Here is a 57,485-nt window from a genome sequence, read left to right as displayed (position 1 = left end):
AGCCCCAATAGGGGCGTGCCGGTATTCGCGCCTTATAGGCGCTGCACAAACTACCAGCTAAGCTGGTAGTTTTGATTGGCTAATTATCATCTCTTTTATTTCAAGCTTCGCTTGACCACTCCGTGGAGGGTCTTCCACGAGCCAGACGGGCTTGCCTCGTCTAGCCATTTGTACAAGAAGTCACCACTCCTCACCGAGCCGGAGGGGCTTGCTTTGTACTGCGACAGCGAGAATGAAGTTGAACAAGTTATTCATAGAACCACCTCCCTTCACCCTGAGGGCAGATGATAACATGACTATTATACCTTATTTTCTAAGGATTTTTATTGGCTTTCATAGAATGACTCTAAGATTATCCTAATTTTATTTTAAATTTGCTCCAAAAAGTATTATAATTATAAATAGACTAGAAAAGAATATGAAAGAAGGAAAGAATGACTAAATACGATCCTGCTAGTACTCATGCAGAAGAATTTATAAATCACGAAGAAATACTAGAGACACTTGATTATGGTAGGGAAAATGCCCACAATAGAAAATTAATTACAGAGATTTTAGAAAAGGCTAAAAAGGCCCAAGGTCTTAATCATAGGGATGCCTTTGTTCTTTTATCTTGCAAGGAAGATGATCTAAATGAGGAAATCTATAAGCTTGCCAAAGATCTTAAACACAAATTTTATGCAAATAGGATTGTGCTTTTTGCCCCACTTTATTTGTCAAATTACTGTGTAAATGGTTGTGTATATTGCCCATACCATGGTCAAAATAGGACTATTCCAAGGAAAAAACTAAGCCAGGAAGAAATCAAAGAACAGGTAATCGCCCTCCAAGATTTGGGACACAAGAGACTTGCCCTCGAAGCTGGTGAAGACCCAATAAATAACCCAATCGAATACATACTAGAGTCTATCCACACAATTTATAATATCAAACACAAAAATGGGGCTATTAGACGTGTAAATGTCAACATCGCAGCGACAACCGTAGAAAATTATAGGAAATTAAAGGAAGCTGAAATCGGTACTTACATACTCTTCCAAGAAACCTACAACAAGGAAAACTACGAAGCCCTTCACAAGTTCGGTCCAAAATCAAACTATGCCTACCACACAGAGGCTATGGACAGGGCTATGGAAGGTGGAATTGACGACGTCGGTATGGGTGTTCTTTATGGACTTGATTCCTATGAATATGAATTTATCGGCCAATTAATGCATGCTGAGCACATGGAAGCTCGTTTTAATGTTGGTCCTCACACAATTTCTGTACCAAGAATCCAGCCAGCTGACGACATAGATCCAGATGATTTTGACAACTCCTTATCAGACGATATGTTTGCAAAACTTGTTGCCTGCATTAGGATATCCGCACCATATACAGGTATGATTGTCTCAACTCGTGAGTCAGAAGCTATGAGAAATAGACTCCTAGAGCTTGGAATTAGCCAACTTTCTGGTGGTTCAAAGACATCTGTTGGTGGCTATACAGACCACGAAACAAAGGGGAGTGACCAATTTGAGCTTGCTGATAATAGGACTCTTGATGAGGTTGTAAATTGGCTAATTGAAAAGGACCACGTTCCATCATTCTGCACTGCCTGCTACAGAAAAGGCAGGACTGGGGAAGTCTTCATGGGCATGGTTAAAAAACACGGAATCGGAAATATTTGCCATCCAAACGCCCTTGTGACCCTCAAGGAATATGCAGTTGACTATGCGAGCGAAAAAACCGTAGCTCACGCAGATGAGTTAATAAAAAGAGAATTGGAAAATATCCCAAATCCTGATGTGAGGGAAAGTACTAGGGAAAATATCAAACGTGTAGAAGAAGGTCAACGTGACATCTATATCTAAGACTGGTCACAGCGAAAGGGTCCACATCGGGATTTTCGGCAAGACCAATTCCGGCAAGTCTACACTTTTAAACTACCTAACAGGCCAGGATGTGGCAATTGTTTCACCTATAGAAGGAACAACAACAGATCCAATCAGAAAACCTATGGAAATCACCGATTTTGGGCCAGTTGTATTTATCGACACAGCAGGAACAGCTGATGATACCCAGCTTGGCAAGGAAAGATACGAAAAGACATTGGCGGAAATTGACAAAGTTGATATTTTTCTCTATGTCCTAAGCCCTGGAGATGATTTGGAAATTATCCCTAAATTTAAAGACAAACCAGTAATCTACTTGGTAATGAAGATGGATGCTGGCGAGGGAGATGAAATTCTAAAAGATTTTGGGGAGAAGAACCCAATTGGCATTGACCTTTCATCTACAAAATCAAGAGATGAAATTTTTACCAAAATAAAAGCCTTTTACAAAAAAGAAGACCTCACCATTACAAAAAATCTGGTCAAAAAAGGCGACATGGTAGTCCTTGTTATGCCCCAAGATGCTGCAGCTCCAAAGGATAGGATAATAAAGCCTCAGGTCATGACCATCAGGGAAATAATCGACAAGGGGGCCAGTGCCATTTGTACTGACCTTAGAAATTTTGAAAATACAATTAAAAGCCTAAATAAAATCGACCTTATTATTACCGATAGCCAGGCTTTTAAGGAAGTTTATGAGAAAAAGCCAAGCCAGGTGAAACTTACTAGCTTTTCGGTTTTATTTTCTGCTTTTAAGGGGGACTTGGAATATTTTGTAGAATCTGCCCAGGTTTTGGACGGGGATATAAAAAACATTTTGATTGCAGAAGCTTGCAGTCATCCTCCAATTGATGAAGATATAGGAAGTGTTAAGATTCCAAGACTTATAAAGAAAACTCATCCTGACATAAATATAGAATTTGCCAGGGGAAATGACCCTATTGTTTATGAAAAATATGACCTAATCATAGCTTGCGGGTCATGTATGTTTAATAGGACCCATGTCTTAAATAGGGTGGCCAAGGCAAAAGAAGCTGGGATTCCTATGACAAATTATGGGATTGCCATTGCAAAGATGAATAAAATCCTTGAAAAAATCAGCCTTCCCGAATAATTTTAAATTATTTTGGAAATATATTTGACAGAAAAATTTTTAAGTGGTACTATACCATTATCAACGAGATAAAAGTTTTACAAAACCATTTGACAAGAAGAGTAGTTTAGAAGAATCTTTTTTAGAGAGCTCCAGTTGGTGAAAAGGAGCAAAGAGGCGACTAGATGAAGATGGCCTTGGATGGGATGGGTCGATATGAGATCCATACGGGAATTCCCGTTATAGAATTAGAGTATGTTTGTACTTGATGAGTGTATGTTTGGGTGACCAGGCATAAAATAAGGTGGTAACGCGATTTAAACGTCCTTATATTCCTATATGGAATATGGGACGTTATTTTTTTGGAAAATCGAGGTTAAAATGACTTTAGTAGATAGGATAAAAACTGAAATAAAATTAAATAAGGACGATATAGTAAAGACTCGTAGGTATTTGCATGAAAATCCAGAAGTGTCAAGCAAAGAGTTTGAAACTAGTAAGTATCTTAAGAAAAGATGCGAAGAAGTAGGTCTTATTGTTGAAGACGTGCCTGGTTCAACTGGTTTTACAGCCTTACTTGACACAGGAAGGCCTGGCAAGACTCTTGGGATAAGGACCGACCTTGACGGTCTTGCGATCGAGGAAGACCCTTACAATCTCAAAGAAAAAAAGCAGGTTGTATCCAAAAATCCAGGCGTATCCCATGCTTGTGGCCACGATAGCCACATGACCATAGCCCTTATGGCTGGGAAAATCATAAAAGATTTGGCAGATGAAATTAACGGTAAAATCTACTTTATCTTTGAAGAAGCCGAAGAAACCGGTGCAGGTATTGACCCAATTCTAGATTATTTGAAAGATAAGGGTCTTGATGCAGTTTACGGCAACCACCAAAGCCCAAGCCTAGATGTTGGGAAATTTTCCATAATAGAAGGATCTGCCTATGCAGGTTGCGCTGGCCTTGACTTTGATGTAATAGGAAAAGGCGGCCACGGTTCAAGGCCTGATAAGGCAGTCAACCCTATAATAGCCACAGCCCATATCATAACAGCCCTAAATTCTGCTTGGAATAATCAATTAGATTTGGAAAAGCCGGTTAGCCTTGGTATTGGGGCAATAAACGGCGGTTCAGCTGCAAATGTCATTTGTGATAGGGCAAATGTGAAGGGAACCTTGAGGTTTTTCGACCTAGATGAAGGCAAAAAAGCCCTTGAACTTGTGAAAAACGTGGCGGACCTTACCGCCAAAGCCCATGGATGTTCAGTAGCCTTTAATGATTATAGTAAAATTGTGGCAGAGCCGGTTATAAATGATGAAAACCTAGCTAAAGAAGTTAAGAAAAGTCTTAATAGCATATTTGAAGATGCTCTTGTTGATAGTCCAAAACTTTGGATTTCAGAATCCTTTTATGGATATTCCAAACTTTGCCCAAGTATTTTTATAAATTTTGGAACTAGAAATGAAGCGGAAGGGAAGGCTTCTGACCTTCACACAGCAAAGTTTGACCTAGATGAGAGGGGAATTGATTACGGCCTAGGCCTTGCAATTAAGTTTGCTATAGATTTTTTGAAAGAGAGCGATGAATGATAGAATTAAAAAATATAACAATAGACTTTGATGGATTCAAAGCTGTAGATGATGTTAGTTTAACAATTAAAGAACAAGACACCTTTGGAATTGTAGGTTTTTCGGGAGCTGGCAAGTCAACACTTGTTAGGACCATAAACCTCCTCCAAAGACCAACAAGTGGCAAGGTTCTAATTGACGGAGAAAACCTCCTAGACTTATCAAATAAAGACCTAAGAGATAGGAGAAAAAAGATTGGAATGATCTTCCAACACTTTAACCTCCTAAACAACCTTACAGTCATTGATAATGTAATCTTTCCTATAAAAAAAGATAAGTCTTTGACCAAGGAAGAAAAAAGGCAAAAGGCCCTAGAGCTTTTAGATACTGTAGGGATTAAGGATAAGGCGGATTCCTATCCAAGTGAATTATCAGGCGGCCAGCAACAAAGATGTGCTATTGCAAGGGCTCTTGCTTCAGAACCAGAGATCTTACTTTGCGATGAGGCAACAAGTGCACTAGATCCAAAGACAACCAAGCAAATCTTGAAGTTGCTTAAGGACTTAAATGATAAATTAAAGCTAACCGTAGTAATAATTACCCACCAAATGGACGTGGTAAAAGACCTTTGCAACAAATGTGCGGTCATGCAAGATGGCAAGGTTATAGAATCTGGGTCGACTCTGGATATATTCTCAAATCCAAAGAACAAACTAACCAGAGAATTTGTTGAAACTTCGACAAATATTTCTGAAACAATTGAGGAAGTTAAGTCCAATATTGGAATCCTAAAGGATGATGAAGTCCTAGCCAAACTATCATACCTAGGCCAATCAACCACAGAGCCTATTATCAATGAATTATTTGAAAAATTTGGCGTTAGGACAAATATCCTAGCAGGCAATATAGAGTTTATCAATGGAACACCAGTCGGCAACTTAATCGTAAGCTTTAAAGGCGATGACGATAAGTTAGTTGAAGTAAGTAATTATCTAAAAGATAAGGGTACTAACTTAGAAATATTAGGAGGTAAGGATGGGATTTTTTGATTATTCCCTATCCATAAAAGATAGGATTATAAGCGATTTTAAAATAACACTTTATATGCTAATAGTATCTGCAATTTTTGCAGGCATACTTGGCCTAATCTTGGGTGTAATAATGGTAATTACAGACAAGGATAGGATATTAGAAAATAAGGTGGTTTATAGTATTTTAGATAAATTAACCAACCTTTTTAGGGCCATACCTTTTGTAATCTTATTAGCCCTCATAGCTCCCTTTACTAAAGTTATAGTAGGAACAAGGATTGGAGCGACTGCAGCAATAGTGCCACTAACATTATCGACAGTTCCATTTTTTGCAAGACAGGTTGAACAAGCCCTTGCAGATGTGGATGGAGGAAAGGTTGAAGCGGCAGAAGCTATGGGACTAAGCCCTATCGAAATTATCATCAGGGTCTACCTAAGAGAAGGACTTCCAAGTTTGATCAGGGCCTCATCGATTACCCTAATTTCCCTATTGGGACTTACAGCTATGGCAGGCACTGTTGGTGCTGGTGGTATAGGCGATTTAGCCATAGCCATGGGCTACCAAAGATATAAAGACGATGTAGTAATAGTATCAGTTATACTAATTTTAATTATTGTCTACCTAATTCAAGGTATAGCTAACTACCTAATTAGAAAGACAAGTCATTAAGGAAATCATCTCAAAAGAGATTTCAAATAAATTTGTTGGAATGTTGCTTAATAAAAAAAGGAGAAAAAATGAAATTAACTAGCAAAATAGCCCTAGCACTAGGCTTAATAGTGACTTTAACAGCATGTGGAAGCGGAGCGGACAAAAAGGAAGAAGCTCCAAAGGAAGAAGCAAAAACAGAAACAAAAGATACAGGTGATGCAGCAAAATCAACTGATCCAGTTCACATCAAAATAGGTGTAGTTGGTGAATACAACGAAGTATTAGAAGAAGTAATCAAAAGATATGAAAAGGGTACAGGCAATACTGTAGAACTTGTAAAATTTGCAGACTATAACCAACCAAACGAAGCCCTTTTAGCAGGCGATATTGATTTAAATGCTTACCAACACTATAAATTCCTACAAGAATTTAACGACGATAAGGGAAGTGACCTTGTATCTATAGGAGATACAATGCTTGCACCAATAACCCTATATTCTCACAAGGTTAAAAATCTTGATGAAATTGGCGAAGGAGCAAAAATAGCTATTCCAAATGACCCATCAAACGGATCAAGAGCCCTATTCCTTCTTCAAGACGCTGGTCTAATCAAAGTTGACGGCGAAGCTGGAGATATAATTGGTACAGATAAAATCACAGAAAATCCTAAAAAACTTGAAATTGTAGAAATGGATGCATCACAAACTGCAAGAAGCCTTGACGACGTAGACTGCGCAGTTGTAAACGACACCTTCGCTCTAGATGCTGGCCTAGATAAGAAAAATGGAATCTATGTAGAAGATCCAAAGAGCGAATCAGTAAAACAATACATCAACCTAATAGCAGCAAGAAAAGAAGACGAAAAAAACCCAGCCTACCTAGAATTTGTAAAATACTACCAAACAGATGAAACAAAGGCAGATTTTGAAAGAATAACAAAAGGAGCTTGGTTACCAGCTTGGGAGAAGTAACCCGGCATATCGGGTCGCAAAGTAGCGAAGTGCTTTGCGATTTATACCCAGCCTTGTTTAGAAAAAACAAGGCTGGCTTTGTATGAACGAGAAATCCCCTTGTATGGGGATTTCGGAGTGATGTACGAAAAAAAGGAAAGACTCGACCTTTGAAAAATAATTTGGAAGAAAAGAGGGTCGAAAATAGTGAAACATTGACCAATATTTTATATTCTAAAAATTGACCTTTGCACTTGCAAGGGTCTTTTTTAACGAGAACTTAGGCAAGAGACCTGCTTTTAAGGAAAAAAACCGTACAATAATAGAAGAAAGACTGAGGAGAAATTATGACAACAATTTATGATTTTACAGTAAAAAATGATAAGGGAGAGGACGTAAGCCTAGACAAATATGCGGGCAAAGTCCTTTTGATAGTAAATACTGCGACCAAGTGTGGTTTTACCAAACAATATGATGGCCTGGAAGAACTTTATAAAAAATATAAGGACCAAGGTTTTGAAATCCTAGATTTTCCTTGCAACCAATTTGCAGGCCAGGCCCCAGGTACAATCGAAGAGATCAACAATTTCTGCGCCTTAAATTTCGGTACAAGTTTTGATCGTTTTGATAAAATTGATGTAAATGGTGAAAATGAATCACCATTATATACTTATCTAAAAGATCAAATTTCTGGTAAAATTTCCAAAAAAATCAGGTGGAATTTTACAAAATTCTTGATTGATAAAAACGGAGTACCAGTTAAGAGATATGATTCTATGAAAAAACCTGCAAATATTGCAAAAGACATAGAGGAGCTTTTAAATGCTTAGGGATAAGTTTGTAGACTTAGCCTATGAATCCTTGAGGCACTACCTAGAGACTGGAAAATACCTTGATAAGTATGACGAAGAGTTCAAAAATAACCACAACGGTGTTTTGATCCAAATAAGTAAGGGCGACAGACACGAAAGATCAGGTTCAATTTATCCTACAAGGGCCAATATTGCCTTAGATATTATCCACGAAGTGGTAAATCTCGGAGTTTTTGACAATGCTTTTGCCCTAAAACTTTCAGATTTAGATGATGTTTATATCCAAGTTTTAGAAATAAATAAGGTGGAACAAATCGAAAATATCGAAGATTTTGGTGTATATTCAGGTCTCCTACTTTCTTATGCCAACAACCCTGTTATGGTTTTTAGGGAAGACTACGAGACAGACTACCAGATGTGTGAAGATGCAAAAGATTTGGCAAATGTGGACGATTTTGATATTTTCACTTTAGAAAAATTTAAGATTATAAGACATATTTGACAAAAATCGGGTAAAATAGTACATTAGAGAAAGAATATTGACTATATAAAGAAGAGTAATTTATAAAAAACTTTCAGAGAGGCATGGTTGGTGAGAATGCTAGGGGCTCTATAAATGAAAATCACTTTATTGTTTGATAGGTGAAAATACTAGCCTATCAGGAATGCCAAGCCTTAAGAGCAAACTAGGAAATAAGTGGACCGTCTGTATGGATGGTCCTTTTTTATTAGGAAGGAAAAATTATGTGCGATTTGAAATTTGAAGAAGTAAATTCCAAAGATGTTAAGGCCAGAGAAGCCAAATTAAAAGACTATTGGAATGAAATTGACCTTTTAGAGGAAACCTTTAAGACACGTGAAAATGCAGATGAATACGTAATCTACGACGGACCTCCAACTGCCAACGGTAAGCCAGGTATCCACCACGTTATAGCAAGGACCCTAAAGGATATGACCAGCCGTTATAAAAATATGAAGGGCTACAAGGTTCTTAAGAAAGCTGGTTGGGACACCCACGGTTTGCCAGTAGAAATCGAGGTTGAAAAGCAATTAGGTTTCCATGACAAAAACGATATAGAAGAATATGGTATAGAAAAATTCAACCATTTATGTAAGGAGTCAGTTTGGAAATATTCTGATATGTGGAGAGACATGTCAGATAGGATGGCTTTCCTTTATGATATGGACCACCCATATGTAACTATGGATAATAATTACATAGAAACTGAGTGGTGGCTATTAGACCAAGCCTTCAAAAAGGGCTATATCTACGAAGGTGCCAAGGTTATGCCATATTGTCCAAGATGTGGTACAGGTCTTGCCAGCCACGAAGTTGCCCAAGGTTATGAATTTGAAAAGACCATCACCCTTACAGTTAGGTTTAAAAAGAAAAATTCTGACAATGAATATTTCCTAGCATGGACCACTACACCATGGACTCTTCCATCAAACCTAGCCCTTGCAGTAAATCCCGAATTAACTTATGTAAAAGTTTTTGACAAAGAAGATGATTGTTATTATTACATGGCCAAATCTTTGATGGGAAAACTCATGGATAAGAGAGACTATGAAGTAGTTGAGGAAATGAAGGGTGCTGACCTTGAGCTTTTAGAATATGAGCAATTAATGCCATATGTTAAAACCCAACCAGGCAAGGCCTTTAAGGTTATCCTTGCTGATTATGTTTCTGCAGAAGATGGTACAGGTATTGTCCATATCGCACCAGCCTTTGGTGAGGACGACTATCAAGCTTGCAGGAAATACGACCTAGACTTTGTTCAACCAGTTGACCTTGAAGGTAGGTTTACAGAAACTCCTTGGAAAGGCGAATTTGTTTTCGATACCAACGAAGCAATCTGGAGACATCTTCAAGAAGAAGGCAAGGTTTTTGCCAAAGAAACCATGGAACACAACTATCCACACTGCTGGAGATGCCATACACCACTAATTTATTATGCAAGACCATCTTGGTATATAGAAATGTCTAAATTCTCAGGAAAGATGGTAGAAAATAACCAAACAGTAAACTGGTTCCCACAAACTATAGGTGATAAGAGGTTTGGAAACTGGCTAGAAAATGTCAAAGATTGGGCAATTTCAAGATCTAGATATTGGGGAACACCTCTAAATATCTGGAGATGTGAATGTGGCCACACTGATACAGTTGCAAGTCGTGCTGAACTTAAAGAACGAGCTATAGAAGATATTTCAGAAGATATAGAACTCCACAGACCATATGTAGATAATGTTCACATCAAGTGTGACAAGTGCGGTGGCACGATGACAAGGGTTCCTGATGTATTAGACGTTTGGTTTGACTCTGGAGCCATGCCTTTTGCCCAACTTCACTACCCATTTGAAAATAAAGAATTATTTGAAAAAGGCTATTATCCAGCAGACTTTATCTGCGAAGGTATAGACCAAACAAGAGGTTGGTTCTACTCACTAATGGCAATTTCAACCATTACCATGGGCAGGGCTCCATATAAAAATGTTCTTGTAAACGACCTAGTTGTAGATAAGAACGGTCAAAAAATGTCAAAATCTAGAGGAAATACCCTAGATCCATTCGAACTTTTCGACAAGTACGGGGCAGATGCAGTGAGATTTTATTCCCTATATGTATCTCCAGCTTGGATGCAGACAAAGTTTGACGAAAAAGGCCTTGTGGAAGTTAAAAACAACTTCTTTAGGACTTTTGAAAATGTTTATAACTTCTTTAGCCTATATGCAGGCACAGATGGGCTCACCTTATCAGATATTAAGTCTTTTGAAGGAGTGAAAGTAGACGGAATCGATCGTTGGTTATACTCAAGACTAAATACCCTAATCAAGTCCTACTACGAAGAAATGGAACAATTTGAATACAACAAGGTAGTTCACGAAATATCTGACTTTGTTGTAGAAGATTTATCAAATTGGTATATCAGACGTAATAGAAAGAGATTTTGGTCACAAGAATTAACTGATTCTAAGAAATCTGTTTACAAAACAACCTATGATGTTCTTGTAGCTTTAACTAAGCTAATTGCACCAATCACACCATTTATAGCTGAGGAAATTTTCCAAAAACTAACTGATGAAAAAACTGTTCACACAGAACTTTTACCTCAAGTAAATGAAAGTCTAATTGATACAAAATTAGAAGCTGATATGGACCTTGTGAGAAAGATTGTTAACCTTGGCCGTGCTTCAAGAGAAAAAGAAGCAATCAAGGTACGTCAACCACTTTCAAAGATAATTGTAGATGGATCTTACAAAGATAGGCTTGAAAAGCTCCTTCCACTTATAAAAGAAGAATTAAATGTCAAGGAAGTCGACTTTGAAGACGACCTATCAGCCTTCATGGATTATTTCCTAAAACCAGACTTTAGAGTTGTGGGTAGGATTTTCCAATCAAAGGTAAATGACTTTGCAAAATATCTTTCACAAACAGATGCCAAGACCTTTATCGACCAGGTAAATGAGGGACCAGTTAAGTTAGAAATTGGTGGGGAAGAATTTGAAGTTAGCAAAGACTATCTAGATATAAGAATTTCTGCCAAGGAAGGCTTTGACGTTGAAATCGACGGTAATGTCTTTGTAATCCTTGATACAGAAATTACTGAGGACCTAAAAGACGAAGGTTATGCTAGAGAATTTATCTCAAAAATCCAAAACCTAAGAAAGGATTCTGGTTTTGAGGTAACTGATAGGATCAATATTTCCTATGAAGCCGACGCTGACCTAGCCAAATCCCTAGATAAGTTTGCAGAAGAAATCAAAAAAGAAACCCTTGCCGATAAGCTTGAAAAGATAAACTTGGATGTAAACCCAATCGAACTTAACGATAAGGAAATCAAAATTAGTCTTGAAAGGCTATAGATAAAAGAAAGTAAGGCTCGCAAAACTTGCGGGCTTTTTTCTTTGCCATATAATTTTCTTAGGAGATAATATGAAAACTGTTTTAATGAATATGTTAAAAATTTATAATGAAGAAACTGGTCAAGTCTTAGTTTTAGATAAGGTAAAAAAATACGGCTGGGAAGGGCTAACTTTTCCTGGTGGCAAGGTAGAAATTGGCGAATCTTTTGAAGACTCCGTCATTAGGGAAGCTAAGGAAGAAACCAACCTTGATATAAAAAATCCAAAACTTGTAGGTCTTATTACCTGGATTTCAGATGAAGGAAAAGACGTTGGTCTAATCTATGAAACTAGCGATTTTGAGGGAGAATTGGTAGAAGAAAATAGGGAAGGCAGGCTTTTTTGGATGGACTATGAAGAATTTAAAAATACCAATCCAAAGTCCATGTCAATGGATCATATCCTAAAAATCTACGAGGGAGAATACAAAGAAGTCTTTTGGGATTTTAGGGATGGTAAGGAGAAAATATCTTACTTTTAAATTTGACTTGGCTACCCAGGTCTTTTTTATTTTGGAAAATAAAAAACTTACAAAAAATTTAAGCTAAATTTAACAAGTGTCAGGATATAATTAGATGAGAACTATTGTCAATAAGAAGATCCTATGATAAAATAGTATTAGGTGTTAGACTATATACCAAACATTGAAGCGAGAATGAGATATAAATGATATTAGATAAAGAAAATAAAATTTTAGTAGAAAAATATAATAACTTTGTGAAAAATTCCCCCTATGGCCACTTCCAACAGGATATGAGGTGGGCTGACCTTAAAAGCAATTGGGAGAGTGTCTATTTTTATATAGAGGAAGCGGGAGAAATAAGAGCAGCTTTGTCGCTTATTTATATAAAAGACCAAAAGGTTGGCAAAAACTTTTTCTATGGCCCAAGGGGCCCTGTTTGCGACCCTAAAAATCTCGAAGACTTCACCAAATTAATAGAAGAAGCAGGTGATTTTGCCAGAGAAAATGACGGATTTCTTTTAAGGATAGACCCATACTTGCCTTATGATGCTGATATGGAAAAATCATTTAAGAAGGCTGGCATCATTTTTAGACGAGATAAGAGAAGGTCTAGCCAACCTTTGCTAAATATGGTTCTTGATATAAATGGCAGGAGCGAGGAAGAAATTTTATCAAGCTTTAGTAAAAATACTAGAAAACACCTTAGAAAATCTTATAGGGACGGAATTTACACAAAAACTCTGGAAGAGGAAGGCCTTGATATTCTTTATAAAGAAATAGAAGAGACAGCCCTTAGGGCAAATATTGGCCATAGACCTTATAGTTATTTCAAAAGTTTATATGAATTATTTAAAGACCAAATAAGACTTTCTATAGGATATTACCAAGATATGCCAGTTTGCTCTTCGCTTCTTCTTTGTTATGGAAACAGGGCAACATCGCTTTATGGCGGGTCAAATGATGAGTATAAGACAATGGGCCAAAATTACCAGCTTAATTTTGAAGAGATTAAATATTGTATAGAAAATAATATTAGATACTACGATATGGGCGGGATTTTTGAAACTGACGGCACAGATGGTCTCTATAATTTCAAGAAAAAATTCACTGAAGACAATGTTTTTGAAACTGTGGGAGAACTAGATGTAGTTATTGACCAAGACCAATATGACCTTTATATGAAAAATCTAAACCCACATTACGAGAGAGAAGAAAATGAGTCTAATAGAAGTTAGAAATTTGAAAAAATACTACAAGCTAGGTGGGACTATAATTAAGGCCTTGGATGGTATAAATATAGACATTAATAAGGGCGAATTTATAGCCCTTCTTGGGACATCAGGTTCTGGTAAATCAACTCTTTTGAATATGCTTGCAGGACTTGAAAGACCTACTAAGGGGACAATTTCTTATGGAAATATTGACCTAACAGAACTTAGCGAAGCTCAGATTACCAAGTTTAGAAACTTAAATATTGGCTTTGTTTTTCAGTCTTATAACCTTCTTCCATATCTTTCTGCTTGGGAAAATGTGGCCTTGCCACTTACTTTTAAGGGGATACCTGCAAGCCAGAGAAAAAAGGAAGCCGAGAAAATCCTAGAAGCAGTTGGACTTTCTCATAGGATGAATAATAAGCCAAACGAATTATCAGGTGGCCAGCAACAGAGAGTTTCAATAGCCAGAGCCTTTGTCGGAAGGCCATCCATAATTTTTGCAGACGAGCCAACAGGAAACCTTGATACAAAGACATCTTTTGAAATCATGCAATTAATCAAGGATATAATTACAGAAAATGACCAGACCTTCATAATGGTAACCCACGATGAAGAAATGACAGAATTTGCCGATAGGACCCTCTTTATGAGAGATGGTAAGCTTGATAAGGTCCACGAAAAACTAAGTATAGACGAGGTACTATAGATGAATGAAAACGAAAACAACCAAGCTGAAATGTCAACTAATGTTAAAAACCAACCAAAGATAATGATTTCATACTACCAGCTAAATCCTCAAATTCCTCAAGCTGGCAAGAGTTTTGACCTATCATTTGGCCTTTATAATACAAACTCAAAAAACACCATCTATAACCTAAAGGCAACTATTGAGCAAAATCTTGGAGCCCAACCACAAAATTCAGGCGGTAATAATGCTATGGTTTCAGATGGATCAGTATTTTCTCCTGTAAACCAATCGAATTCATTTTATGTGGCAGCTCTTTATCCTTGGAATACAGCCAACAAACATATAACCATGAATGTTTTGCCAAATGCAGTTGCAGGTAATTATGTAATTAATCTTGCAATCGAATACGAAGACGCAGATGGCAACCAATATAAAACTACAGAGGCTATTGGCATTCCTGTTGTCCAAAGGGCGGGAGTTACCATGAGTGAATTAAAATCTGACGAACTTATGGTCGGAAATCCTACTGAAATGTCGATTAATATCTATAATACCGGCAAGGATAACCTAAACACTTTTATGTGCGATGTAATAGGCAAGGGAATTAAAATCGAAAATGATAGGAAATTTATAGGTAATTTTAACACCGGCACCCAAGAGACCTTCTCTTTTACAGCTACTCCAACAAGGGCTGGCGAGATAGAAGGCCAAATCATGTTATCTTACGAAGACTCTACAGGCAAGGTCCACACCCAAACAAAGGACTTTAAAAAAGAAGTCATGGAAGGCATGCCAGAAGATATGGGTGCTGACATGAATGGGGAGATGACCCATGAAATGGGAATGGAAGATCCTAACATGGGTGGGGGTTCAGTTTTAACATCACCTTTCCTATGGATTGGCTTAATTGTAATTCTAATCCTTGCTGGCATTTTATACAAAAAGAAAAAAGGCAAGAAAGAAGACGAGGAGTTGTTGATAGACGATGAAGATTAGTGACAGGATTTTGATGGCGCTAAGAAACCTATCTCGTAGAAAATCAAGGACTATTTTGACAGTACTTTCAGTAGTAATCGGCGCCACATCAATCATACTCATGCTTGCCTTCGCCACAGGAATTTCAAACTCCCAAAAAGAAATGATAGAATCTTTTGGGGGTCTTACATCAATTACAATTGATGGTGACAAACCTTCGGCAAATATGGATGTAAAGGATACAGACATAAACAAACTTAAAAAAGTCAGGGGAGTAAGGGCTGTTGTACCTTCAAAAGAATTCTGGGGAGACGTCAGAGTTGACAGTGGCGATGACTATGTTCTAAATACTTCCTTTGAAGTAATTCCAGATGATGTTTTCAAACTCTTAACAAGCGATATGTTTGAATGGGGGAAAAATCTTTCCACTTCTGATAAGGATGCAGTAATTTTAGGCCAAAATGCAAATGTGCAAAAGATTCAAAAGATGCCCGACGGTGGTTGGACTTCTATGCCAATGGAAGAAGACTTTGATTATAATAGTCATGAATACTATTTACGTTTGGGATATAAGGATGAATCAGATGATGGAGTTCACTTTGGAAACCAAGACGAAAATACAGAAGAAAGCACAAAGCCAACATTTGTTGATATAAAAATAAAACCTAGTGGCAAGCTTAATTCTAAGGCTATCCTTAAGGGCTGGTCTTCATATGTTAATGAAAGTTTTTATAAAAAGCTCAAGGAAGAAGACAAGAAACTTCAAAGTCCTCAGCTAGACATGTCCTATGATGAAAAAGGCCAACCAATAGTAGCGAAATCAGATAAAATCAAGTATGACAATCTTAAGGTAATAGTCGATGATGTAAATAATCTTGAAAGAATCGAAAATGACATCAAAAAACTCGGCTATAATACCCAATCAGAGGCAAGTTCTGCCGAAGAAATTAAAAAGCAAACTATGCAAGTGACCCTAATCCTTGGTGGAATCGGATCTGTAGCCTTTATCGTATCTGCTATTGGTATAATAAATACCATGCTCATGTCAATTTATGAAAGACAAAAGGAAATTGGCGTGATGAAGGTAATCGGTGCTTCAATTAATGATATTAGGGGAATGTTCTTAATAGAATCTGGTTTTATCGGATTTTTTGGAGGCGTAATAGGCCTAATTATTTCTCTTGTTGTAGGAAAAGTACTAAATGGATTTTTGGACGGAGGAATGATATTTGGTGGCGGCGGACAAGGCGGAAATATAATTGCCATAAGCCCAATTTTAGCTATAGTGGGAGTTGGATTTTCATCCCTAGTTGGAGTTTTGGCAGGCTATATCCCAGCTAGACGTGCAACCAAACTATCAGCCATTGAAGCTTTAAGGAGTAACTAATGAAAAAAACTATTATTTTAACCCTCTTGGCCCTAAGTCTTGTTGCTTGTGATGAGAAAGATTTAGATGATCCTAGAATTAAAGATGCCTTAAATCAAAAAGAAGTTTCAGAGAATATAGAATCGGAAGATAATCAAAATGATTATAAAAATGATGGCGACAGCGAAGAAGACCAAGATATAAACAGGACCTATCCGGATGAAGATGTTAAAAAAGATGTGATTTCTGTAGAATCTTCAAATAAAAAAGAAGACTCAAAAGAAGAAAAATCAGACGAAAAACAACCTAAAAAAGATAAAAAAGACAAAAAATCCAAGAAAAAAGACAAGAAATCTAGCAATAAAGAAAAGAAAGCCCTAACAGAAGATGATTATTTCTTCTCCTACTATTCCTTGGTAAGTGTAAGGGATGGCGAAGTTATAAACGTATTAGAAGACTTAAAGGACTATGGCAAAAACTACTTTATGGACTATGTTCCATTTTCAAACAATATCTTTGTGGTAGGATCAGCTATGGACCAGAAATTTTCTATAAAGAAAATCAACGGCCAAGACCTAACACTCATGTATGATTTTGACAAAGGCCAAACCTTCTATCCTCTAGCCATGATAGATGATAAAATCTATGGCAGGTACCAGTATTACGAAAACTACGATATGAAGGATAAAAGTGATTTTGTATCAGAAAAATCTGGAATTGGAGTAGTTGACCTTAATACTGGTAAGCTAAATGTTTATAAGGCTACCCATACAAAAGGAAATGAAAGTCTGCTAGGCCAAGGGATAAGCGATAAGGAAATTTTATTTACAAAAATGGAAGATGATCAAAAGATTAATCTCTATAAACTTGACCTAGAAAAAGGCTACGATCAAAAAGCAGAACTCGTAGAAGAAAACACTGAGGCAAGCTTCTTCCTATCATCCAAACACTTTGAAGATGGCAAAGCTATATATGAAATATTTAAATCAAATGGCAATGAAATTGAAATAAAAGACAAAAAATACACCATTAGTGATGATAGAAGGATGACTCTAATTGGACAAAATCTAATAGTCCAAGAGCCAGTCAAATTCGACGACGCTGAGTACCTCTTCAAAATGGATATAATAAATTATCTGACAGGAGAGGTTGTGGAAAAAGACCTAGAATCCTACGGATTTAGGGTTTATAAGGGTAAACTATATTATATAGACTACGATAAAAAAGTTCAGAGCCTCGATATTGGCCTATAAATTTTTACCTCCAAGTATGAGTCTTGGAGGTTTTTTCTATAGAAATTTAGCGAGTTTTAAAAAAATTGATATAATAGATAGTGACTAATTATAAGATTTTTTATAATTTAAGGAGGAATTATGAAAGCAATTAAAAAAATATTTTATGCCCTAACCATAAATGCTATTTTATTAGGCGGTCTTAGTGGATGTAATAAGGATAATAAAGAGACTAGTCAAGTAGAAGAAAAGGTAGAAACAAAAGAGGAAGCCTCAAAAGTTGAAGAAAAGACTGAGAATAAAGAAGAAGCCTCAAAGTCTGAGGAAAGCGCAGAAAAAAATGGTGAAACTAGGACTATAACAGACCACGCTGGCAATGAAGTCACCTTACCAAAGGAAATTAAAAGGGTTGTAATAGACCAAGTGCCAATCCTATCTACTTATATGGCCTATCACGGGGGCGAGGCTCCATATATAGTTGGTTATGCAGGAAGTCTAAAGCAAGTGGCAGAAAAAACTGTCCTTAAAGACATTGCTCCAGAGCTAATGGATGCAGAAGAAACTGTTCACGGCCAATCAGACCTAAACATAGAAGAGATTGTAAAATTAAAACCAGATGTTATTTTTTATAATGCTACAAACAAAGACCGCTACGAAGCCCTTAAAAAATCTGGCATTCCATGCGTAGGTTTTGCCACAATCGGGACTCTAGGCCAAGCAGACCCAATCGACAGATATGGCCAATGGCTAAAATTATTAGAAGATGTCTTTGGAGAAGAAGGAAAAACTGATGATTTCCTAAAGGCAGGAGAAAAAATTGTAAAAGACGTTGAAGAAAGAATCGCAAAAGTTGACGAAAAAGACAGACCAAACGGCATGATCTTATGGAAATACAATGAAGGCGTGCCAATGGTAGCAGGCAAGGGTACTTTTGGTGATTTTTGGCTAAAGAGAATTGGCGTTTCAAATGTCTTTGAAGATGCCAAGGGCTATGCCAAGGTCAATGTAGAAGAAATTTATAAGAAAAATCCTGGAATTCTTTACCTAGATGGACCAGGCCTATTAAATATGACTACAAGTGATGTTTTTGATAACAAGGTCGAAGGCTTTGATTTCTCAACAATGGATGCAGTTAAAAATAAAAGAGTATATAATTCAAAACTTGGTATGTGGAACTGGCTTACACCAAACCCAGACGCACCTTTAGTCTATGCTTGGCTTGCAAGTGAGACCTATCCAGAAGCCTTCAAAGACTATGACCTAAAGAGCGAAATTAAAGACTATTATAAGACTTGGTACAAGTACGATTTAACTGACGAACAAATCGACGATATGTTTGACATATGATAAAAAAATTATTGATCAAAGAAAGAAAATTTAGGCCAATGGGCCTATTTATACTAATAATCCTGCCAATAATAGCAAGCCTCTTTGGCCTTAGCCTTGGCAGGATGCCTTTAAGTCCTAGAGAAATTCTAGGATTTTTGCTATCATTTTTAAAGAATGAACCCTATGATCCTATGCTTGAATCGGTGATTATTAATATTAGGCTACCGAGGATACTTACAGGCCTAGTAGTAGGAGGAGGGCTCGCTGTGGCAGGACTCGCCTTCCAGTTAATTTTTTCAAACCCACTAGCCACACCAGATATTCTGGGAGTTGCCTCATCGGCAAGCCTTGGGGCAATCCTTGGCATTGTCTTATCCCTAGGTACTTTTCAAATTCAAATCCTTGCTTTGGCGACAGGACTTTTGGGAGTGTTTTTTGTCTTGAAAATAAGCAAAAAAGACGGGAGAATGTCAACAATAATGTTGATTTTATCAGGCCTAGTTATATCATCCCTTGCCAACGCTTTTGGGTCACTTTTAAAATACATGGCAGATCCCACAGACAAACTTCCTGCTATAAGCTATTGGTTAATGGGGTCTTTTGCCAGAAGCTCCTTTAAAAATATTGGCCTTGCGGGGCCCATTATTATTTTAGGAATCCTTATGATCTGGATGCACGGCTATTCCCTTAATATCCTTAGTCTTTCAGAAGATGAAGCAGAAAGTTTGGGTATAGATGTTAAGAAAACCAGACTAAGACTAATCCTTGCATCTACAATGATAACAGCATCCTCGATCTCCCTATGCGGGCAAATCGGTTTTATCGGTCTTATAATTCCTCACATGGCAAGGATGATGGTTGGTGCTAATACTAAGTATCTCCTACCAGTAACCCTGTCTTTAGGAATGAGCCTCATGGTAATAATTGAAGCTTTGTCAAGGACTATGTCGGTAGTGGAACTACCTATATCAATACTTACAGCTATAATTGGAGCTCCAATATTTATAAGGCTTATCAGGACTAGCGGAGGAGTTTTTAGATGAAATTAGAAGTAAAAAATGCTAAATTTTTTTATAAAAATGACGAAATTTTATTTAAAGACCTATCCTTTAACCTTGAATCTGGAGAAATCCTTGCAATCATGGGTCCAAATGGAGTAGGAAAGACTAGCCTAATAAGGGCTATATGCGGCTTTGAAAAATTTAAGGAAGGCGGGGCGTTTTTAGATGGTAAAAATATAGAAAGCTTTGATAAGAAAGGATTTTGGAATAAGATTTCCTATATACCTCAAAAAAGAGAGGCGACTTTTGCTTATACAGGTCTTGATATGGTTGTTTTTGGACTTGCAAGTAAGATTGGCCCCTTTGGAAATCCAAGCGAAAAAGACTATGACCTTGCAAAAAACCTTATGGATGACCTGGGCATAGGCAATCTTCATAATAAATTGTGTTCAAAGATAAGCGGTGGGGAACTTCAAATGCTTATAATAGCAAGGGCTCTAATAAAAAATCCCAGCCTTCTTATCCTAGATGAAGCTGAAAGTGGGCTTGATTTTAAAAATCAGTTAAAGATAATAAATTTACTAAAAGATTTGGCGAAAAAAAGGGGTATAACTATTGTTTTTAATACCCATTATCCAAATTATGCCTTAAAAATTGCCGATAAGGTTTTGATTTTAAGAGAAAAGGGCGATTACTTTTACGGATCAAGGGATATAATAAATGAAGAAAATATTAAAAAAGCATTTGGAGTTGATGCTTTGATTAGAAATATCGATACAGACCAAGGCAAAGAAAAAATTTTAATCCCTTATAGATTATCCGAAAATATTAATTAAATTTGTGGGTTTGTATTTCGGGATAAAAAATAGGGAAATTGCGATTAGGCGAAAATTATATGAGGAAAATTATGGAAGAAAAAATTATAAAAGATAAATTGGTAGAAAATTTTCTTAAATATGTGGCTATTCCTAGCCAATCTGATGAGAAGAACAAGGATGTGCCTTCATCTTTTGGCCAGCTAGAATTAGGTAAGGTTCTTGCAACTGATCTAAAAGACTTAGGGCTTAGCGATATAAGTATTAATCAATTTGGAGTTGTCCAGGCAAGGCTTCCTAGGAGGGGCGAGGGCAAAAAATCTCTTGGTTGGGTTGCCCATCTTGATACTGTGGATGTGGGTTTATCCGATAAAATTCACCCACAGATTATTAAAAACTATGATGGCAAGGATATAAATTTGAATGAGAATGTGGTTTTTTCTAGCAAAGAAAATCCAGAAGTTCTTGCCTATATTGGCGATGACATAATTTTTACAGATGGTTCATCAGTACTTGGGGCTGATAATAAGGCAGCTATTGCAAATATTATGACTGCCCTTTGGTATCTGAAGGAAAACCCTCAAATAAATCACGGAGAAATTTATATAGCCTTTGTTCCTGATGAGGAAATTGGGCTTAGGGGATCTAGGAAGATTGACTTTGACAAGTTTAAGGTCGATTATGCTTACACTATAGATTGTTGCGAGCTTGGGGAATTAATTTACGAAACCTTTAATGCTGCAAGCGGGACTTTAAAAATAAAGGGAATCCCTGCACACCCAATGTCTTCAAAGGGAAATTTAGTAAACCCAATAATGATTGCCCATGATTTTATTTCCATGCTTGACAGGGCAAAGATGCCTGAAAATACAGAAAATAGGGAAGGATATATCTGGGTGACAGACATTAATTCCGATGTTTTGAATCTAAGGCTAGATTTTAATATAAGAAACCATGACAGGGAGAAATTTGAGAAAGCTAAGGCTTATCTCTATGAAATAACAGAAATATTAAAGAAAAGATATAAAAAAGCAGAAATCGAAATCCAAATCGAAGATGTTTACGATAATATAGCTGATTCCATGAATGATGAAAATAAAATTGCGGTAGAAAGACTTAAGGAAATATTTGATAAGCTTGAAATCGAGCCAAAAATAATCCCAATGCGAGGCGGGACCGACGGTTCTTTCTTATCAACAGTAGGAATTTTCACTCCAAATTATTTCACCGGCGCCCACAACTTCCACTCCAACAAAGAATTTTTGCCAATAGATAGCTTGTACAAATCATTTTTGGTGACCTTGGAGTTGATGAAGGATAAGAAATTATAAGAAAAGCCCCACTTAGGGGCTTTTTCCTATCTAAACTTTTTGATTTTCTTTGTAAATTTCTCCTTTATTTCATCAAGGCCGTCCACTTTAAGGGCGAAGATGATGGCTAGATATACGACTGAGGCAAGGAGGATTGTTACTAAGAGCCAGAAGTTTGATGGTCTAAGTTTGTAGGTGTAGTTAGCTGTGAATCCTAGGGCCGCTGCTCCAATTGCAATTTTGCCTATATTTTTAATTATATAGGCATTATCGAGTTTACCAAAGTGTTTTACATACATAAGGCTTGCTAGGCCTACAAGTACAAATTGGCTTAGGGTTGTCGCTAGGGCAAGTCCCACTAGGCCATATTTTCTACTTAGGGCGAAGTCTAAAAAGACGTTTACAGACAGCTGGATAAAGGAGATGATGGTTGGGATTTTGGTATTTTGTACAGAGAAAAATGACAAGTACAAAAGGTCCGCAACCGCAGGTCCTATCAAATAAATTGTGTAATAGAAAAGCACGTCGGCTGTCCTAATCATATCTTCATAGCCAAAGGCTCCACGCATGTAGACAAAGGAAATGATTGGTCTTGATAAAACCATTAATCCCACAAGGGATGGGATAAATAAAATCATGATTTTGACCATTGTTTTTGAGGTTATATTTTTAACCTCATTGAAGTTTCCTTCTGCAGCGAGCTTTCCAATTATAGGATAGGCTGTGATTTGAAAAGGCACTATGAAGGTCGATGAGACAATTCTTAAAATCTTTAGCGAATAGTTTATAACTGACACACCACCGTCATTGGCAACTATTGAGGCAAATGACTGGTCGACTATGGTTGAGATATAAACTGCTGCCATAGAAAATATGGTAGGAATTGATAATTTGATCAAGGTCCTGATGTCCTCATCAATTTTTGCCTTGGCCCTTTTTCTCCTAAAACCACTTTCCTTAATTTTTTTAGGAAAAACTGCAAATTGAACAAAGTAGGCTAGGAAAATTCCTGCCGCCATGATGTAAATATTGCCCTTTGAAATCGCCACTGTGATTCCCAATATTATATTTAGGATAAGAAGGGGTAGGGCCGGGGTTATGAAATCACCCTTGATTTGTAGGTAGGATGAAAAGATAGCCGCATAAATATTTGGGTACATGGTTAAAATAACTGCCCTCATAAAAAGCGAAGCGATTTTGAGTTTTTCCCCGTCATAGCCAATAGCAAACATCTTTACTATATAAGGCGCAAAGACAAGTCCCAATATCATAATGGTGGTGCACAAAAATAGGGAAAAGTTTAAAAGCTTATTGGTAAATTCATCTCCTGCCGCCTCCCCTCTTTCTTTGCTTATCTTTGAAAAGCTTGGGATATAGGTCTTTGATAGGGCATAGGTGATGACTGAAAAAATCAAGGTCGCAGCTGTTGTAGATGTGTTAAAGGCATCTGTGATAGCACTTGTCCCATAAAAGTAGGAAAAAACCATCTCCCTAAAAAAGGAAAATAGCTTGCCAATAAGGTTTAGGACCATGAGTATGAGGGTGTTATTCATAAGATCCTCCCATCTCTATTGGGTCTTTTTTTCTCCCACTAAAAAGTAGATAAGCAGAGAAAATCCCTGGCTTATCTACCATATTTTTTGAAATTAAATTTTTTTGTCTAGGGTCATTTGAGAACCAAATATTTTTAAAATTTATTATCATTAGTTGTTTAAGAATCTCTTTAAGAATTCTTGTGTCCTTTCATGTTTAGGGTTTTCAAACATTTCTTTGGCAGAACTGCTTTCTAGGATTATACCCTTATCCATGAAAAGTACCCTATCTGAGACATCTCTTGCAAAGTCCATCTCGTGGGTTACGACAACCATGGTCATACCAGACTTGGCAAGTTTGGTCATAACTTCAAGAACCTCTCCAACTGTCTCTGGGTCAAGAGCGCTTGTTGGCTCGTCAAAGAGTAGGACATCTGGATTCATACAAAGGGCACGAGCTATAGCCACCCTTTGCTGTTGACCGCCTGAAATTTGGCTTGGTTTGGCATTTACGTATTGGGCCATGCCTACAGATTCCAGATATTTTATGGCTGTGGCCTTGGCTTCTTCTTTGGATTTTCCTAAAACTTTTTCTTGGCCAACCATACAATTTTCTAGGATATTCTTGTTGGCAAAGAGGTTAAAGTTTTGGAAAACCATGCCCACCTTGGACCTGTATTTTCTCCTGTCAAAGGAATGGTCTAGGATATTTTCGCCCTCATAGATAATTTCGCCACTTGTTGGTTCTTCTAAAAGGTTTAGGCAGCGAAGAAGTGTAGACTTACCAGAACCTGATGAGCCTATGATTGTAACTACTTCGCCCTTTTCAACTTCCATATTAATGTCTTTTAAGACTAGGTTATCGCCGAATTTTTTTTCTAAATTATTTACCTTGAGTATTGACATTTATCGCTCCTGTTGATGATTCTAATATAAAGTCCCTATCGTTAAACCTTCTTTCAAGTAGGAGTAGGATCCTAGTGATGGTGAAGGTTAAGACTAGGTAAATCACTGCTGTGATTAGGTAGGTTGGGAAATATTGGTAGGTTGATCCTGCAACAGATTTAGACATGAAGAATAATTCTGTAACAGAGATTACGTTAAGAACTGATGTATCCTTGATGTTAATTACAAACTCATTTCCAAGAGATGGAAGGATGGTTCTAATGGTTTGAGGAAGGATAATACCAGTCATTGCCTGCCAGTTTGTAAGACCAATGGCCTTGCAAGCCTCAAATTGTCCGCTGTCTACCGCATTGATACCACCACGGACTACTTCTGATAGGTAGGCACCGGTGTTGATTGATACGATTAAAATCGCTGCAAATATTGTTGATAGGTCGATGTCGAAATATTGTTTTAGGCCGTAGAAGATGATTACGGATTGAACCATCATTGGTGTACCCCTAAAGACTTCAACATAGACTGAAAGCAATACATTTACAAGTCTATGGAAGTAATATCCAATAGGATTTGTTCTTTTGTTTACATCTATTCTTCTTATTATTGCAACAAGTAGACCGATTATAAAACCTAGGATGGTTGATAAAATCGCAATGAAAAGTGTATTTACAACACCCTTTAGGAAGAGGGAAGAATACTTGCCCCAGATTTCCTTAACTTCTGTAAGGAAGGTCTTTGGAGCTTCGTCCTTTGTAGTAATTTCTACCATCTCGGTCATAATTTCATCTTGGACCTTGTCAATATCAAGGTCTTTGAGGTAATTGTTGATTTCTTCTGTCATCGGTGAGCCTTTTACAAGACCTACTGCTATTGTTGTATCAGAATCTGAAGTCTTAAAATTATGCTCGTCATCAAATTTAATATATGTTAGGTTTGGGTTTGAAGAAATGGCTGATTCAGCGCCGGCTTCTTCTGAAACGTAACCATCGATTGTGCCTGCATTTGTAGCAGCAATCATGGTTGGGAAGGAATCCATTGGTTCTTGTTTGATAACTCCCTCCATTTGATCAACCATGTCAGCGTGGAAGGTACCAAGCTGGCCTGTTATCTTTGCTCCCTTAAAATCGTTGATTGACTTTGCGTTTATATGTTTTGAATCTTTTGGCACAACCACAACCATCTTTGCCCTGTAATATGGAAGGGAAAAGTCGATTTGCTGGCGCCTTTCGTCTGTTGGGCTCATACCTGCAAGGATGGCATCAATCTTGCCGCTGGTTAGGGCAGGGATAAGGCCGTCCCATTCGATTTTGTAGATTTCAAGTTTTTTACCAAGTTTATCTGCAATATTTTTTGCAAATCTTACATCGTAGCCGTTGGCAAATTCACCTGGTGAATTAGCTACAGGTACGCCTCCGTTTGAATCATCTGTCTCTGAGAAGTTGTAAGGAGCGTAGTTAACCTCCATACCAACCCTAAGTACGTCTTCGCTTGCATAAGAATTTCCTATTGGGAATAAGAGAATAATTGCAAGTAAGAAATTAACAAGTCTTTTCATAATATTCCTTTCATAAATTTATTTGATTGTAGATTTAAAAAAGCCCTTACTATCCATTTCTGGATAATAAGGGCGAAAATCGCGTTACCACCTTAATTTATGTATTTTTCACAAAACACACCTCTAAAAGTACAATCATACTCCTTTGCTATAACGTGCAAAACTCGTTCCCGGATCAAATCCCCGAGAAGACTCCAAGTCTTTATTCGCTAAAGTCTTTGATATCCCCTCACACCAACCGGGACTCTCTTGAATCAGTATCTTTAGTTACTCTTCTTATCTTCGTCGTTAGGATAAGTTTACACCTCAATTAAATTCTTGTCAAGTTATTTTGGTAAATTATTAAAAATAATGAAATTTTATGACTTTGCCAAAGAAGAAAACTCCAAAGCTTACAAAAATTTTAATGGAAATTTAAGCTAAATATCATATAATTAAGAGAGCATAGTTACTATGCTTTTTTCTTTTTAAAATAAAATTAACTAGGAGATGAAATGGAAAATAAAAAAATGAATTTTGATAAATTTAAAATAAATACCCAACCAGGAACTCAAATCGGCAAAATTATCGCTGTTATGAGTGGTAAGGGAGGAGTAGGCAAGTCTTCTGTGGCAAGCCAACTTGCAGTAAGCCTTAAGAACAAGGGCTACGAAGTGGGACTTCTTGATGCAGACATCACAGGCCCATCAATTGCCGAAGCCTTTGGTATTGACGAAGCAGTTAGGGGGACAGCTGAGGGAATTATGAGTCCAGCTGTGGCTGATAATGGAATTAAGCTTATCTCAACCAACATGATTTTGCCTAAAAAAACAGATCCAGTTGTTTGGAGGGCATCAATTGTGACAGGGGTTATCAAGCAATTTTATACAGATGTTGATTGGGGAAAAATCGACTACATGGTTGTAGATATGCCTCCAGGAACAGCAGACGTGCCTCTTACAGTCTTCCAATCCCTTCCAATCGATGGGGTAGTAGCTGTGGCAACTCCTCAGGGACTTGTTGAAATGGTTGTAGAAAAATCATTAAAGATGGCCAAGATGATGGGCAAAAACATCTTAGGCATAGTTGAAAATATGTCTTATTATGAATGTCCAGATTGTGGCAGCAAACACGAAATTTTTGGCAAGTCAAATATAGAAGAAGTAGCGAAAAAATACAATGTTGATACACTTGTCAAACTCCCAATCGACCCAAGTATTGCATCTAAAATCGATCAAGGGATGGCAACTGAGATTAACAATGAATTGTTAAATCCAATTGTAGAAAAAATAGAAGGACTAAAATAAATGAAAAAGAGAATATTTGGCCTTGTTATAGGCTTTTCGCTTGTTTTATCAAATCTTGCCCTTGCGGCAGGTTTTGATAAAAATAAGGACGATGTAATTTACGGTGTGGCCTTAAATGACCAACAAAGAAATATTGTCGATAATGCTGTTGGAATTGATGCTAGAGAATTAAATGTTGGCACTGTAAACGGTGCTGATCTAAAAAAATATCTTGGCTATGGAACTGATGATTACAATATGATTTCATCTATAGTTGTAAAAAGGCTTGAAAAAGGTTCTGGTATCAGGGTTATGATCAAGACTCCTGGTAATATCAACCAAATCACCGAAGCCCAATACACAAATGCAGCCATCACTGCAGGTATTACCGATGCGGAAATTTGCGTTGCAAGCCCAAAACCTGTTACTGGTGAATCAGCCCTTGTTGGGGTTTATAAATCAGAGGAGCTCCATGGAGAAAATCTTGATCCAGAAAGGACAAAAACTGCCCAAGATGAGTTAAAGACAGTGATAGAAGTCTCAAAGGAAAATGAAGACAATCCTCAATTTGATAGCAAAAAACTAGATGCAGCTGTGATTGAAGTTAAGCAAAACTTAGCTGATTATAAGGAAAAAAATGGTGAGACTGCTTCAGAAGAACAAATAGGAACCTATGTAATAAATGCCCTTAAAAATGTAGACATGGACAAGGTCCTTTCAGAAAATAATATCAATGTCTTGGTAAATTATTTTTCTTCTTATCAAAATACTTCTGCAATAGATAGCAAGGAAGTAAAAGACAATCTTTTCAAGCTTGCCAAAGATATTGGTGGCAAGGCTGGTAAATTTTATGAAGATAACAAGGATTCTATAAATAAATTTGCAAAAGATAATAAGGAAAATTTTGAAAAAATCGCTAAAGATGCCAAAGACTCAGGCCTCTTAGATAAGTTCATAAACTTCCTAAAAGATGTTTTTAATTCAATAATTAGCGTCTTTAACAAAGAAGCTGACAATTCAAACAATCAATAAGAAATAAAAAATTGCTGACGCGGGAAATTCCCTCGTTCAGCAATTTTTTTAATTTACTATTCTTTTTATTGAGATTGGGTTTCTGATTGGGCTTATGATTATACCTGTCCTTGGAGATGAGGCGTGGACCATGTTGCCGTAGCCATCAGCTATACCAACGTGGGTTATGTTATAAAGACTTGTTCCAAAGAATACCAAGTCTCCGGCCTTTTCTTGGCCAAATGGCACTTCTATACCATATCTTTGCTGGCTTTGAGCAAAGTGTGGAAGGCCAATTCCTATTGTTTGGTAAACTCTCATGGTAAAGCCTGAGCAGTCAATGCCGTTATAAAGGTCTTCGCCACCGAAAACATAAGGATTGCCCAAAAATTGAACTGCATAAGAATATAGGTCAATACCTGTTTGAGATCCTGTCATGTGGACAGTTATTTCTGGTAAATCACTAGTTGCTTCGTAGGTCTGGCCAGGAATTAGGTTGTAGACTGGACCTTGGTCAAAGACTGGAGTTTGCCTGTAGGTTCTTGAAGCATTTAGGGCATTGTAATAGTTATAAAACTTGTCAATGGTTTCTTGGTCCCTGTAAGAAAGGGCTAGGTCCTTAAAATGTATGTAACCAATTTTTTCTTCTGAGTTTGCTACTTCATCGTCAACGGTAACAGTACTTATATCATTTCTTCCAATAGTTTCAACAGGGACTGGGTCTAGTGTTAGGGTTTCTACAAACCCCTTCTTGGCCTTAGTCACCCTATCAGCTAGGTTTATAAATTTATTGTCAAAGCGATTTTGTTCATAGGAAACTTTTACAAAATCATCTACATTTATAAATTCAAGGATGGTAACCTTAGTTCCTTTTTTAAGCTGGTAGGAAGTGAGGTCATCAGCATCATCAGAAGGATCTTTTTTTATATTCGCATCCCTGACAAGGCTGGTGTGGTTTAGCTTGTAGAAATGATTTTTTTCAACATAGCCAATTTTGCCCTGATATTCTATTTTATAATAAAAATCATCCTCGCTAACCATATTATAAAGGTCTGTAGTATCGATACTTGCACTTGGACTAAGCTCGCCATTTTCTTCTGTGTAGAAGTTTGAAGAATCGGCGACTTCCTTATTAATCATTACAGAATCCGCAAGGGCGGTCTTTGGAAATAAGAGGCCCAAGCCTAAAAATATAGAAGCGAGATATGCTTTTTGTCTTTTTAGCATATAAATCTCCTTATACACTACAATTTTATAATTTTTTGTATAAAAAGTCAATAGCTAAAAGCGGTCATATAGATCATAGGCAAAGTCAACCAAGTCCTTTGAGAAGTCATTTCTCAAATAAGCAGGGTCAAGGTGGTTAATCCTCACCCTATCAAGCCCATCTGCATCCTTAAAAAGCTTGGCAAGTCTCTTTGTCCTTTCAAAATCATCACCATCTTTTATAAATTCCCTAATTGTCTCATCCATTATCTTATCATCTGTAGAATGGGCAGCAATAACAGCTTGGATTACATTATCGTCAGCCTTATCTGCATAGGAATAAGAAATTGATTCTAAGGCGGCCCTGTGACCGTGTTCTGTATCCCAACCATCGTTCACCCTTTTTGTATCGTGAAGACTAGCTGCATTTCTAAGAACATCAGTATCCCTCTGGTCAAGTTTATAATGGAAGGCCAACAAATGGGCAAAGAATATAACTCTTTCAATGTGGTCTTGGCCGTGAATATGGGAATCAAAAAGTATATCCCTATTTAATCTTTGGTAAGAATCCTTCAAGATCTCAAAATAGTCTGATTTTATAAAGTCGTCTATATATGGATAAGACCTAATCCAAGCCTCATTTTCTAATATATCTATAATTCTCATAAAAAGCTCCTTTCATGATTTATTTCTTATAATTTATACCCAATATTGTGTCATTTATCCTCATAAAGTACATTAATAGAAGTAGTTAAATAAATTTACCCTATTATAAAATTATATGGGAATTAGAAAACCTTTATAATAATTTATAAATAGGCAAACAGAGGAATTATGACTTATAAAAATAGAAAAACTGAACTTATTTCATTTACATATATATTTTTATCAATCTTTTTAGGGATTGCATCGGCTATTCAGCCATATTTTCTAAAAAATATAATTGATAATTATAAAAATTTTTCAACAACAAAAACATATATTATTTTATACGGCATATCCATCATAGGAATTATTGTCTTTGAATATGGGATAAAAATATCATTGATAAATTTGCAAATTAATATGAAAAAGTTGATGATATCTCAAATTATTGACTATGTGGAAGAGGACGAATCATTAGTTAAAAATCACGACTATCTAGCAAGTATAAATGTTGATATTAATACCAATATTGAAGATTTTATAAATGATTATTATGTTAATAAATTAGATATAATAATTCTTTTGATTAATATTTTTGTCTATAGCTATGCCATAATTAATTTAGACTTTGTTCTTATTGTATTAATTCTAATACCCAATATACTGACCTTATTAATACCTTATTTTTTTAAGGCTAAAATTGAAGATTACAAGACTAGTAACATCGAAGCTAACAAATTTTTTAATAGCAAGGTTTTAGATTATACTTTAGGAATAAACGTAATAAGAAATATGCTGGCAACTTCTTCTTTCAAGAAAAAAGTAAAGGAGAGTCTGGGCAAAAATTTATGGTCAGAGATGAAATTAGGAAAGCTTGAAAGTGGCCTAGAGATAATTATAGGCCTTATTTCCTATTTAGGTTTGTTTATTCTTATTACTTATGGATCTTTATCTATATATAAGGGCAAGATGACTGTTGGAGCGTTTATAGCTGCTATACAATTTTCTGATATAATTATAAGCCCTTTAATTAGGTTGATTACTTCTATAAACACTCTAAATTCTGGAAGGGCTGCCTATAAGATTATAGAAAAAAGATATGGTAAAGAAGTTGAAAAAGCCAAAGAAATAAGGAAATTAGATAAAACTGAAGATTTCGAATATATTAAAATTGATAGGCTTAAATTTTCTTATCCTGATAATTTAGATATAAATTTAAGAGATATTAAAATAAATAAGGCTGATAAAGTTTTGATAAAAGGAAATAATGCTAGTGGAAAATCTACACTTTTGAGAATTTTGACAGGCAATATTAAAGATTATGATGGAGACCTATATCTTAATGGCTATAGGTTAAAAGAATTAGGTTATGATTATCTTAACCATTATTTTTCAATAATTGGCCAAAATCAATATATTTTTAATATGAGTCTTGAAGATAATATTGCCCTTTATTCTTCGATAGATTTTAATGATTTTAAAGAGTATTTTGACTTGGTTCGTTATGATCAAATATCGAAAACAGACAAAACTTCCCAGACCCTATCAGGAGGAGAAAAACAAAGAATTGCCTTATTAAGGGCCCTTATAAGGGATAAGGAAATCCTAGTTATTGACGAGGGTCTAAACCAAGTACAAAAAGATTTGAGAGATGAAATATTAAATTACCTTTTAAATGACGAAGACTTAACCTTTATTTATGTCAGCCATGATATAGGTGATTATATAGATAAGTTTGATTTAGTCATTGATATGAACAAGGCAGATAAGAAGCTATCATATTAATAATCTGAACTTCTTAATGTTGGTTAAAAATTAGAGTAGGATAATAGTAAGTGATAATATTTAGGAGAGTGACTTTATGTTTTTTGATAGAAATGAAATTGATAGGAGAATTAGGCAATCAATTGTAAAGAGTGAAAAATTTATTGGCAAAGGGGAAGTGGCTTCTTATATACCGGAATTATTGAATGTGGGCCCTGAGACTTTTGCACTTGCTATCACATCTACAACCGGAGATACCTATAGCTATGGGGAAGTGGACAAGGAATTTTCTATCCAGTCGATTTCTAAAATCTTAGATCTCCTTGTTGCCCTCCATGATAATACAATAAGCGAAGTTTATTCTAAGGTAGGCAGCGAGCCAACCAAGTTTGAATTTAATTCCCTTGTGCCAATTACAGATAAACCAGCAAATCCTTTTATAAATGCGGGTGCTATCACAACATCTTCCATGATAAGGGGAAGGGACGCGGAAGATAAATTCAAGAGGATACTTGATTTTTATAAGATGATTTCAGGGAGCGATAAGGCAAAGCTTATGAAAGATATTTATAAGTCAGAGATGGAAACATCTGACAGGAATAAGGCCATAGCCTATTATTTAAAATCAAAGGATATTTTTGACGAAGATCCAAATGAGATTTTGGACCTTTATATTAGATCTTGCTCAATCGGAACAAATGTAGTGGACCTTTCCCATTTTGGGGCAGTCCTTGCCAACAAGGGCTTTGGCCTATATGAAACAAGGGATTTGATCCCAGAATCAATAGTTTCTATCATAGTTAGCCAAATGTCTTCATGTGGAATGTACGAAAGGTCTGGTCGCTACCTAATGGACGTAGGCATCCCATCAAAATCAGGAGTAAGCGGAGCAATTTTGGGCATAGTACCTGGCCTTTGCGGTATAGCAGTTTATTCACCAAGGCTTGATAAAACAGGCAACTCCGTAAGGGGCATGGAATTACTCAAGATTCTTTCTTATGAATTGGATTTGAATATTTTTATAAGATAAAGATAAAAAAAGAGAAATCTAGTATAATTTCCGAGATCAGAGCGTCGATAACCCATTAATAAATTGGGTTTATCGACGCTTTTTCTATATTTATTCTCAAATATATTAATTTTTCAAATGGTGATGCAAATCCTTCGGTAAATGGAAGGATATTGCCTCTATTTTTGTTATATTTATATTCTTTAAGATAGAAAGATTCTTTGTTTTCCAAAGGTTGAGATGTAAGGGACTTTATAGAAAAAGTCGAGTCAAAAGAACCAAGGATAAACTAGTTTTACTCCGACTTCTTTTCTTGTTTATCTCATATTCTTTGTTGAAGATGTATTGTGGGATATGAAGTTTTATAATACTAACGGGTCTATACATTGTCTACAGTCTGACAGTCAAGGTATAAAAGTGCCTATTTTTTATTAGAAAATATTTTTTTGAGAGTGCTATTTTGTTATCAATTGGACTAAAATCTAAGAGAATCCTTTGTCTTTAATCAATTTAAGATTAGTTATTTTACTGATTATATAAACAAAATCTCCATTAACTTAAAAAACTGTTTGACATCACCAAATCCACCGGTACCATAACATATAGAAATATTTCTATATGAGGTGGATTATGAGCGTTGATTATGAAAATATATCTAAAAAGCTTAAGGTGATTTCTGATCCTAAGAGGCTTAGGATTATTGATATCTTATCTTGTGATCAGCTTTGTGCTTGTGAGATACTTGAAAAATTCAATATTAGTCAGCCTACCTTATCTCATGATATGAGAAAGCTTGAAGAAGTTGGTCTTGTGACTAGCTGGAAAGAGGGTAAGAATACCTATTACTCTTTAGATAAGGATAGTTTAGATGAGATTGAGGATAGCCTTAGACTTATATTTCATATCCAAGATGATTGTATTTGCAAGGAGTAAAATCCTGGCAAATATTTTTTCACCAAACACATAGAAATATTTAAATATATCTATATGTATTTTTACATATAGGATAATCTTAAATTAAGGGAGGATTTTATGAAGAAGATGTATATATATGAAGGTGCTATGTGTTGCTCAACAGGTGTATGTGGACCAAGCCCTGATGAGGAATTGATGAGAGTGTCTAGCCTAGTTGATAAGCTAACTAAAAGTGGAGCTAGTATTGAAAGATATAACTTAACTAACAATACTAAGGAGTTTGTAGAAAACAAAACTATCAATAATCTCTTAAGGGAAAAGGGTGAAGATATCTTACCAGTTGTAATGGTTAATGATGAAGTTGTTATTACAGGTAGGTATCCTAGCAATGAAGAGTTTTATGAAATGTTATTTTTATCTGATGATGCCAAAGAAGATACAAATAGTGATGGAGGATCTTGCTGTTGTGGCAGTGGTTGCTGCTAATAGCAATAAAAAAGGAAGTGAATTTAAATGAAACAATTTGATATTAAGGAAATTGACTTAACCAAATACTTATTTTTTACAGGCAAGGGAGGAGTCGGAAAGACTTCTACTGCTTGTGCCAGCGCTATAAGTCTAGCTGATATGGGTAATGAAGTCCTATTAATAAGTACCGACCCTGCTTCAAACCTTCAGGATGTCTTTGACGCTGACCTTGATAATAAGGGCGTGAGGATAGAAGGTGTGGATGGGCTTACTGTTATAAACCTAGATCCTATAGATGCTGCCAATGAGTATAAGGAAAGTGTAGTTGGTCCCTACAGAGGACAGTTACCTGATAGTGTAATAGAAAATATGGAAGAGCAATTATCTGGATCTTGTACTGTTGAGATAGCTGCCTTTAATGAATTTTCTAAGTTTATAACTGATTCAGACCTTAAAGATTCATATGATTATATAATATTTGATACTGCACCAACAGGCCATACTCTTAGGATGCTCCAGCTTCCTTCTGCTTGGTCTAACTTTATCAGCGAATCCACCCACGGGGCTTCCTGCCTAGGTCAATTATCAGGTCTAGAAGATGAGAAAGAAACATACAAGTTTGCTGTAGATACCTTAGCTGATGGCAAACTTACAAGCCTAGTATTAGTTGCAAGACCAGAGGAAACTCCTCTTCTTGAAGCAAATAGGGCCTCTCATGAACTATCAGAATTAGGCATTAACAATCAAATTCTTATCATAAATGGTCTCTTAAGTTCCTATGATGATGAAGTTTCAGAAGCTTTTTATAAAAAACAAAAAGAATCTTTAGATATGATGCCAGAAGGTATTAAGGAACTTAAAACTTTCTTTATCCCACTTAGGGGATATAACTTAAATAGTATCGAAAACCTAAGATCACTATTAATTGAGGATAAGGACTATACTAGTGATGTTAAGCTTAGTATAAATGAAAGCACAAGCCTAAAAGATGTGATAGATGATTTATATAAAAATAAGAAAAAAGTTATCTTTACTATGGGTAAAGGTGGTGTAGGAAAGACCACATTAGCATCTGCTATCGCCAAGGGACTTACAGGTAAGGGGCAAAAAGTCCACCTAACTACAACTGATCCAGCCAACCATCTGACTGGTATGCTTGAAGAAGATGACTTATTAACTATAAGCCATATAGATGAAGAAGAAGAGCTTAAAAAATACCAAGAAGAAGTTTTAGAAAACGCTAAAAAAACCATGTCTGATGATGACTTGGAATATATAAAAGAAGACCTAAGATCACCATGTACCCAAGAGATTGCTGTATTTAGAGCCTTTGCAGATATAGTTGATAGGGCAGATAGTGAAGTTGTTGTCATAGATACAGCTCCAACAGGCCATACACTACTGCTTCTAGATTCTACAGAAAGCTATAACACAGAGATAGAAAAAAACCAAGGCAATGTCCCAGAGTCAGCAAAAAAACTTCTACCTAGACTAAAAAATAGTGATGAAACTGAAGTCCTAATTGTAACCCTTGCTGAACCTACTCCTTTCTATGAGTCTGTAAGACTTGAAGAAGACCTAAAAAGAGCGGGAATTTATAGCAAGTGGTGGATTATAAATTCATCCATATATAAGACTGGCTCTACTAACAAGACCCTACAAGCAAAGGCTAATAGTGAGCTAGAATGGATAAATAAGGTTGATAAACGCACAGATGGAAACTTCACAATAATCCCATGGTCAAGTGATGAGATTAAGGGATCTAATCTGGATAAATTAATTAAGTAGGTAGATATGACAGAAAAAACAAAAGTTGCATTTATATGCGTTCACAATTCTTGCAGGTCTCAGATAGCTGAGGCCCTTGGCAAGAAATTTGCAGGAGAAGAGATAGATTTTTACTCAGCAGGAACTGAACTTGTTAGTAGAATAAATCAAGATGCAGTAAGACTTATGAAAGAAATACACGGGATAGATATGGAAACTGACCAGTATTCCAAGCTCATAGATGACCTACCTGAAGTTGACTATGTCATCTCTATGGGTTGCAATGTAGTCTGCCCAATACTTCCATTTAAGCACAAAAAGTATGACTGGGGGATAGAAGACCCTAGTGGTAAGTCTGATGAAGACTTTATTAAAGTAATAGATGAAATTGAAAGAAAATTAAAGGATTTAATCCGAGAAATAGATGAGGAGGTAAAAGCTTGAAAAAACAACAAGATATAAGCTTTTTTGAAAGAAATCTTACATTTTGGGTCCTGATATGCATGGTTATAGGTGTCCTAATTGGACGCTTCATACCTGCTATTCCAGAGACTCTAGGAGAGTTTGAGTTTTACAATGTATCCATACCAACAACCATACTTTTATGGATTATGATTTACCCTATGATGTTAAAGATTGATTTTAATAGTATAAAAAATATTAAAGACAATCCTAAGGGACTGTTTATAACATGGTTTACCAACTGGATTGTCAAACCCTTTACTATGTACCTAATAGCTAGATTATTTTTCTTTGGTATTTACAAAAATATCATTAGCGGAGATCTAGCATCAGAATATCTAGCAGGAGCGGTTTTATTAGGGGCAGCTCCATGTACAGCCATGGTTTTTGTATGGAGTAAACTAACAAGAGGGGATAGTGCCTATACCCTTGTTCAAGTGGCTAGTAATGATTTGATTATATTAATTGCCTATATACCAATAGTAAGCTTTTTACTAAAGAGGGGAAATATCAATATACCTTGGGGGACCTTACTCTTATCAATCCTACTATTTATAGTAGCTCCCCTTATCCTAAGCATCATTACTAGAAGGTATGTGATAAATAATAAGGGTGAAGATTACTTAAATAATGTATTTGTCCTATCTTTTGATAAATATACTATGGTAGGGCTCTTACTCACCTTAATAATTATATTTTCATTCCAAGGGATGAATATTATCAATCAACCTCTAGATATTGCTCTTATAGCAGTACCACTTATATTTCAAACCCTGTTTATATTCGGCATAACCTTTGGTATGGCATATCTTGCAAAATTGCCTTATTCTTTAGCTGCTCCATGTGGCATGATAGGAGCATCTAACTTCTTTGAATTAGCTGTAGCTGTAGCTATTTCACTATTTGGCCTATCATCTGGTGCAACCCTTGCAACAGTGGTAGGAGTTTTGGTAGAGGTACCAGTAATGCTGCTTTTAGTAAGAATTGCAAACTCGATGGAATATAAGTTTAACAGATAATTGTATAAATATTTTTTGAAAATTATAATAAAAAATCAGCCTAAGTTATACTAGGGCTGATTTTTGTAATTATTTATTATTCTAGGATTTAATTGATGAGTATATATTTTTTTCATTTTTATGTATCATAACTTCTTTAATCTCTAGTATATTTATTCTCACCGCTGCTTTAATTTAAACGTTTATACCATAGACAAAGTAGATGAATTTATGTTTTTCATCTACTTTGTCTACAGCCTGAGCTCGGATTATTTCCGAGATTTTTATTTTTGCCTGTAGGCCCTAACGCTTAGGTATTCGTAGAAGTAAACTGCGAAAAATCCTAAATATAGGACTGAAAAGCCCATGAAGGCTGTGGTTGGGCTCTTTAGGTTAAATATTAGAGTTATGATACTTAAAAAGCTTGATGCCAAAAATCCTCCGATATTAGATCCTACAAAGATTAGGTTATTTACAATCCTTGAAGAAGAGGACCTAGTAACTCTTGCTACTTCCGCAAAGATATATGGGAAGCACAGACTTTGGGAGATAGCTGTTAGGGCCATGCCGATCATGTAAATATAAAGGTTTTGGCCAAATATGGCGAGGGTAATATTTTTAAATATATAAAGAAGGAGGCCTAGCAAAATGGTTTTTGACCTTAATCTCCTATTTATTTTGCCAAAGAAAAACCCTGTTGTCATTCCAAAAATTGGGATAACCATGGTTAGCATGTTGATGTTGGCATTAGGTCCTAGATTTGCTGTGGCTATGGTTGAAAACCTGACTGTGACAGCTGTTGTGTCCATCAAAATTACTCCAGCAAAGACCATAAAGAAGATAGTTTGGAGGGTGATTTTAAATTTCTCTTCGGCTAGGGTTTTTGGGTGGACTACATCTTCGACTGTGAGATTAAAAATTATTAAAATCAGAAAGGCAAAGGTGTAGGTTAAAAATACATAGTGCCAGGATATTTTTATAATAAGGCCTGCTATAAATAAAAGAAGCATTAGTCCTATGTATTCAAAGGAATTTCTAATTCCATGAAGGCTTGCCGCCTCGTCGCCTTTGTAGAAAATATTTATAAGACTTGCAGCATGTCCGTTATAAAGTCCGACTCCAAAACCAAGTATGAGCCTTGAGATGAAAACACTTGGGTAGGTCCTAATGAAAATTGGCAAAAAAGCAGAAGTGCCAACTAAAAAAAGCCCCAAGCTTACACATTTTTTGATGCCTATCTTTTGGCTGATTGGTTCGCTTAAAAGGATTGCGATAATGGTTGTAATTGACGGAAGGCTTACCAGAAATTCTGCGCTTGCTAGGCTTATGCCAAGGTCATCCTTGATAAAAATCAAAGCTCCGCTAATGATGGCGTTTACTGCCAAGATTAGGGAAACAGACAAGATTCCCTCTTTTCTGAACCTATGTTTATTTGAAATTTCCATTTTTCACCTCCCTTGTTAACTACACTTATAATACCACCTATAAATCCTTATAGCTAGATAAGGCAAATTATTCACAAAGAAAATGACCCAACAATAGCTGGGTCAGACCTTATCTTGCATCGATATCCTTATAAGACTCGTCTCCGTCAAATTTCTTTAGGACGTAGGAGCAGGTTGGATATATTTTCTTATTTTCAGCTCTTGCAAAGTCTACTACTTGGTCTAGGAGTTTTCCTGCAAGTCCCTTGCCGCCGTATGCCTTGTCCACCTCTGTGTGGTAAACATCAAGGAAATCTCCCTTTATTTTGTAATCACAAAGACCTATTACTTTTTCGTCATCAAGGGCCTCAGCCCTGGATTTTTCAAGATTCATTCTTACTTTTATCATTATATCACCTCAGTAGATTAATACCCAATTATAAGTTTTTATGGTAAATAATTATTAAATGTGGTAAATTATTATAAAGTGACAAATTTTTAAAAAATGGAGAATTATATGAAGAGAGAATATAGGTTTTCATCTATACTTTGGATAATGATTATAGTTGGGCTTACAAACTACTTATTATATAGACTTATTACAGCCCTTGGTGATGATAATTTTATCCTAGAATTTGTGGGGGATTTAATTACAGGGATTATTGCCTTTGTATTTACCTTCTCTATATCAAGTGGTCTTATCAGAAATAGGATGGGATCAATTGGTGACTACCTAAATCAAGTAAATTACTTAAATGCTAAGGTACTTACAGTAGGATTTATTATTTCTGTTGCCCAGGCTATCGTCCAATACGCTTTTGCAGCAAGTGGAGCTATTGGTGTATTTTCAGCCGTAGCAAGCCCAAGTAATAGTTCAGTCTTTGCCATAGGTGCGATTGTATTGCCTATTGTTTTATTAATAATATTTTTAGTTATTGCAATGTTTTTTGCTTACTCAAACTTTTATCTTGCAGATCATTATGATACAGAAGATGGGGTTATGGAAATAATCGGCAAGATTTTTAGTCTAGGTAAGAGACTTTTTAAGAAAACTCTTTTATTAGGTTTAAAATGGATGGGCATACCAATTTTAATATTTTTTGCCCTAATGGCATCCCTTATTTTATTAAAAAATGAATTAATTGTTATGGGCTTAATTGGCATCTTTATTCTAGCCTTTGCAATTATAATGGTAATAACAAGCATTGTCCTTATGGCAAGATTATCCGATGTATATTTAGATGATAGATACGGAATTGAAGCATAAATTATACTGGTCCAAGTGGCCAGTATTTTTTTAGGAAAATTTTTGAAAATGTTAATAATATTTTATACAGCCCATACATTTTTGTGTTATACTCTAATCATAAGGAACAGGTGGATATTTGAGATTTCTCAGACAAATATGAAAACGTTTGATAATTAAAATATTCATAAATATTATTAGGAGGATATATGAAAAAATCGAAACTCTTGGCGATTATGCTAATCGCTGGTCTTTCTATCACCGCTTGCCAAAAGGAGGCTGATAAAAAAGAAGAGCCTAAAGAAGAAGCGAAGGTAGAAGATAAGGCTGAAGAAGGAAAAGAAGAAGGAAAGGAAGAGGGCGAAAAAGCTCAAACTACAGAATTAACCTTCAAGCCAGGTACATATGAGGCAGAATCTCCTGGCTATAATGGACCAATGAAGGTCTCTGTTAAATTTAGCGAAAATAAGATTGAAGATATTGAAGTAGTGGAAAATGTTGAAACAGACCATGTAGGTACACCTGCCTTTGATATTGTAAAAGCAGACGTAATTGCTGCAAATGGTACTGGAGTTGACAATGTATCAGGGGCTACAATCACTTCAGCTGCCTTTAAATCAGCAATTAACAAGGCTGCAGAAGAGGCGGAAGTTTCTGACCTTGACGGATTTAAGAAAAACACTATCGAAGTAAAACCACAAGAAGCCATCGAAGAAACTTATGATGTGGTAGTTGTAGGTGCTGGTGGTGCTGGTGTTTCTGCAGCAGTAGAAGCAGCCCAAGCTGGCAATAAGGTTGCAATTGTTGAAAAGAACGTGGAAATTGGCGGAAACACTCTTGTTTCAGGCGGTCAATACCAATCAGTAATGCCTTATTTAGTTTGGGATAAGGAAGATCCTGACGCTACAGAAGGCGAACACAATGGCGAAAAATTTGAAAAAGTAAAATCAGATAATGGTAGGATTCACACCCTAGAGACCATTTACAATTGGTCAGAAGAGCCATTTGACGAAAAACTTTCCGATGGGGAAGAATTTGTAATTGGCGATATTGAAGCTCTTTCAAAAAGAGGAGTTCATGAAGAATACCTCCCAGTATTGAAGGCCTTAAAAGAAGAAATCAAGGCTTATCTTGACTGGGCTAAACCACAACTAGAAGCTGGTAAACAAGAAACCGACCTAACTCTTTTCTCAACTATAAACCTCCACATTTTCCAAACCTACTACGGTGGAATTAGACCAAACTTCGAAAGAACAGCTTGGGTTTATGGAGATGAAGGACTAGTTAGCCAATTTATAAAAGAAGGCCAAGAAATCAAGCCATGGCTAAATGAAATGGGATCAAAATTTGATGATTCAACCCAAAGAACCCTAATCGGTTGCTTGTGGCAAAGAGAAAACCAATTTATTGGTTCAGAAATTGACGGCCAAATGGAAGAAGGAAGATGGGCAACCTACTTTAGGGCACCTATCCATAAATTTGAAGAATTAAACAAGGAAAATAAAATCTACAGAAGAGCAGATGCTAAAAAGCTTATCGAAGAAGATGGCAAGGTAGTTGGAGTAGAAGGAGAGCTCTTTGACGGAACACCTTTCACACTTAAGGCAAACAAGGGAGTAATCCTAGCAACAGGTGGTTATGCTGCTAACATTGAAATGGTTAAGGAAACCAACGAATACTGGGATCCAGAAGCTCTAGAAGGTTCTTTAAAGACAACAAACAGAAATTCCCTAATGGGTGATGGTATTAGAATGGGTAAGGAAGTTGGAGCAGACACTACAGGCGAAGGCTTCACACAAATGATGCCAATTTCTTGGATCCAAGACGGCAACCTTGCCTTTGGTGGTGGTGAAGATGTAATTTATATCTCACCAAAAACTGGCAAGAGATATGTAGACGAATCTGCAGAACGTGACGTTTTATCTAAGGGTGCCTTTGAAAATGGTATAGAAATAAATGGCACAAAGGGTGTCTTTGTAGAAGTAGGAAATGTTGAAAGCCCAATTCCTGGACCATATCCATATAAGGATGAAGATGTAAACTTAAGACAATATGTAAGAGAAATTAGCGAACTTGACGACCTATTCAAAGAGCTAAAAATTGACCTTACAGGCAAACAAATAGAAGATGCCATTAAGGAATATGACTCTTATGTAATGGGTCAAACTGATCACTTAGACGTTTCTAAAGAATCTTACAGGTCCTTAATAGGAGTAGCTGAAAAGGACGAAAATGGTAAATATAAGCCAGATACTTACAAGATTGGCAAAATCAGAGTAAGATTTTTAGCTCCATCAACCCACCACACTATGGGCGGACTCAAAGTTGATGACCATAGGAGAGTCCTAGATAAGGATGGAAAACCAATTACTGGTCTATATGCAGCAGGAGAAGTCACAGGCGGTATCCACGGCGGTAACAGGCTTGGCGGTAATGCTATTACTGAAATAATCGCATCAGGTAGGACTGCAGCAAAGACAGTCGAAGAAGATAATAAATAAGAATAGAAAATGTACTGGGCCAAGGTCCGGTACATTTTTTTGCCCATTTTTGGCGAAAAAAATTAATAAGTCTAAGAAGTTTTACAAATACTTCTAATAATTGACATAAAAAGCGGTATACTTTTTATAATGAGAAAATGTTGGGGGTTGGAAAATGGATAAAAATTTTGAAAAATACTCGGTGGTTCTTGAAGGAGTTTCCAAATTTTTTGGAGATGAAGAAGTCCTAAAATCTGTGGATCTAGAGCTTGAAAAGGGGAAATTTTATACCCTTTTAGGTCCATCTGGTTGCGGCAAGACTACTATTTTAAATTTAATAGCAGGATTTTTGGAGCCGACAAGTGGCTCTGTTTATATAAATGGGAAAAATGTGGGAGATGTGCCAGCAAGTAAGAGGACTGTAAATACAGTTTTTCAAAACTATTCGCTCTTTCCTCACATGAATGTTTACGACAACGTGGCATTTGGCCTTGAAATCAAAAAAACTGACAAGGCTATAATACAAAAAGAAGTTAAAAAAGCCCTTGCTATGGTAAATCTAGCTGGTTTTGAAAAGCGTGAGGTAAGCCAGATGTCGGGCGGACAAAAGCAGAGGGTGGCAATTGCCCGCGCTATTGTCAATAAACCAGACGTACTTCTCCTAGATGAGCCACTTTCAGCCCTTGATATGAAATTAAGAAAATCTATGCAGGTCCTTCTTTCAGATATACAGTGGGAGCTTGGGATTACCTTCGTTTTTGTAACCCACGACCAGGAAGAAGCCCTAGCTTTAAGCGACCATATTTTTGTTATGGATAAGGGAAAGATTGTCCAACAAGGACCACCAAAAGACATCTACGATGAACCAATAAACCGCTATGTTGCCCAGTTTATTGGTGAATCCAACATCCTAAAGGCGAAAATGGTTGATGACTACAAGGTAGAATTTGCGGGCAAGGTCTTTGACTGTTCCGACGCTGGTATTGCTAAGGGCGAAAGGGTAGAAGTTGTTATAAGGCCTGAAGATATAGAACTTGTCCCATCCCAAGGTGCTGACATTGTTGTAAATATTGACAACATCCTTTTTCGTGGGGTTTTTAACGAACTTATTGCAATTGATAAGAGAAATTTTTCTTGGAAAATCCACACAACTAGGCGATTTGAAGAGGGAGATGACATTGGAATCAAGATAGATCCTGAAAATATCCACGTTATGCGCTACAACGAAAGTGAAGAGGCCTTCGATAAGAGAATCGAAAAATATGCGACAGGAGAAAGCGATGGCTAAAAAATACCAAAAATTAACTTTTATTTACTATATTTGGATTTTGGTTTTTATAATTGCGCCAATCCTCCTTTTGCTCTACCAGTCATTTTTTGATATTTATGGCAATTTTACCTTTGATAATTATATAGCCTATTTTTCCAACAAAAACTATATAATAATGACCCTAAATTCCTTTTTGACAGCCTTTTTAATCACTTCCTTTACACTTTTGTGGGCTTATCCTTTTTCATATTTTTTGACCAAGGCCAAGCACAAGGATTTGATTTTGCTCTTGGTAATTTTGCCAACCTGGATAAACCTAGTTCTTAAGGCCTATGCCTTTATTGGACTTTTTAACAAAAACGGAACAATCGTAGGACTTTTGGGACTTGCAAGCCAAGGTTTTCTTTTTACAAACCCAGCCTTTATACTGGTTGCATCTTATGTAGAACTTCCCTTTATGATCTTGCCGATTTTTAGGTCTATAGATACAATTCCAAGGGAATATATAATCGCAAGTGAGGATTTGGGAGCGACTAAGTTTCAAACCTTTAGAAAAATAATTTTGCCTCTTTCAATGGATGGAGTTATAGCTGGTTTTCAGGCGGTTTTCATCCCTTCTCTATCCCTATTTTTAATCACAAGGATAATCGGAGGCAATAAGATAATTACCTTGGGAACAGCAGTCGAACAGCACTATCTAGTGACCCAAAACTGGGGCATGGGCTCAACTATCGGTCTTGTCCTTATTGGAATTATGTTTGCAGTGATTTCGTTTTTGAACAGGAGGGGGGACGTAAATGGAAAATAGATCGACTAAATTATCAAATTTATTTTTGATTTTCGTTTTTGTAATCATGTACCTACCTCTGGGATATTTGATTTTTTATTCCTTTAATAGCGGCGGCAATATGAATACTTTCGAATCCTTCACCCTGGACCACTATTTGGCAGTTTTTTCTGACAAGAGGCTCATAAATATAGTTTTAAATACGCTTATTTTAGCCCTTTTGTCATCCTTGATTGCAAGTGTCATTGGCACTTTAGGTGCGGTTTCGATTTACTATACAAAAAACAAAAAAATTAAGAAACAAATTTTAAGCTTAAATTCAGTCTTGATGGTCCTCCCGGACATCATGATGGGAGCGAGTTTCTTGATATTATTTTCCATGTTAATAAAAATTCCTATGGGATTTATGTCGGTCCTTTTAGCCCACATTGCATTTTCAATCCCTATTGTAGTTTTAATGGTTCTTCCAAGGCTCTATGCCCTAAATGAAGATATGATAAGGGCTGCCGAAGACTTGGGGGCAAATGATATGACTATCTTAAATAAGATAATTTTGCCAAATATCGCAAGCGGGATTTTTGCGGGCTTTTTTATGGCGCTTACTTATTCCCTAGACGATTTTGCGGTGACATTTTTCGTAACAGGGTCTGGTTTTTCAACCCTTTCTATAGAAATTTATTCTAGGGTGAGAACAGGAATTTCCCTTGAAATCAACGCCCTATCTGCTATAATTTTTGCTATATCATTAGCCATGGTAGTTATCTATTACTTTATAGAAAGAAGGGAGGCAAAGAAATATGAATAAGGTTTATAAATTTGTCCTAGGGATTTTGGCCCTAACCATCCTTTTAGTTTTAGGTAAGGAAAGGCTAAATGCTAGTTCTACAGGGACTAATGACAAGGACATATATTTTTATAACTGGGGAAATTATGTAGATCCTGAAGTTTTAAAAGATTTTGAAGAGGAAACTGGCTACAACGTAATCTACGAAACTTTTGACTCAAATGAGGCTATGATGGCAAAGATTGAGCAGGGAAAAACCTACTATGACTTGGCTTTTCCATCAGAATATACGGTCGAAATAATGCGTGATAAGGGACTTTTAGAAAAGCTTGACCATTCAAAAATTGTGGGACTCGATAATATTGACCAGAGATTTTTAAACCAGTCCTATGATCCGGGCAATGAATATTCAATACCTTATTTTTGGGGGACTTTCGGTATAATTTATAACACCGAAAAATATAGCGAGGCAGATGTGGATTCTTGGGCAAATCTATGGGATCCTAAGTTTGAAGGGGAAATCCTATCCTTTGATGGAGCAAGGGAAACACTTGGAATTGGTTTACTTAAGAAAGGTTACAGCCTTAATGAAAAGAACGAAAAAATCCTAAGAGAAGTCAAAAATGACCTGGTGCCCTTTATGTCAAATGTCAAGGCCTTACTTGCTGACGAAATCAGGATGTATATGGGCCAAGGCGAGGCTGATATAGGAATTACCTTCTCTGGTGAGGCTGCAATGGCCCAAGATATGAATGAAAATCTAGCCTACCACATACCAAAAGAAGGCTCAAATATTTGGTTTGATACAATGGTAATTCCAAAGACAAGTAGGAATAGTAAGGGGGCCTATGCTCTTATATCTTATTTTTTAAGGCCAGATATAGCTGCAAGAAATGCTGATTATGTATGGTACGCAACTCCAAACAAGAAGGCAATGGATTTAATTGATGAGGAAGCAAGGCAGGATAAGACTCTTTATCCTGATGATGAAATAATTGATAAACTAGAAGTTTTCAAAGATTTGGGCAAGGAAACAACTATTTTGTATAATGATTTGTTTTTGGATTTAAAAATAGCTCCACAAGCTGATTAGGAAAAAAGACTTGGTTAAGCAAAAGCTTAATAAAAACCGAGTCTTTTTTCAGTTGGGTATAATAAATAATAATAAGGAAGGAAGAAAATTGACAGAGATAATTAAAAAAGCAATACTAGCTAATGAAGAAAAAATGATAGAAGATAGAAGATTCATGCACGCCCACCCTGAACTTGCCATGAAAGAGGTAAAGACAACTGCCTTTATCAAAAAAGAACTGGAAGCTTTGGGCTTTTCTCCTGTGGATATCGATCCTACAGGTCTTATGGTTGAAATAAATCCAGAAAGTAAGGGCAAGACTGTTCTTTTGAGGGCAGACATAGATGCCCTACCAATAAAGGAAACAAATGATTTTGATTTTAAAAGCCAAACCGAAGGCCTAAGCCACGCTTGCGGCCACGATATTCATGCTGCCATGCTTTTAAATGCTACAAAAGCACTTTTGAAAGTAAAAGATGACTTAAATGGTAGGGTTAGGATTATTTTCCAACCTGGTGAAGAAACAGGCGAAGGTGGTAGGGCCGTTGTAAGTGGAGGTTATACCAAGGGAGTTGATTCAGCTTTTGCCATCCACATTCACACAGGCTGGGATCTTGGAAAGGCCTCAACTGGTTATGGAGAGGTGATGGCAAATAATACCTTCTTTACAGTTAAATTTAAGGGAACTTCTGCACATTCATCTACTCCTTATCAAGGAAATGACGCCATGCTAATGCTTGCAAATTTCATAAATGTTGCCTATGCAATCCAAGCGAGAAAAATCGACAATGTTTTCCACCCAGTTGTGTTGAATCTAGGAGTTGTAGAGGGCGGGTCCGCAGCAAATGCAGTGGCAGCTGATATTAAACTCAATGGATCTTTTAGGTCTTTTTCTAATGAGTCGGTTGACTTTATGGTAAAGGAATTAGAAAAAGCAGCCAAACTTTCTGCAGAAATCTATGGTGGAAGTGCTGAATTTGACTACCATATGGGAGCTGGAGCTGTAATCAATGAGGAAAAGTCTACAGACCTTTCTGTAAAAATTGCCAAGGAAATTTTTGGCGAAGACAATGTTCAAACAGATTTGAAACTAGCAGGTTCTGAAGACTTTGGTTTTTATTTATCAGGTTACAAGGATGTGCCAGGTGTGGATGGAACCTACATGTTTATAGGTGGCAGAGACCCAGAAAACAAGGCAACATACCCTCAAAACCACGCCACAGACTTCAATCCAGATGAAAGAGCAATGAAATACGGGGCAGAACTTTTAGCTCGTTATGCCTACGATTATCTAAAGAAGTAAGCAAATCTTATGGGAAAATTTATAAAAGCGGTAAGGTATTAGTAGATTTTTAAAATTCCCAAGGAGCTTTAATGAAAATAATTATTTTGGGAGCCGGCAAAGTCGGCTCTTTTGTGACACAAGACCTATCAAATGAGGGTCATGATATAGTTGTAATCGATAGAGACAAGGAAGTTTTAGATGAACTTTTGGCAACCAACGACGTTATGGGCTTAGTTGGAGACGGCCGTGATGTCGAAGCCCTAATAGAGGCTGGGGCAGAATATTGTGATCTTTTCATAGCCATTAGCCAATCTGACGATGTAAACCTAATAGCATCGACTTTTGCCAAAAATTTGGGAGCCAAGAACATAATTATAAGGATGAGGGAACCTCGCTATGTTAAACACAGGAAATTTATAGGCCAGGTTACCGATGCCATGTCAATAGTAAACCCAGAATACATAGCAGCCAAGGACCTTCAAAGGAGCCTAAAATATTCCCACGCCCTAAATGTTGAGTCATTCTTTAAAGACAGGGCCATTATGATGGAATTAGTTATAGAAGAAGGATCTGCCCTTGACGGCAAGAAGCTTTCTGACCAATCTTCATATTCAGAAAACTACCACACATTGATTGGTATCATCAACTCTGATGGGGAAGTAAATATACCCCACGGTTATGACGTCCTAAAAAGCGGTGATAAAATTTATGTCATAGGCGAAAAAGAAGATGTGGATATTTTCTATAGATACGAACAAAAAGGCGCCTACGATATAAAAAATATCCTAGTTATAGGAGCTGGAAATATTTCTAAATACCTAGTTGGCCTTCTAATCGAAAGGGGCTTTAAGGTAACTGTTGTTGAAATTGACAGAAAAAAAGCCGAAGACATTAGCGAAATGCACGAAGAAGCTGTTGTTATTAACGCTGACGGTACAAGCCCAAAAGTCTTAGAAGAACTAAGGCTAAACCACTTTGATGCCCTTTTGGCCCTAACAGGTATAGATGAGGAAAATATTTTGATTTCCTTACTTGCTCAAAAATCTGGACTTGAGAAGGTCATTGCAAAAGTAAATAGGACAAAACTTTTGAAAATGACTGGAATTTTAGATAATGATACTACTTTTGCGCCAAAAATGGCGGCATCAGATGTCATTAACAGACGAGTAAGGTCTAAGGTAAATGCCAGGGGGGCTTCGATTTCGTCCTTGTATAGGCTAGAAGATGGGGCAGTTGAAGTGATAGAATTTAAGGCTATAGACCATTCTAAAATCCTTGATACTCCTTTAAAAGACCTAAATATAAGGGACGACAGCCTAGTTCTTGCAATAGACCACGGCCAGGTTGAGATAGAAATCCCAAATGGTAGGTCAAAGATCAACCTTGGCGACTCAGTCCTAGTAGCAACAACCAACCACAGCTTCAAGGTTTTAGATGATATATTGGAGTAAATATGAATCGTAAGGTTATAAATTACATCCTAGGTAGATTGCTCCAAGTATTGGCCCTACTCATGTTGGTGCCATTAATGGTGGCCTTTATCTACCGAGAAGGATTTTATGATAAATTATATTTTTTTATACCAATTTTAATAGCAAGCTTTGCAGGAAGTATCTTAGTTAAAATCGGTGACGAACAAGGCCATATTTATACCAGGGAGGGCTTGTTTACAACAGCTGCCGCTTGGATCCTTTTTTCTATAATTGGGGCTATACCCTTGTATTTGACACCGACAAATTACCATACTTTTTTGGATGCCTTTTTTGAGATGGCGAGTGGTTTTACAACCTGTGGGGCATCTGTAGCCATCAATGTGGAACTTCTTCCACATTCAATAATTATTTGGAGGTCTCTATCCCATTTGATTGGAGGTATGGGAATTTTGGTTTTCACCCTTGCTATACTTCCAAAATCAAACAAGGAATCATCAAGCCTTTTGAAGGCTGAAATGCCAGGCCCATCTTTTGGAAAGATTACTCCAAAACTTACTTATACAGCCAGAGTCTTATACATAATCTATCTTGTAATGACTCTGATAACTGTAATATTCTTGCTTTTTGGCGGTATGGATTTGTTTGATTCAATAATCTTCGCCATGGGAGCGGCAGGAACTGGAGGATTTGCCAACAAGGGATTATCAGTAGGATACTATGATTCTAGGTATATAGAAATAGTTCTTTCTATTGCCATGCTCGCATTTGGTGTAAACTTCAACCTCTACTACTTCGCACTAATTAGGTCAGCTAGAGAAGGCTTTAAATCAGAAGAGCTTTATTGGTATTTGGGTATCGTAGCCCTTGCTACAGGCTTAATATTTTATAATATTAGGGACTATTATGGGGACCTTGTTTATACAGGAATCCAGTCACTCTTTACAGTGTCGTCCATAATGACAACTACGGGCTATGTTTCGGCTGACTACGGGTCTTGGCCGATGTTTTCTAGAAATATCTTAATTTTATTGATGTTTATAGGAGCGTCTGCAGGATCAACTGCAGGTGGTTTTAAGGTTTCAAGGTTTTTAATCCTTTTTAAATCTACAATCAACCACATCAAAAAAGTTATAAATCCAAAGAGAGTTGCCATTACCAAGCTTGATGGAAAGAGGATGGACGATGAGCTCGAAGAGGCTGTAAATAAATATCTAGTTTTATATATACTTTTATTTATCCTATTTATGGTAATAGTAAGCCGTGATGTAGAGAATTTTGAATCAGCCTTTGCAGCTGTTGCCACAACTTACAACAACGTGGGACCGGGACTTAAAGATTTTGGGCCAGTATCTTCCTTTGCATCAATGGCTCCAACTTCTAAGTTTACCCTAACTTTGGCCATGCTATTTGGAAGGCTTGAGCTTTATCCAATGCTCTTGCTATTTTCTCCATATTCTTACAAGAAAATGGCAAAAAAATAAGAAAATCTTGACAAAAGCTTTAAAAGCAAGTATTATATATCAGTCGACTCAGACCTTCATAAGGAATCGAGACGATCGCATATCCTGGGAGCGATAAAAAAATGCCAGGACGAGTACAGCCGCAAGCTACTGGTGCGGTGTCTAAATATAGTAGCCGAAAAAATTATAGGAGGATGAGATGAAACATCAAAAGACATGGACTGCGACTCCATCAAACATCGAAAGAAAATGGTATGTTGTTGATGCAGAAGGCATGGTTCTAGGTAGACTAGCTAGCCAAGTTGCAGCAATACTAAGAGGAAAGAACAAACCAACCTTTACTCCACACTTTGACACAGGAGATTATGTAATAGTAATCAACGCTGACAAGGTAGTGCTTACAGGAAACAAAGAAGACCAAAAAGAATACAAGAGATATTCTGGATACACAGGTGGTCTAAAAATCACTAAATTCAAAGATATGAAGGCTAAATATCCAGAAAGAATTGTAGAACATGCAATCGTAGGAATGCTTCCACACAACAAACTAGGTCGTCAAATGGCAAAGAAACTAAGAGTTTATGCTGGTAGCGACCACGGTCATGAAGCACAATTCCCAGAAGCTTTGGATCTTAAGTAAGGAGTAAAATATGGCAGGAAACATTATTCAATCAACTGGTAGAAGAAAAACCTCTGTTGCAAGAGTAACAATGGTACCAGGATCTGGAAAAATAATCATAAACGGAAAAGATTTAGATCAATATTTTGATTTTGAATCTCTTAAAATTGTAGTAAGAAGCCCACTAACATTAACAGAAAACCTAACAAGCTATGACATTAGAGTAAATGTTAACGGTGGTGGATTTAATGGTCAAGCAGGAGCTATCAGACACGCTATCGCAAGAGCTCTTGTAGAAGCAAACCCAGACCTAAGAATTGCCCTAAAGAGAGCTGGTTTCTTAACACGTGATTCACGTAAAAAAGAAAGAAAGAAACCTGGTTTCAAAAAGGCAAGAAAATCTTCACAATTCTCAAAGAGATAATATACAAATACAAATCGCAGGAATTTTATTCTTGCGATTTTTTTGCTTGAAAGGTTTTATATGAATAAAATAAATTACAATAAGGTCATGGAAGATATTATTAAAAAACTTGATGAAAATGGCGAAAAACCTAGGCTTTTGCTCCAGGTTTGCTGCGGGCCATGCTCAACACAAGTTATTGAAAGGCTTAGGGACCATTTTGATATGGACCTATATTTTTATAACCCCATGATCTATCCAAGAGAAGAACTTGATAAGCGTGCTGAAAATTTAAAAAAAGTGGCAGAGAAATCTCATTTTGAAGGAAAGGTGATAATTCCAGCCAATGATATGAAAGACTTTTACGAAGTTTCCCAAAAAAGGAAGGATGACAAGGAATTCGGCGAGGCTTGCTATGATTGCTATAAGCTAAGACTAGCTGAAACTGCAAGGCTTGCCAAGGAAAAATCTTACGATTATTTCACAACTAGCCTTTCGATTTCTCCTTACAAAAACGCCCAATGGCTTAATGAAATAGGCCAAGATTTAGAAAAAGAATACGGGGTTAAATATCTTTTCGCAGACTTTAAGAAAAGGGACGGCTACAAAAAATCAATCGAGCTTTCTAATGAATATGGCATTTATAGGCAAGAATACTGTGGCTGTATTTTTTCAAAAAAAGAGATGGAAGAAAATAATTGTTAAGTTTTTTTAAAATTGGGTATCTTTACTAATAGGAGATGGCTATGAAAGACTTACTTTTAATTAAGAAAATAAATCCTTTAGAAGAAAATGCAGAAGTTTTTCCCTTTAGCTTCCAATTAGATGACAAATTAACTAAGAAGGAGGCAATGGAAATTTTTTGCGCCCTAAAATCAAAGAGTATAGTAACTGAGGATGAGTTTATGATTAAGGATAAGACTTTCACAGTCAAAATAAACTCCAAAAATACAACACAAGTAATAAAGGAGATTTTAGCTAGAAACCTAGAGATATACGGAGTGTATATCCCATACGGAGAGATGCTAGAAAAAGGAGAAATAAATGAGTAAAGTATTAGATTTATTAAATGAACAAATGAACTTTGAATATGAGTCAGCATACATCTACAAAGCAATGGCTGCTTATACAGATAGACTTGAACTTGATGGATATACCCACTGGTTTGACGAACAAGTTAAAGAAGAAATAGGACACGGCGAAGCTATGAAACATTTCCTTCAAGAAGTAGGCTATGATGTTAGATATAAAGCAATTCCTGAACCACAATATGACTACGAAAGTCTTGTAGATGTATTTAAAGCAGCACTAGCTCACGAAAAAGAAGTTACAAGAAGAATTCACGAAATTGCAGAAGTTGCTAAAGATGAAGATCTTAGAGTATTTTCTTTCATCAAAGGCTTCATCGACGAACAAGTTGAAGAAGAAGACTCTGTTGGTAAAATCGTAACAAGACTTGAAAGAATCAACGGAAACTGGGGTGGAATCTACATCCTTGACCACGAACTTGGTTTTAGAAAATAATTTTAGGGGAGCTAGGCTCCCTTTTTTTGTTCTTTACATATATTAAAACCAAACTTAATATATAAAAGAATATCAAAAACAATCTTAAGATACTTGACATAGAACTTTAAAATATGTATAATATTAACAAAAGGAGTTCAATATGTTAACCTTACTTTTAATTATAGGGGCCTTTTTCATTGGCATCCCACTTATAAAATTAGTTTTTAAATTGATCTTAGGAGTCCTAGGTCTTACACTTGGCCTAGTAAGCCTGCCATTTTTACTAATTGGAGGTCTTATAATCTTACCAATAGTAATTATCTTTGGTATCCTAACCCATCTTCTACCTCTAATTATCGTTGGGGGACTTATCTATTTTGGATATAGGTATATGGCAAATAGGGAATATTATTAATGTTTAGATAAAAATTAGACTAAGGAGGATTTTCCTTCCTTAGTCTTTTTCTTTGTAAATTTTCTATAAGTTTAAAACAAATTTTTCTATTGCTTCCCCAACTGCACCCTTGTTGTGATCAAGGCTTGTGACATAGTCGGCAGTTTCTCTTACTTGAAGTCTTGCATTTCTAACTGCTACAGATCTGCCAGCTTCTTCTAGCATGGCAACATCGTTGTAGTTATCACCAATGGCTAAGACATCTTTTAGGTCTATTCCATAATGGTCGCAGACTTTTTTTAGGGCTACGGCTTTATTTACGCCTTTGGCATTTATTTCCATATACATATTTGAAGAATAAGAAATCTCAAGGTCATAGTTAGTAATCCTTGCTATATCAACTTCCAAAGCCTGTAGATGGTTCATATCTTCATTTTTTATTATTAGCTTGAGGATGGTTTCATCCTTTAGAAAATCAATATTGTCAGTATCCAAAATATTTATATGCTTTTCTGCAACTATTGTATCGTCAGTTAGATTTATGCCGTATTTTTTATCTAGGGTGTATAGGTAAAAAGTGAGTTTGTTTTCATAGGCATAGGAAAAAACATTTTTGGCATAGGCAAAGTCTAAGTCAATCACATCAATAATTTCCTTAGTCTTAACATTCATTATAACTGCTCCGTTACAACAAATTATATACCTATCATCAGCAATGACACCAGCTTGCTCTGGTATATCGAAAATTTCGTATGGGCCCCTGCCTGTTGCAAGCATGACTATTAGGCCTTTTTCAATTGCTTGTTTAATAGCTTTTTTATTTCTTTCTGGTACTTTTTGGTCCTTACTTATTATAGTTTCATCAATATCAGATGCTATTAGTTTAATCATTTTTATCCTTATTTATAATTTTTTTTTAGAAATTCTATGATGTCATCAGATTCATAGAGGTATTCACCATCGTGGTATAGGCATGGAACTTGTCTTTTTCCGCCCTTTTCCATCAATTCCATCATGGCCTCGCGGTCTTCGTTTATATTTACTAGGGGAATATCTATATTGTTTTCTTTCATGAAATCTTCTACTTTTTTACAAAATCTACATACTGTTCCTACATATAACTTGTAATCTTTCATAGGTCCTCCTTTTTTTTACAAAAAACTTTTATTTACTCTCTCTTACGGTATATTATACTAATGAAACGAAACTTTTTAAAGGTGGTAAAATGAAATCAAAAACAATGGCATTCATTAGATTTGTCCTAATTTTAATAATTCTAGCCTGTATTGCAATCCTAGGCAAGAGAGGTCTAGATTACTGGACAAATATGAAAAACAATAGATATATAGAAGATTTATCCAAACAAGCTGAAGCGGATGTGGATTCAAATGATTATGCAAATGTTCCTACAGAAGAAATCAAGGATCCATTAGCAAGACTTGAGAAAATCCACTTGACTCTTTTAAAGAAATTGAAAGAGCAAAATTCTGATGTAATAGCAGTTTTAGAAATTCCTGGAACTGGTATAAAATACCCAATTTTCCAAGGTCCTGATAACGAATTTTACCTTAGAAAGGGTCTTAATAAGGAATACGACATAGCAGGTTCCATCTTTATGGATGTCTACAATTCCCCAGATATTAACGATGATAATTCTGTAATTTATGGTCACCATCTAGAAATTGACTCAATGTTTACACCTCTTGACCAGTATAGGAAGCAAGAATTTGCTGAGAAAAATAGGACCATTTACCTAACTACAGAAGAAGGTCTTAGAGAATATCTAATATTTTCAGCTTATGGTACACCATCTAGTTCTGATTATAGGACCTTAGACTTTACCTATGACGGAGACAAGGTGCCTTACTTTAACAAACTTAGGTCAAACTCTGAGGTAAAACTTGATACCAGACCTTTTACAGATGAGGATACAATCATTACCTTATCAACCTGCCAATACGATTATGAAGATCAGAGGCTAGCTATCCATGCTGTTAGGATTAAATAATGAGATACCAGACAAGTGAAAAGAGAAAATTAAATATAGAAGAAAGCCCTGAGGGACTTATCCTCAGGGAAGACTCTTTTAAAGTTGACCATATTTTCGAATGTGGTCAATGTTTTAATTTTAGAAAAAACGACGACGGGTCATATACAGCTGTATTTTTGGGAAAAATTATAAACCTTCTTGAATGTGAAGATTACACCCTAATTAGAAATGTAAGCCTGGATGAATTTTACGAAATTTTTTATGATTACTTCGACCTAGGCACAGATTATGGAATGATAAAAGAAGTCTTGTCAGAATCAGAAATTCTAAATAAGGCCAGCGAATATGGTTATGGAATTAGGATTTTAAACCAAGATTTGTTTGAAACTACAATTTCCTTTATAATCTCGGCCAACAATCAAATTCCAAGGATTAAAAAAGCTGTCAGAATAATTTCTGAAAGATACGGAGATTATCTGGGAGAATATATGGGAGAAAAGTATTATTCCTTCCCAAGTCCGGAAGTTCTTGCAAAGGTTGACCCATTAGATTTGAGGGAACATGCCAGAGTTGGTTTTCGTGATGTAAGGATAGTTGAAACTTCCCAGGCCTTTGTGGATGGATACTTAAATTTTGAAGATGAAAAAAATCTCTCAGACAAGGACCTACACAACAAATTAAAAGAACTACCAGGAATTGGGCCTAAGGTAGCCGATTGTATTATGCTTTTTGCCTACCACAGGAGGGAGACCTTCCCTGTTGATGTGTGGATCAAAAGGGTAATGGAAACACTTTTTATCGGCAAAGAAGTTCCAAAAAAACAAGTAGACGACTATGCTAGAGAAATTTTTGGAGACCTTGCAGGTTATGCCCAGCAATACCTCTTTTATTATGGCAGGGAAAATGCTATAGGAAAATAAGAAAAAAGATGAAGAATTAAAATAGATAAGTCTATTTTGATATTTCATCTTTTTTTAATTTATAATATTTAAAGGATACTTGAATAAATGATAATATTTTAACTAATTCCTATATGAACTTATCTTGACAATGTAAAAAAACTATGATAGGTTTTAATATAGAAGATGTTTTTAATTTTGAATCGAGGGTCCTATGGAAAAGAGCAAATACAAAAGACTGGGGATAATTACTATATTTGTTTTTGTAATTATTGCCTTGGTCCTTATACTTTTAAGTAATAAAAAAGAACCAGTAAGTCTCACAATGTGGCATGTTTATGGCGAACAAGCCTCATCTCCCATGGATAAGCTCGTTGATGATTTTAACGAAACTGTTGGCAGTAAGGAAGGAATTATAATAAATGTCACTGCTACATCTAATTCTGCAGAAATTGGCGAAGAGCTTCTAGATTCCCAAGCTAAGAAGTCTGGGTCAAAAAAGATGCCAGATTTGTTTTTTTGCCATAGTGGAAATGCAGATGATTTGGGGATTGAAAACCTAGTTGATTGGGAAGATTATTTTACAAAAGAAGAACTCAAAGCTTATCAAGAAGATTTTTTAGATGATGGGAGAGTGGGTAATAAACTTTTAGTTTTTC

At 36.3% G+C, this 57,485-nt stretch carries 55 protein-coding genes and 2 other annotated features (1 of these 57 only partly in view); of the genes, 46 read left to right on the top strand and 9 right to left on the bottom strand.

What is annotated here, in order from left to right:
• Window positions 1-434 precede the first annotated feature (434 nt).
• The 19 genes from hydG (at window position 435) to pepT (ending at window position 22,295) form a co-directional block, all read left to right on the top strand.
• Entirely contained in the window at window positions 435-1,853 is a 1,419-nt protein-coding gene (hydG, locus tag AC1EJ5_RS07270; protein ID WP_479815455.1) for a [FeFe] hydrogenase H-cluster radical SAM maturase HydG, read from the top strand.
• On the top strand, window positions 1,837-2,988 hold the full coding sequence (hydF, locus tag AC1EJ5_RS07265) for a [FeFe] hydrogenase H-cluster maturation GTPase HydF (RefSeq protein ID WP_479815453.1): 1,152 nt from the start codon (window positions 1,837-1,839) through the stop codon (window positions 2,986-2,988). Before hydG ends, hydF begins: the two co-directional genes overlap by 17 nt.
• Before the next feature lie 80 nt (window positions 2,989-3,068).
• Window positions 3,069-3,299: a binding site (T-box leader), on the top strand.
• Between the two features lie 49 nt (window positions 3,300-3,348).
• Window positions 3,349-4,554 (top strand): M20 metallopeptidase family protein, encoded by a 1,206-nt coding sequence (locus tag AC1EJ5_RS07260; protein WP_479815451.1) that lies wholly within the window; start codon window positions 3,349-3,351, stop codon window positions 4,552-4,554.
• Window positions 4,551-5,582 carry a methionine ABC transporter ATP-binding protein gene (locus tag AC1EJ5_RS07255; RefSeq protein ID WP_479815449.1) on the top strand — a complete coding sequence of 344 codons (1,032 nt, stop codon included), beginning with the start codon at window positions 4,551-4,553 and terminating at the stop codon, window positions 5,580-5,582. Before AC1EJ5_RS07260 ends, AC1EJ5_RS07255 begins: the two co-directional genes overlap by 4 nt.
• On the top strand, window positions 5,569-6,234 hold the full coding sequence (locus tag AC1EJ5_RS07250; RefSeq protein ID WP_479815447.1) for a methionine ABC transporter permease: 666 nt from the start codon (window positions 5,569-5,571) through the stop codon (window positions 6,232-6,234). Before AC1EJ5_RS07255 ends, AC1EJ5_RS07250 begins: the two co-directional genes overlap by 14 nt.
• 68 nt (window positions 6,235-6,302) lie before the next feature.
• On the top strand, window positions 6,303-7,187 hold the full coding sequence (locus AC1EJ5_RS07245) for a MetQ/NlpA family ABC transporter substrate-binding protein (RefSeq protein ID WP_479815445.1): 885 nt from the start codon (window positions 6,303-6,305) through the stop codon (window positions 7,185-7,187).
• Between the two features lie 326 nt (window positions 7,188-7,513).
• Entirely contained in the window at window positions 7,514-7,996 is a 483-nt protein-coding gene (locus AC1EJ5_RS07240) for a glutathione peroxidase (RefSeq protein ID WP_308749500.1), read from the top strand.
• Window positions 7,989-8,480, top strand: a complete 492-nt coding sequence (locus AC1EJ5_RS07235; protein WP_223417890.1) for a hypothetical protein — start codon at window positions 7,989-7,991, stop codon at window positions 8,478-8,480. Before AC1EJ5_RS07240 ends, AC1EJ5_RS07235 begins: the two co-directional genes overlap by 8 nt.
• Window positions 8,481-8,722: 242 nt before the next feature.
• The gene (gene ileS / locus AC1EJ5_RS07230; protein WP_479815443.1) at window positions 8,723-11,842 is read left to right on the top strand and encodes an isoleucine--tRNA ligase; all 3,120 of its coding nucleotides are present in this window, start codon (window positions 8,723-8,725) and stop codon (window positions 11,840-11,842) included.
• Window positions 11,843-11,912: 70 nt separating this feature from the next.
• Window positions 11,913-12,362 carry an 8-oxo-dGTP diphosphatase gene (locus AC1EJ5_RS07225; RefSeq protein WP_348938671.1) on the top strand — a complete coding sequence of 150 codons (450 nt, stop codon included), beginning with the start codon at window positions 11,913-11,915 and terminating at the stop codon, window positions 12,360-12,362.
• A gap of 185 nt (window positions 12,363-12,547) precedes the next feature.
• Window positions 12,548-13,579, top strand: a complete 1,032-nt coding sequence (locus AC1EJ5_RS07220; protein ID WP_479815441.1) for a lipid II:glycine glycyltransferase FemX — start codon at window positions 12,548-12,550, stop codon at window positions 13,577-13,579.
• Window positions 13,560-14,264, top strand: coding sequence for an ABC transporter ATP-binding protein (locus tag AC1EJ5_RS07215; RefSeq protein WP_479815439.1), 705 nt, complete (start codon window positions 13,560-13,562; stop codon window positions 14,262-14,264). The genes AC1EJ5_RS07220 and AC1EJ5_RS07215 overlap by 20 nt, the downstream gene beginning before the upstream one ends.
• On the top strand, window positions 14,265-15,242 hold the full coding sequence (locus AC1EJ5_RS07210) for a COG1361 S-layer family protein (protein WP_311479824.1): 978 nt from the start codon (window positions 14,265-14,267) through the stop codon (window positions 15,240-15,242). It begins immediately after the preceding gene.
• Window positions 15,232-16,608, top strand: coding sequence for an ABC transporter permease (locus AC1EJ5_RS07205; RefSeq protein WP_479815437.1), 1,377 nt, complete (start codon window positions 15,232-15,234; stop codon window positions 16,606-16,608). The genes AC1EJ5_RS07210 and AC1EJ5_RS07205 overlap by 11 nt, the downstream gene beginning before the upstream one ends.
• Window positions 16,608-17,840, top strand: coding sequence for a hypothetical protein (locus AC1EJ5_RS07200; protein WP_479815435.1), 1,233 nt, complete (start codon window positions 16,608-16,610; stop codon window positions 17,838-17,840). Before AC1EJ5_RS07205 ends, AC1EJ5_RS07200 begins: the two co-directional genes overlap by 1 nt.
• Window positions 17,841-17,960: 120 nt before the next feature.
• Entirely contained in the window at window positions 17,961-19,166 is a 1,206-nt protein-coding gene (locus AC1EJ5_RS07195) for an ABC transporter substrate-binding protein (protein WP_223417872.1), read from the top strand.
• Window positions 19,163-20,191 (top strand): FecCD family ABC transporter permease, encoded by a 1,029-nt coding sequence (locus tag AC1EJ5_RS07190; protein ID WP_479815433.1) that lies wholly within the window; start codon window positions 19,163-19,165, stop codon window positions 20,189-20,191. The genes AC1EJ5_RS07195 and AC1EJ5_RS07190 overlap by 4 nt, the downstream gene beginning before the upstream one ends.
• Window positions 20,188-20,985 carry an ABC transporter ATP-binding protein gene (locus AC1EJ5_RS07185; protein ID WP_223417868.1) on the top strand — a complete coding sequence of 266 codons (798 nt, stop codon included), beginning with the start codon at window positions 20,188-20,190 and terminating at the stop codon, window positions 20,983-20,985. The genes AC1EJ5_RS07190 and AC1EJ5_RS07185 overlap by 4 nt, the downstream gene beginning before the upstream one ends.
• Window positions 20,986-21,056: 71 nt before the next feature.
• Window positions 21,057-22,295: a peptidase T gene (gene pepT / locus AC1EJ5_RS07180; RefSeq protein WP_308749214.1), complete on the top strand. Its 1,239-nt coding sequence runs from the start codon at window positions 21,057-21,059 to the stop codon at window positions 22,293-22,295.
• Window positions 22,296-22,321: 26 nt separating this feature from the next.
• On the opposite strand, the gene murJ is transcribed toward pepT, so the two are convergent.
• From murJ to AC1EJ5_RS07165, 3 genes are all read right to left on the bottom strand, one after another.
• Entirely contained in the window at window positions 22,322-23,827 is a 1,506-nt protein-coding gene (murJ, locus tag AC1EJ5_RS07175; protein WP_223417866.1) for a murein biosynthesis integral membrane protein MurJ, read from the bottom strand.
• 150 nt (window positions 23,828-23,977) lie between these two features.
• Entirely contained in the window at window positions 23,978-24,712 is a 735-nt protein-coding gene (locus AC1EJ5_RS07170; RefSeq protein ID WP_263285012.1) for an amino acid ABC transporter ATP-binding protein, read from the bottom strand.
• Window positions 24,690-26,264: an ABC transporter substrate-binding protein/permease gene (locus AC1EJ5_RS07165; protein WP_223417865.1), complete on the bottom strand. Its 1,575-nt coding sequence runs from the start codon at window positions 26,262-26,264 to the stop codon at window positions 24,690-24,692. The genes AC1EJ5_RS07170 and AC1EJ5_RS07165 overlap by 23 nt, the downstream gene beginning before the upstream one ends.
• A 65-nt stretch (window positions 26,265-26,329) precedes the next feature.
• Window positions 26,330-26,556, bottom strand: a binding site (T-box leader).
• 202 nt (window positions 26,557-26,758) lie between these two features.
• On the opposite strand from AC1EJ5_RS07165, the gene AC1EJ5_RS07160 reads away from it, so the two are divergent.
• Complete coding sequence (locus AC1EJ5_RS07160; protein WP_317847234.1) at window positions 26,759-27,550, top strand: P-loop NTPase; 792 nt, start codon at window positions 26,759-26,761, stop codon at window positions 27,548-27,550.
• Window positions 27,551-28,561 carry a DUF1002 domain-containing protein gene (locus AC1EJ5_RS07155; protein WP_223417864.1) on the top strand — a complete coding sequence of 337 codons (1,011 nt, stop codon included), beginning with the start codon at window positions 27,551-27,553 and terminating at the stop codon, window positions 28,559-28,561.
• 48 nt (window positions 28,562-28,609) lie between these two features.
• Here the strand turns inward: AC1EJ5_RS07155 and AC1EJ5_RS07150 are convergent, their stop codons facing one another.
• Both AC1EJ5_RS07150 and AC1EJ5_RS07145 read right to left on the bottom strand, forming a co-directional pair.
• Window positions 28,610-29,767, bottom strand: a complete 1,158-nt coding sequence (locus AC1EJ5_RS07150) for a C40 family peptidase (RefSeq protein WP_479815429.1) — start codon at window positions 29,765-29,767, stop codon at window positions 28,610-28,612.
• 54 nt (window positions 29,768-29,821) lie between these two features.
• On the bottom strand, window positions 29,822-30,412 hold the full coding sequence (locus AC1EJ5_RS07145) for an HD domain-containing protein (protein WP_479815427.1): 591 nt from the start codon (window positions 30,410-30,412) through the stop codon (window positions 29,822-29,824).
• Window positions 30,413-30,580: 168 nt separating this feature from the next.
• Between AC1EJ5_RS07145 and AC1EJ5_RS07140 the strand changes: the two genes are divergently transcribed.
• The 7 genes from AC1EJ5_RS07140 to arsB all read left to right on the top strand — a co-directional run bounded on the left by AC1EJ5_RS07140 (window position 30,581) and on the right by arsB (window position 37,795).
• Window positions 30,581-32,176 carry an ATP-binding cassette domain-containing protein gene (locus AC1EJ5_RS07140; RefSeq protein WP_479815425.1) on the top strand — a complete coding sequence of 532 codons (1,596 nt, stop codon included), beginning with the start codon at window positions 30,581-30,583 and terminating at the stop codon, window positions 32,174-32,176.
• Window positions 32,177-32,252: 76 nt separating this feature from the next.
• Window positions 32,253-33,185 carry a glutaminase A gene (gene glsA, locus AC1EJ5_RS07135; RefSeq protein WP_479815423.1) on the top strand — a complete coding sequence of 311 codons (933 nt, stop codon included), beginning with the start codon at window positions 32,253-32,255 and terminating at the stop codon, window positions 33,183-33,185.
• Window positions 33,186-33,794: 609 nt separating this feature from the next.
• Window positions 33,795-34,097: an ArsR/SmtB family transcription factor gene (locus AC1EJ5_RS07130; protein ID WP_308749222.1), complete on the top strand. Its 303-nt coding sequence runs from the start codon at window positions 33,795-33,797 to the stop codon at window positions 34,095-34,097.
• Window positions 34,098-34,196: 99 nt separating this feature from the next.
• Window positions 34,197-34,565 carry an arsenite efflux transporter metallochaperone ArsD gene (arsD, locus tag AC1EJ5_RS07125; RefSeq protein ID WP_479815421.1) on the top strand — a complete coding sequence of 123 codons (369 nt, stop codon included), beginning with the start codon at window positions 34,197-34,199 and terminating at the stop codon, window positions 34,563-34,565.
• Window positions 34,566-34,592: 27 nt separating this feature from the next.
• The gene (arsA, locus tag AC1EJ5_RS07120) at window positions 34,593-36,335 is read left to right on the top strand and encodes an arsenical pump-driving ATPase (RefSeq protein WP_479815419.1); all 1,743 of its coding nucleotides are present in this window, start codon (window positions 34,593-34,595) and stop codon (window positions 36,333-36,335) included.
• A gap of 6 nt (window positions 36,336-36,341) precedes the next feature.
• On the top strand, window positions 36,342-36,758 hold the full coding sequence (locus tag AC1EJ5_RS07115; protein WP_479815417.1) for an arsenate reductase ArsC: 417 nt from the start codon (window positions 36,342-36,344) through the stop codon (window positions 36,756-36,758).
• Window positions 36,755-37,795, top strand: a complete 1,041-nt coding sequence (arsB, locus tag AC1EJ5_RS07110) for an ACR3 family arsenite efflux transporter (protein WP_479815415.1) — start codon at window positions 36,755-36,757, stop codon at window positions 37,793-37,795. The genes AC1EJ5_RS07115 and arsB overlap by 4 nt, the downstream gene beginning before the upstream one ends.
• Before the next feature lie 263 nt (window positions 37,796-38,058).
• On the opposite strand, the gene AC1EJ5_RS07105 is transcribed toward arsB, so the two are convergent.
• Both AC1EJ5_RS07105 and AC1EJ5_RS07100 read right to left on the bottom strand, forming a co-directional pair.
• A complete protein-coding gene (locus AC1EJ5_RS07105) occupies window positions 38,059-39,219 on the bottom strand; it encodes an MFS transporter (protein ID WP_479815413.1) in 1,161 nt (386 codons plus the stop codon).
• 109 nt (window positions 39,220-39,328) lie between these two features.
• On the bottom strand, window positions 39,329-39,607 hold the full coding sequence (locus tag AC1EJ5_RS07100) for a GNAT family N-acetyltransferase (RefSeq protein WP_479815411.1): 279 nt from the start codon (window positions 39,605-39,607) through the stop codon (window positions 39,329-39,331).
• A gap of 108 nt (window positions 39,608-39,715) precedes the next feature.
• Here AC1EJ5_RS07100 and AC1EJ5_RS07095 point away from each other — a divergent pair, with 108 nt between their 5' ends.
• The 15 genes from AC1EJ5_RS07095 to AC1EJ5_RS07025 all read left to right on the top strand — a co-directional run bounded on the left by AC1EJ5_RS07095 (window position 39,716) and on the right by AC1EJ5_RS07025 (window position 53,958).
• Window positions 39,716-40,465, top strand: coding sequence for a hypothetical protein (locus AC1EJ5_RS07095; protein ID WP_479815409.1), 750 nt, complete (start codon window positions 39,716-39,718; stop codon window positions 40,463-40,465).
• 188 nt (window positions 40,466-40,653) lie between these two features.
• Window positions 40,654-42,945: an FAD-dependent oxidoreductase gene (locus AC1EJ5_RS07090; RefSeq protein ID WP_479815407.1), complete on the top strand. Its 2,292-nt coding sequence runs from the start codon at window positions 40,654-40,656 to the stop codon at window positions 42,943-42,945.
• Window positions 42,946-43,099: 154 nt separating this feature from the next.
• Window positions 43,100-44,212 (top strand): ABC transporter ATP-binding protein, encoded by a 1,113-nt coding sequence (locus AC1EJ5_RS07085; protein ID WP_479815405.1) that lies wholly within the window; start codon window positions 43,100-43,102, stop codon window positions 44,210-44,212.
• The gene (locus AC1EJ5_RS07080; protein WP_479815403.1) at window positions 44,205-45,002 is read left to right on the top strand and encodes an ABC transporter permease; all 798 of its coding nucleotides are present in this window, start codon (window positions 44,205-44,207) and stop codon (window positions 45,000-45,002) included. Before AC1EJ5_RS07085 ends, AC1EJ5_RS07080 begins: the two co-directional genes overlap by 8 nt.
• Complete coding sequence (locus AC1EJ5_RS07075) at window positions 44,992-45,786, top strand: ABC transporter permease (protein ID WP_479815401.1); 795 nt, start codon at window positions 44,992-44,994, stop codon at window positions 45,784-45,786. Before AC1EJ5_RS07080 ends, AC1EJ5_RS07075 begins: the two co-directional genes overlap by 11 nt.
• A complete protein-coding gene (locus tag AC1EJ5_RS07070; RefSeq protein WP_479815399.1) occupies window positions 45,779-46,858 on the top strand; it encodes an ABC transporter substrate-binding protein in 1,080 nt (359 codons plus the stop codon). The genes AC1EJ5_RS07075 and AC1EJ5_RS07070 overlap by 8 nt, the downstream gene beginning before the upstream one ends.
• Window positions 46,859-46,946: 88 nt before the next feature.
• Complete coding sequence (locus AC1EJ5_RS07065) at window positions 46,947-48,140, top strand: M20 metallopeptidase family protein (protein WP_479815397.1); 1,194 nt, start codon at window positions 46,947-46,949, stop codon at window positions 48,138-48,140.
• A 71-nt stretch (window positions 48,141-48,211) separates the two neighbouring features.
• The gene (gene trkA / locus AC1EJ5_RS07060) at window positions 48,212-49,573 is read left to right on the top strand and encodes a Trk system potassium transporter TrkA (RefSeq protein WP_479815395.1); all 1,362 of its coding nucleotides are present in this window, start codon (window positions 48,212-48,214) and stop codon (window positions 49,571-49,573) included.
• A gap of 2 nt (window positions 49,574-49,575) precedes the next feature.
• The gene (locus AC1EJ5_RS07055) at window positions 49,576-51,036 is read left to right on the top strand and encodes a TrkH family potassium uptake protein (RefSeq protein ID WP_223417837.1); all 1,461 of its coding nucleotides are present in this window, start codon (window positions 49,576-49,578) and stop codon (window positions 51,034-51,036) included.
• 178 nt (window positions 51,037-51,214) lie between these two features.
• Window positions 51,215-51,655 (top strand): 50S ribosomal protein L13, encoded by a 441-nt coding sequence (rplM, locus tag AC1EJ5_RS07050; RefSeq protein ID WP_223417835.1) that lies wholly within the window; start codon window positions 51,215-51,217, stop codon window positions 51,653-51,655.
• A 10-nt stretch (window positions 51,656-51,665) separates the two neighbouring features.
• On the top strand, window positions 51,666-52,058 hold the full coding sequence (gene rpsI, locus AC1EJ5_RS07045) for a 30S ribosomal protein S9 (RefSeq protein WP_223417833.1): 393 nt from the start codon (window positions 51,666-51,668) through the stop codon (window positions 52,056-52,058).
• A gap of 60 nt (window positions 52,059-52,118) precedes the next feature.
• Window positions 52,119-52,742, top strand: coding sequence for an epoxyqueuosine reductase QueH (locus tag AC1EJ5_RS07040; protein ID WP_479815392.1), 624 nt, complete (start codon window positions 52,119-52,121; stop codon window positions 52,740-52,742).
• A gap of 41 nt (window positions 52,743-52,783) precedes the next feature.
• Window positions 52,784-53,089, top strand: coding sequence for a hypothetical protein (locus tag AC1EJ5_RS07035; protein ID WP_311479787.1), 306 nt, complete (start codon window positions 52,784-52,786; stop codon window positions 53,087-53,089).
• On the top strand, window positions 53,082-53,561 hold the full coding sequence (locus AC1EJ5_RS07030) for a ferritin (protein ID WP_348938648.1): 480 nt from the start codon (window positions 53,082-53,084) through the stop codon (window positions 53,559-53,561). Before AC1EJ5_RS07035 ends, AC1EJ5_RS07030 begins: the two co-directional genes overlap by 8 nt.
• A gap of 142 nt (window positions 53,562-53,703) precedes the next feature.
• On the top strand, window positions 53,704-53,958 hold the full coding sequence (locus tag AC1EJ5_RS07025) for a hypothetical protein (protein ID WP_479815390.1): 255 nt from the start codon (window positions 53,704-53,706) through the stop codon (window positions 53,956-53,958).
• Between the two features lie 63 nt (window positions 53,959-54,021).
• On the opposite strand, the gene AC1EJ5_RS07020 is transcribed toward AC1EJ5_RS07025, so the two are convergent.
• Both AC1EJ5_RS07020 and AC1EJ5_RS07015 read right to left on the bottom strand, forming a co-directional pair.
• A complete protein-coding gene (locus AC1EJ5_RS07020; RefSeq protein WP_308749666.1) occupies window positions 54,022-54,828 on the bottom strand; it encodes a Cof-type HAD-IIB family hydrolase in 807 nt (268 codons plus the stop codon).
• 8 nt (window positions 54,829-54,836) lie between these two features.
• Entirely contained in the window at window positions 54,837-55,073 is a 237-nt protein-coding gene (locus AC1EJ5_RS07015) for a glutaredoxin family protein (protein WP_223417821.1), read from the bottom strand.
• A gap of 89 nt (window positions 55,074-55,162) precedes the next feature.
• Between AC1EJ5_RS07015 and srtB the strand changes: the two genes are divergently transcribed.
• From srtB to AC1EJ5_RS07000, 3 genes are all read left to right on the top strand, one after another.
• Window positions 55,163-55,945, top strand: coding sequence for a class B sortase (gene srtB / locus AC1EJ5_RS07010; RefSeq protein WP_223417819.1), 783 nt, complete (start codon window positions 55,163-55,165; stop codon window positions 55,943-55,945).
• Window positions 55,942-56,847, top strand: a complete 906-nt coding sequence (locus tag AC1EJ5_RS07005) for a DNA-3-methyladenine glycosylase family protein (protein WP_479815457.1) — start codon at window positions 55,942-55,944, stop codon at window positions 56,845-56,847. Before srtB ends, AC1EJ5_RS07005 begins: the two co-directional genes overlap by 4 nt.
• Window positions 56,848-57,040: 193 nt before the next feature.
• Window positions 57,041-57,485, top strand: the 5' end (the start) of a protein-coding gene (locus tag AC1EJ5_RS07000; protein ID WP_223417815.1) for an ABC transporter substrate-binding protein. The gene runs 875 nt beyond the window's last position; the window shows 445 of its 1,320 coding nt (coding positions 1-445); the start codon lies at window positions 57,041-57,043; the stop codon falls past the right edge of the window.

Source organism: Anaerococcus sp. C0059F3 (assembly GCF_056590475.1).
This window is presented reverse-complemented; position numbering and strand designations above follow the sequence as displayed.

Bases quoted from the DNA above. Each gene is read 5' to 3' on its own strand.
- ileS (WP_479815443.1), top strand. From the start codon at position 8,723: ATGTGCGATTTGAAATTTGAAGAAGTAAATTCCAAAGATGTTAAGGCC.
- AC1EJ5_RS07025 (WP_479815390.1), top strand. From the start codon at position 53,704: ATGTTAACCTTACTTTTAATTATAGGGGCCTTTTTCATTGGCATCCCA.
- AC1EJ5_RS07085 (WP_479815405.1), top strand. From the start codon at position 43,100: ATGGATAAAAATTTTGAAAAATACTCGGTGGTTCTTGAAGGAGTTTCC.
- pepT (WP_308749214.1), top strand. From the start codon at position 21,057: ATGGAAGAAAAAATTATAAAAGATAAATTGGTAGAAAATTTTCTTAAA.
- rpsI (WP_223417833.1), top strand. From the start codon at position 51,666: ATGGCAGGAAACATTATTCAATCAACTGGTAGAAGAAAAACCTCTGTT.
- AC1EJ5_RS07020 (WP_308749666.1), bottom strand. From the start codon at position 54,828: ATGATTAAACTAATAGCATCTGATATTGATGAAACTATAATAAGTAAG.
- AC1EJ5_RS07015 (WP_223417821.1), bottom strand. From the start codon at position 55,073: ATGAAAGATTACAAGTTATATGTAGGAACAGTATGTAGATTTTGTAAA.
- AC1EJ5_RS07185 (WP_223417868.1), top strand. From the start codon at position 20,188: ATGAAATTAGAAGTAAAAAATGCTAAATTTTTTTATAAAAATGACGAA.
- AC1EJ5_RS07055 (WP_223417837.1), top strand. From the start codon at position 49,576: ATGAATCGTAAGGTTATAAATTACATCCTAGGTAGATTGCTCCAAGTA.
- AC1EJ5_RS07260 (WP_479815451.1), top strand. From the start codon at position 3,349: ATGACTTTAGTAGATAGGATAAAAACTGAAATAAAATTAAATAAGGAC.
- AC1EJ5_RS07150 (WP_479815429.1), bottom strand. From the start codon at position 29,767: ATGCTAAAAAGACAAAAAGCATATCTCGCTTCTATATTTTTAGGCTTG.
- arsD (WP_479815421.1), top strand. From the start codon at position 34,197: ATGAAGAAGATGTATATATATGAAGGTGCTATGTGTTGCTCAACAGGT.
- AC1EJ5_RS07080 (WP_479815403.1), top strand. From the start codon at position 44,205: ATGGCTAAAAAATACCAAAAATTAACTTTTATTTACTATATTTGGATT.
- AC1EJ5_RS07130 (WP_308749222.1), top strand. From the start codon at position 33,795: ATGAGCGTTGATTATGAAAATATATCTAAAAAGCTTAAGGTGATTTCT.
- AC1EJ5_RS07195 (WP_223417872.1), top strand. From the start codon at position 17,961: ATGAAAGCAATTAAAAAAATATTTTATGCCCTAACCATAAATGCTATT.
- AC1EJ5_RS07115 (WP_479815417.1), top strand. From the start codon at position 36,342: ATGACAGAAAAAACAAAAGTTGCATTTATATGCGTTCACAATTCTTGC.
- AC1EJ5_RS07105 (WP_479815413.1), bottom strand. From the start codon at position 39,219: ATGGAAATTTCAAATAAACATAGGTTCAGAAAAGAGGGAATCTTGTCT.
- hydG (WP_479815455.1), top strand. From the start codon at position 435: ATGACTAAATACGATCCTGCTAGTACTCATGCAGAAGAATTTATAAAT.
- AC1EJ5_RS07170 (WP_263285012.1), bottom strand. From the start codon at position 24,712: ATGTCAATACTCAAGGTAAATAATTTAGAAAAAAAATTCGGCGATAAC.
- murJ (WP_223417866.1), bottom strand. From the start codon at position 23,827: ATGAATAACACCCTCATACTCATGGTCCTAAACCTTATTGGCAAGCTA.
- AC1EJ5_RS07030 (WP_348938648.1), top strand. From the start codon at position 53,082: ATGAGTAAAGTATTAGATTTATTAAATGAACAAATGAACTTTGAATAT.
- AC1EJ5_RS07165 (WP_223417865.1), bottom strand. From the start codon at position 26,264: ATGAAAAGACTTGTTAATTTCTTACTTGCAATTATTCTCTTATTCCCA.
- AC1EJ5_RS07155 (WP_223417864.1), top strand. From the start codon at position 27,551: ATGAAAAAGAGAATATTTGGCCTTGTTATAGGCTTTTCGCTTGTTTTA.
- arsA (WP_479815419.1), top strand. From the start codon at position 34,593: ATGAAACAATTTGATATTAAGGAAATTGACTTAACCAAATACTTATTT.
- rplM (WP_223417835.1), top strand. From the start codon at position 51,215: ATGAAACATCAAAAGACATGGACTGCGACTCCATCAAACATCGAAAGA.
- AC1EJ5_RS07200 (WP_479815435.1), top strand. From the start codon at position 16,608: ATGAAAAAAACTATTATTTTAACCCTCTTGGCCCTAAGTCTTGTTGCT.
- srtB (WP_223417819.1), top strand. From the start codon at position 55,163: ATGAAATCAAAAACAATGGCATTCATTAGATTTGTCCTAATTTTAATA.
- AC1EJ5_RS07255 (WP_479815449.1), top strand. From the start codon at position 4,551: ATGATAGAATTAAAAAATATAACAATAGACTTTGATGGATTCAAAGCT.
- AC1EJ5_RS07100 (WP_479815411.1), bottom strand. From the start codon at position 39,607: ATGATAAAAGTAAGAATGAATCTTGAAAAATCCAGGGCTGAGGCCCTT.
- AC1EJ5_RS07140 (WP_479815425.1), top strand. From the start codon at position 30,581: ATGACTTATAAAAATAGAAAAACTGAACTTATTTCATTTACATATATA.
- AC1EJ5_RS07250 (WP_479815447.1), top strand. From the start codon at position 5,569: ATGGGATTTTTTGATTATTCCCTATCCATAAAAGATAGGATTATAAGC.
- AC1EJ5_RS07205 (WP_479815437.1), top strand. From the start codon at position 15,232: ATGAAGATTAGTGACAGGATTTTGATGGCGCTAAGAAACCTATCTCGT.
- AC1EJ5_RS07245 (WP_479815445.1), top strand. From the start codon at position 6,303: ATGAAATTAACTAGCAAAATAGCCCTAGCACTAGGCTTAATAGTGACT.
- AC1EJ5_RS07035 (WP_311479787.1), top strand. From the start codon at position 52,784: ATGAAAGACTTACTTTTAATTAAGAAAATAAATCCTTTAGAAGAAAAT.
- AC1EJ5_RS07225 (WP_348938671.1), top strand. From the start codon at position 11,913: ATGAAAACTGTTTTAATGAATATGTTAAAAATTTATAATGAAGAAACT.
- AC1EJ5_RS07215 (WP_479815439.1), top strand. From the start codon at position 13,560: ATGAGTCTAATAGAAGTTAGAAATTTGAAAAAATACTACAAGCTAGGT.
- AC1EJ5_RS07210 (WP_311479824.1), top strand. From the start codon at position 14,265: ATGAATGAAAACGAAAACAACCAAGCTGAAATGTCAACTAATGTTAAA.
- AC1EJ5_RS07190 (WP_479815433.1), top strand. From the start codon at position 19,163: ATGATAAAAAAATTATTGATCAAAGAAAGAAAATTTAGGCCAATGGGC.
- AC1EJ5_RS07220 (WP_479815441.1), top strand. From the start codon at position 12,548: ATGATATTAGATAAAGAAAATAAAATTTTAGTAGAAAAATATAATAAC.
- glsA (WP_479815423.1), top strand. From the start codon at position 32,253: ATGTTTTTTGATAGAAATGAAATTGATAGGAGAATTAGGCAATCAATT.
- AC1EJ5_RS07160 (WP_317847234.1), top strand. From the start codon at position 26,759: ATGGAAAATAAAAAAATGAATTTTGATAAATTTAAAATAAATACCCAA.
- AC1EJ5_RS07235 (WP_223417890.1), top strand. From the start codon at position 7,989: ATGCTTAGGGATAAGTTTGTAGACTTAGCCTATGAATCCTTGAGGCAC.
- AC1EJ5_RS07040 (WP_479815392.1), top strand. From the start codon at position 52,119: ATGAATAAAATAAATTACAATAAGGTCATGGAAGATATTATTAAAAAA.
- AC1EJ5_RS07145 (WP_479815427.1), bottom strand. From the start codon at position 30,412: ATGAGAATTATAGATATATTAGAAAATGAGGCTTGGATTAGGTCTTAT.
- AC1EJ5_RS07090 (WP_479815407.1), top strand. From the start codon at position 40,654: ATGAAAAAATCGAAACTCTTGGCGATTATGCTAATCGCTGGTCTTTCT.
- trkA (WP_479815395.1), top strand. From the start codon at position 48,212: ATGAAAATAATTATTTTGGGAGCCGGCAAAGTCGGCTCTTTTGTGACA.
- AC1EJ5_RS07075 (WP_479815401.1), top strand. From the start codon at position 44,992: ATGGAAAATAGATCGACTAAATTATCAAATTTATTTTTGATTTTCGTT.
- AC1EJ5_RS07070 (WP_479815399.1), top strand. From the start codon at position 45,779: ATGAATAAGGTTTATAAATTTGTCCTAGGGATTTTGGCCCTAACCATC.
- AC1EJ5_RS07240 (WP_308749500.1), top strand. From the start codon at position 7,514: ATGACAACAATTTATGATTTTACAGTAAAAAATGATAAGGGAGAGGAC.
- AC1EJ5_RS07095 (WP_479815409.1), top strand. From the start codon at position 39,716: ATGAAGAGAGAATATAGGTTTTCATCTATACTTTGGATAATGATTATA.